Origin of the sequence: Sphingomonas sp. BK580 (assembly GCF_014194975.1) — a bacterium.
GTDB lineage: Bacteria > Pseudomonadota > Alphaproteobacteria > Sphingomonadales > Sphingomonadaceae > Sphingomonas.
Genome location: NZ_JACIAY010000011.1, coordinates 111735 through 163408, shown reverse-complemented (window position 1 = coordinate 163408; position 51674 = coordinate 111735). Strand labels below are relative to the sequence as shown.

59 protein-coding genes and 2 pseudogenes (1 of these 61 only partly in view) are annotated in these 51674 nt (G+C 65.4%); 24 read left to right on the top strand and 37 right to left on the bottom strand.

Annotated elements, in window-relative coordinates; translation table 11 throughout:
- Nucleotides 1-60 precede the first annotated feature (60 nt).
- The 4 genes from FHY05_RS17870 (at nt 61) to FHY05_RS17855 (ending at nt 5013) form a co-directional block, all read left to right on the top strand.
- Complete coding sequence (locus FHY05_RS17870; RefSeq protein WP_183945780.1) at nt 61-1479, top strand: ISNCY family transposase; 1419 nt, start codon at nt 61-63, stop codon at nt 1477-1479.
- Between the two features lie 1543 nt (nt 1480-3022).
- Nucleotides 3023-3511: a hypothetical protein gene (locus tag FHY05_RS17865; RefSeq protein ID WP_183945779.1), complete on the top strand. Its 489-nt coding sequence runs from the start codon at nt 3023-3025 to the stop codon at nt 3509-3511.
- Nucleotides 3512-3587: 76 nt separating this feature from the next.
- A protein-coding gene (locus tag FHY05_RS17860; protein WP_183945778.1) for an IS5 family transposase occupies nt 3588-4339 on the top strand; the annotation gives its coding sequence in 2 pieces (ribosomal slippage) (nt 3588-3923 and nt 3926-4339; 750 coding nt in all).
- Between the two features lie 188 nt (nt 4340-4527).
- Nucleotides 4528-5013, top strand: a complete 486-nt coding sequence (locus tag FHY05_RS17855) for a hypothetical protein (protein WP_183945777.1) — start codon at nt 4528-4530, stop codon at nt 5011-5013.
- Between the two features lie 325 nt (nt 5014-5338).
- Here FHY05_RS17855 and FHY05_RS17850 read toward each other — a convergent pair whose 3' ends face one another.
- The 3 genes from FHY05_RS17850 to FHY05_RS17840 form a co-directional block, all read right to left on the bottom strand.
- A complete protein-coding gene (locus FHY05_RS17850) occupies nt 5339-6361 on the bottom strand; it encodes an IS110 family transposase (RefSeq protein ID WP_183945776.1) in 1023 nt (340 codons plus the stop codon).
- Between the two features lie 215 nt (nt 6362-6576).
- Entirely contained in the window at nt 6577-7050 is a 474-nt protein-coding gene (locus tag FHY05_RS17845; protein WP_183945775.1) for an NUDIX domain-containing protein, read from the bottom strand.
- 204 nt (nt 7051-7254) lie between these two features.
- On the bottom strand, nt 7255-7512 hold the full coding sequence (locus FHY05_RS17840; protein WP_183945774.1) for a hypothetical protein: 258 nt from the start codon (nt 7510-7512) through the stop codon (nt 7255-7257).
- A gap of 225 nt (nt 7513-7737) precedes the next feature.
- On the opposite strand from FHY05_RS17840, the gene FHY05_RS17835 reads away from it, so the two are divergent.
- Nucleotides 7738-8235 carry a MarR family winged helix-turn-helix transcriptional regulator gene (locus FHY05_RS17835; RefSeq protein WP_183945773.1) on the top strand — a complete coding sequence of 166 codons (498 nt, stop codon included), beginning with the start codon at nt 7738-7740 and terminating at the stop codon, nt 8233-8235.
- Between the two features lie 14 nt (nt 8236-8249).
- The gene (locus tag FHY05_RS17830) at nt 8250-9557 is read left to right on the top strand and encodes a S41 family peptidase (RefSeq protein WP_221191289.1); all 1308 of its coding nucleotides are present in this window, start codon (nt 8250-8252) and stop codon (nt 9555-9557) included.
- Between the two features lie 220 nt (nt 9558-9777).
- Here the strand turns inward: FHY05_RS17830 and FHY05_RS17825 are convergent, their stop codons facing one another.
- From FHY05_RS17825 to FHY05_RS17795, 7 genes are all read right to left on the bottom strand, one after another.
- Entirely contained in the window at nt 9778-10215 is a 438-nt protein-coding gene (locus tag FHY05_RS17825) for a hypothetical protein (RefSeq protein WP_183945771.1), read from the bottom strand.
- Nucleotides 10216-10217: 2 nt separating this feature from the next.
- Entirely contained in the window at nt 10218-10475 is a 258-nt protein-coding gene (locus FHY05_RS17820; RefSeq protein WP_132911182.1) for a type II toxin-antitoxin system Phd/YefM family antitoxin, read from the bottom strand.
- Between the two features lie 31 nt (nt 10476-10506).
- Nucleotides 10507-10986 (bottom strand): hypothetical protein, encoded by a 480-nt coding sequence (locus tag FHY05_RS17815; RefSeq protein ID WP_183945770.1) that lies wholly within the window; start codon nt 10984-10986, stop codon nt 10507-10509.
- Nucleotides 10987-11045: 59 nt separating this feature from the next.
- The gene (locus FHY05_RS17810) at nt 11046-11636 is read right to left on the bottom strand and encodes a hypothetical protein (protein WP_183945769.1); all 591 of its coding nucleotides are present in this window, start codon (nt 11634-11636) and stop codon (nt 11046-11048) included.
- Nucleotides 11633-11833 (bottom strand): hypothetical protein, encoded by a 201-nt coding sequence (locus tag FHY05_RS17805; protein ID WP_260181680.1) that lies wholly within the window; start codon nt 11831-11833, stop codon nt 11633-11635. Before FHY05_RS17805 ends, FHY05_RS17810 begins: the two co-directional genes overlap by 4 nt.
- Nucleotides 11834-11889: 56 nt before the next feature.
- Complete coding sequence (locus tag FHY05_RS17800; protein WP_183945767.1) at nt 11890-14043, bottom strand: DNA cytosine methyltransferase; 2154 nt, start codon at nt 14041-14043, stop codon at nt 11890-11892.
- A gap of 86 nt (nt 14044-14129) precedes the next feature.
- Nucleotides 14130-14324, bottom strand: a complete 195-nt coding sequence (locus FHY05_RS17795) for a hypothetical protein (protein WP_311732515.1) — start codon at nt 14322-14324, stop codon at nt 14130-14132.
- Between the two features lie 83 nt (nt 14325-14407).
- Between FHY05_RS17795 and FHY05_RS17790 the strand changes: the two genes are divergently transcribed.
- Nucleotides 14408-15136: a CPBP family intramembrane glutamic endopeptidase gene (locus FHY05_RS17790; protein WP_183945766.1), complete on the top strand. Its 729-nt coding sequence runs from the start codon at nt 14408-14410 to the stop codon at nt 15134-15136.
- A gap of 27 nt (nt 15137-15163) precedes the next feature.
- Here FHY05_RS17790 and FHY05_RS17785 read toward each other — a convergent pair whose 3' ends face one another.
- The gene (locus FHY05_RS17785) at nt 15164-15520 is read right to left on the bottom strand and encodes a DUF3768 domain-containing protein (protein WP_221191287.1); all 357 of its coding nucleotides are present in this window, start codon (nt 15518-15520) and stop codon (nt 15164-15166) included.
- A 27-nt stretch (nt 15521-15547) separates the two neighbouring features.
- Here FHY05_RS17785 and FHY05_RS17780 point away from each other — a divergent pair, with 27 nt between their 5' ends.
- A complete protein-coding gene (locus FHY05_RS17780; RefSeq protein ID WP_183945765.1) occupies nt 15548-15757 on the top strand; it encodes a hypothetical protein in 210 nt (69 codons plus the stop codon).
- 3 nt (nt 15758-15760) lie between these two features.
- On the opposite strand, the gene FHY05_RS17775 is transcribed toward FHY05_RS17780, so the two are convergent.
- The 5 genes from FHY05_RS17775 to FHY05_RS17755 all read right to left on the bottom strand — a co-directional run bounded on the left by FHY05_RS17775 (nt 15761) and on the right by FHY05_RS17755 (nt 20493).
- Nucleotides 15761-16693: a hypothetical protein gene (locus FHY05_RS17775; protein WP_260181679.1), complete on the bottom strand. Its 933-nt coding sequence runs from the start codon at nt 16691-16693 to the stop codon at nt 15761-15763.
- Nucleotide 16694: 1 nt separating this feature from the next.
- On the bottom strand, nt 16695-17144 hold the full coding sequence (locus FHY05_RS17770) for a hypothetical protein (protein ID WP_183945764.1): 450 nt from the start codon (nt 17142-17144) through the stop codon (nt 16695-16697).
- Between the two features lie 112 nt (nt 17145-17256).
- Nucleotides 17257-18552, bottom strand: a complete 1296-nt coding sequence (locus tag FHY05_RS17765) for a hypothetical protein (RefSeq protein WP_183945763.1) — start codon at nt 18550-18552, stop codon at nt 17257-17259.
- A 76-nt stretch (nt 18553-18628) separates the two neighbouring features.
- Nucleotides 18629-19948, bottom strand: coding sequence for a hypothetical protein (locus FHY05_RS17760; protein WP_183945762.1), 1320 nt, complete (start codon nt 19946-19948; stop codon nt 18629-18631).
- Between the two features lie 44 nt (nt 19949-19992).
- On the bottom strand, nt 19993-20493 hold the full coding sequence (locus FHY05_RS17755; protein ID WP_183945761.1) for a hypothetical protein: 501 nt from the start codon (nt 20491-20493) through the stop codon (nt 19993-19995).
- A gap of 91 nt (nt 20494-20584) precedes the next feature.
- Here FHY05_RS17755 and FHY05_RS17750 point away from each other — a divergent pair, with 91 nt between their 5' ends.
- Both FHY05_RS17750 and FHY05_RS17745 read left to right on the top strand, forming a co-directional pair.
- Nucleotides 20585-20977 carry a VOC family protein gene (locus FHY05_RS17750; RefSeq protein ID WP_183945760.1) on the top strand — a complete coding sequence of 131 codons (393 nt, stop codon included), beginning with the start codon at nt 20585-20587 and terminating at the stop codon, nt 20975-20977.
- A gap of 126 nt (nt 20978-21103) precedes the next feature.
- Nucleotides 21104-21310, top strand: a complete 207-nt coding sequence (locus FHY05_RS17745) for a hypothetical protein (RefSeq protein WP_183945759.1) — start codon at nt 21104-21106, stop codon at nt 21308-21310.
- Here the strand turns inward: FHY05_RS17745 and FHY05_RS17740 are convergent.
- From FHY05_RS17740 to FHY05_RS17695, 12 genes and pseudogenes are all read right to left on the bottom strand, one after another.
- Entirely contained in the window at nt 21301-21975 is a 675-nt protein-coding gene (locus tag FHY05_RS17740; RefSeq protein ID WP_183945758.1) for a hypothetical protein, read from the bottom strand. The genes FHY05_RS17745 and FHY05_RS17740 overlap by 10 nt on opposite strands.
- A gap of 15 nt (nt 21976-21990) precedes the next feature.
- A complete protein-coding gene (locus FHY05_RS17735; RefSeq protein ID WP_183945757.1) occupies nt 21991-22308 on the bottom strand; it encodes a hypothetical protein in 318 nt (105 codons plus the stop codon).
- Between the two features lie 20 nt (nt 22309-22328).
- Nucleotides 22329-22622 carry a hypothetical protein gene (locus FHY05_RS17730; RefSeq protein ID WP_183945756.1) on the bottom strand — a complete coding sequence of 98 codons (294 nt, stop codon included), beginning with the start codon at nt 22620-22622 and terminating at the stop codon, nt 22329-22331.
- A 12-nt stretch (nt 22623-22634) separates the two neighbouring features.
- The gene (locus FHY05_RS17725) at nt 22635-23279 is read right to left on the bottom strand and encodes a hypothetical protein (protein WP_183945755.1); all 645 of its coding nucleotides are present in this window, start codon (nt 23277-23279) and stop codon (nt 22635-22637) included.
- A 208-nt stretch (nt 23280-23487) separates the two neighbouring features.
- A complete protein-coding gene (locus FHY05_RS17720; protein WP_183945754.1) occupies nt 23488-23763 on the bottom strand; it encodes a hypothetical protein in 276 nt (91 codons plus the stop codon).
- Between the two features lie 6 nt (nt 23764-23769).
- Nucleotides 23770-23898 (bottom strand): annotated as a pseudogene (locus FHY05_RS22920) (hypothetical protein); the annotation flags it as partial.
- 20 nt (nt 23899-23918) lie between these two features.
- Nucleotides 23919-24092, bottom strand: a pseudogene (locus FHY05_RS22915) (DUF7007 domain-containing protein); the annotation flags it as partial.
- 141 nt (nt 24093-24233) lie between these two features.
- Nucleotides 24234-24779, bottom strand: coding sequence for a thermonuclease family protein (locus FHY05_RS17715; protein ID WP_183945753.1), 546 nt, complete (start codon nt 24777-24779; stop codon nt 24234-24236).
- A complete protein-coding gene (locus tag FHY05_RS17710) occupies nt 24770-24958 on the bottom strand; it encodes a hypothetical protein (protein WP_183945752.1) in 189 nt (62 codons plus the stop codon). The genes FHY05_RS17715 and FHY05_RS17710 overlap by 10 nt, the downstream gene beginning before the upstream one ends.
- 11 nt (nt 24959-24969) lie before the next feature.
- Entirely contained in the window at nt 24970-25608 is a 639-nt protein-coding gene (locus FHY05_RS17705; RefSeq protein ID WP_183945751.1) for a DUF6927 domain-containing protein, read from the bottom strand.
- 24 nt (nt 25609-25632) lie between these two features.
- Nucleotides 25633-26541, bottom strand: a complete 909-nt coding sequence (locus FHY05_RS17700; protein ID WP_183945750.1) for an ArdC family protein — start codon at nt 26539-26541, stop codon at nt 25633-25635.
- Between the two features lie 92 nt (nt 26542-26633).
- Complete coding sequence (locus tag FHY05_RS17695) at nt 26634-28904, bottom strand: ParB/RepB/Spo0J family partition protein (RefSeq protein ID WP_183945749.1); 2271 nt, start codon at nt 28902-28904, stop codon at nt 26634-26636.
- A gap of 188 nt (nt 28905-29092) precedes the next feature.
- Between FHY05_RS17695 and FHY05_RS17690 the strand changes: the two genes are divergently transcribed.
- Complete coding sequence (locus FHY05_RS17690) at nt 29093-29593, top strand: MucR family transcriptional regulator (protein ID WP_183945748.1); 501 nt, start codon at nt 29093-29095, stop codon at nt 29591-29593.
- A 70-nt stretch (nt 29594-29663) separates the two neighbouring features.
- On the opposite strand, the gene FHY05_RS17685 is transcribed toward FHY05_RS17690, so the two are convergent.
- The 4 genes from FHY05_RS17685 to FHY05_RS17670 all read right to left on the bottom strand — a co-directional run bounded on the left by FHY05_RS17685 (nt 29664) and on the right by FHY05_RS17670 (nt 35277).
- Complete coding sequence (locus FHY05_RS17685; RefSeq protein ID WP_183945747.1) at nt 29664-29834, bottom strand: hypothetical protein; 171 nt, start codon at nt 29832-29834, stop codon at nt 29664-29666.
- A gap of 92 nt (nt 29835-29926) precedes the next feature.
- Nucleotides 29927-34147, bottom strand: a complete 4221-nt coding sequence (locus tag FHY05_RS17680) for a strawberry notch-like NTP hydrolase domain-containing protein (RefSeq protein WP_183945746.1) — start codon at nt 34145-34147, stop codon at nt 29927-29929.
- Between the two features lie 35 nt (nt 34148-34182).
- Entirely contained in the window at nt 34183-35043 is an 861-nt protein-coding gene (locus FHY05_RS17675; RefSeq protein WP_183945745.1) for a toprim domain-containing protein, read from the bottom strand.
- Between the two features lie 12 nt (nt 35044-35055).
- A complete protein-coding gene (locus FHY05_RS17670; protein WP_183945744.1) occupies nt 35056-35277 on the bottom strand; it encodes a hypothetical protein in 222 nt (73 codons plus the stop codon).
- A 237-nt stretch (nt 35278-35514) separates the two neighbouring features.
- Here FHY05_RS17670 and FHY05_RS17665 point away from each other — a divergent pair, with 237 nt between their 5' ends.
- The gene (locus FHY05_RS17665; RefSeq protein ID WP_183945743.1) at nt 35515-35784 is read left to right on the top strand and encodes a hypothetical protein; all 270 of its coding nucleotides are present in this window, start codon (nt 35515-35517) and stop codon (nt 35782-35784) included.
- Between the two features lie 4 nt (nt 35785-35788).
- Here the strand turns inward: FHY05_RS17665 and FHY05_RS17660 are convergent, their stop codons facing one another.
- Nucleotides 35789-37081, bottom strand: a complete 1293-nt coding sequence (locus FHY05_RS17660; protein WP_183945742.1) for a hypothetical protein — start codon at nt 37079-37081, stop codon at nt 35789-35791.
- A gap of 151 nt (nt 37082-37232) precedes the next feature.
- Here FHY05_RS17660 and FHY05_RS17655 point away from each other — a divergent pair, with 151 nt between their 5' ends.
- Nucleotides 37233-38084, top strand: coding sequence for a lytic transglycosylase domain-containing protein (locus FHY05_RS17655; RefSeq protein ID WP_311732514.1), 852 nt, complete (start codon nt 37233-37235; stop codon nt 38082-38084).
- A gap of 10 nt (nt 38085-38094) precedes the next feature.
- Here the strand turns inward: FHY05_RS17655 and FHY05_RS17650 are convergent, their stop codons facing one another.
- From FHY05_RS17650 to FHY05_RS17635, 4 genes are all read right to left on the bottom strand, one after another.
- Entirely contained in the window at nt 38095-38988 is an 894-nt protein-coding gene (locus FHY05_RS17650; RefSeq protein ID WP_183945741.1) for a replication initiator protein A, read from the bottom strand.
- Nucleotides 38989-39424: 436 nt separating this feature from the next.
- Complete coding sequence (gene repC, locus FHY05_RS17645; RefSeq protein ID WP_183945740.1) at nt 39425-40819, bottom strand: plasmid replication protein RepC; 1395 nt, start codon at nt 40817-40819, stop codon at nt 39425-39427.
- 856 nt (nt 40820-41675) lie between these two features.
- On the bottom strand, nt 41676-42173 hold the full coding sequence (locus FHY05_RS17640; RefSeq protein ID WP_183945739.1) for a helix-turn-helix transcriptional regulator: 498 nt from the start codon (nt 42171-42173) through the stop codon (nt 41676-41678).
- 107 nt (nt 42174-42280) lie between these two features.
- Nucleotides 42281-42742, bottom strand: coding sequence for a hypothetical protein (locus FHY05_RS17635; protein ID WP_183945738.1), 462 nt, complete (start codon nt 42740-42742; stop codon nt 42281-42283).
- Between the two features lie 405 nt (nt 42743-43147).
- Here FHY05_RS17635 and FHY05_RS17630 point away from each other — a divergent pair, with 405 nt between their 5' ends.
- The 11 genes from FHY05_RS17630 to FHY05_RS17580 all read left to right on the top strand — a co-directional run.
- Complete coding sequence (locus tag FHY05_RS17630; protein WP_183945737.1) at nt 43148-43468, top strand: TrbC/VirB2 family protein; 321 nt, start codon at nt 43148-43150, stop codon at nt 43466-43468.
- A gap of 59 nt (nt 43469-43527) precedes the next feature.
- Nucleotides 43528-43818 (top strand): type IV conjugative transfer system protein TraL, encoded by a 291-nt coding sequence (gene traL / locus FHY05_RS17625; protein WP_183945736.1) that lies wholly within the window; start codon nt 43528-43530, stop codon nt 43816-43818.
- A gap of 1 nt (nt 43819) precedes the next feature.
- Nucleotides 43820-44392 carry a type IV conjugative transfer system protein TraE gene (locus FHY05_RS17620; protein ID WP_183945735.1) on the top strand — a complete coding sequence of 191 codons (573 nt, stop codon included), beginning with the start codon at nt 43820-43822 and terminating at the stop codon, nt 44390-44392.
- Between the two features lie 59 nt (nt 44393-44451).
- Nucleotides 44452-45207, top strand: a complete 756-nt coding sequence (locus FHY05_RS17615; protein ID WP_183945793.1) for a type-F conjugative transfer system secretin TraK — start codon at nt 44452-44454, stop codon at nt 45205-45207.
- Between the two features lie 3 nt (nt 45208-45210).
- Nucleotides 45211-46554: a TraB/VirB10 family protein gene (locus FHY05_RS17610; RefSeq protein WP_183945734.1), complete on the top strand. Its 1344-nt coding sequence runs from the start codon at nt 45211-45213 to the stop codon at nt 46552-46554.
- Entirely contained in the window at nt 46541-46726 is a 186-nt protein-coding gene (locus FHY05_RS17605) for a hypothetical protein (RefSeq protein WP_183945733.1), read from the top strand. The genes FHY05_RS17610 and FHY05_RS17605 overlap by 14 nt, the downstream gene beginning before the upstream one ends.
- A 70-nt stretch (nt 46727-46796) precedes the next feature.
- Nucleotides 46797-47624 (top strand): DsbC family protein, encoded by an 828-nt coding sequence (locus tag FHY05_RS17600; protein WP_183945732.1) that lies wholly within the window; start codon nt 46797-46799, stop codon nt 47622-47624.
- Nucleotides 47621-48670, top strand: a complete 1050-nt coding sequence (locus tag FHY05_RS17595; protein ID WP_183945731.1) for a conjugal transfer protein — start codon at nt 47621-47623, stop codon at nt 48668-48670. The genes FHY05_RS17600 and FHY05_RS17595 overlap by 4 nt, the downstream gene beginning before the upstream one ends.
- On the top strand, nt 48667-51246 hold the full coding sequence (gene traC, locus FHY05_RS17590) for a type IV secretion system protein TraC (RefSeq protein WP_183945730.1): 2580 nt from the start codon (nt 48667-48669) through the stop codon (nt 51244-51246). The genes FHY05_RS17595 and traC overlap by 4 nt, the downstream gene beginning before the upstream one ends.
- Nucleotides 51247-51251: 5 nt before the next feature.
- The gene (locus tag FHY05_RS17585) at nt 51252-51611 is read left to right on the top strand and encodes a hypothetical protein (protein WP_183945729.1); all 360 of its coding nucleotides are present in this window, start codon (nt 51252-51254) and stop codon (nt 51609-51611) included.
- Nucleotides 51608-51674, top strand: partial view of a type-F conjugative transfer system protein TrbI gene (locus FHY05_RS17580; protein ID WP_260181678.1) — the beginning only. Its footprint extends 635 nt past the window's final position; only the first 67 of its 702 coding nucleotides appear in the window; it begins with the start codon at nt 51608-51610; its stop codon lies off the right edge, out of view. The genes FHY05_RS17585 and FHY05_RS17580 overlap by 4 nt, the downstream gene beginning before the upstream one ends.

The window sequence follows — 51674 nt, the reverse complement described above, 5'->3', positions numbered from 1 at the left end:
CGGTGCTATCGGCGGGTCGCCGGTGTCATAGCCGTTCTCGGCAACGAGGACGCGCATTGTATGACGGTGCTGGCGATGAGTGCTGCTGAGATCACCCGTTTCGATACGCTGATGCGGCTCGACCGCGGCGAGATCCGGGTCGCGGCCGCGATGGAGCTGCTCGGCCTTGCGAGGCGGCAGGTGTACCGGCTGCTGGGCCGCCTGCGAGAGGACGGCGCCAGCGGCCTGGTGTCGCGCAAGCGAGGACGCCCGAGCAACCGACGCTACAGCGACGCCTTTCGCGCCGAGGTGGTCACGCTCGTGCGCGAGCACTACGCCGACTTCGGACCGACGCTGGCGCGCGAGTACCTTGCCGAGCGCCATGGCATCGGCCTGTCGTGCGAGACCCTGCGGCGCATCATGATGGAGGCCGGGTTGTGGCAGGACTGTGCGGCTAAGCGCCCTCGCCCGTACCAGCCGCGCTACCGGCGTGACTGCCGCGGCGAGCTCGTCCAGGTCGACGGCTCCAAGCACTGGTGGTTCGAGGGCCGCGGTCCGCAATGCACGCTCCTGGTCTTCATCGACGATGCCACCAGCGAGCTTATGCACGTCGAGATGGTCGAGAGCGAGAGCACCTTCTCCTACATGCGCGCGACGAGGACCTACCTCGAGCGGCACGGCAAGCCGGTGGCCTTCTACACCGACAAGCACAGCGCCTTTCGCAACAACACGGCCTCGGCGAAGGGCGACGGCATGACCCACCTTGGCCGTGCGCTCGACCGGCTCAACATCGAGCTCATCTGCGCGAACTCGCCGCAGGCGAAGGGGCGCGTCGAGCGGGTCAATGCGACGCTGCAGGACCGTCTGGTCAAGGCGATGCGGCTACAGCGCATCTCCACCATCGACCAAGCCAACGCCTTCCTTCCCTCCTACATGGCGCAGCACAATCGTCGGTTCGCCAAGGCACCGTTCGACCCGCGCGATCTGCACCGGCCGCTGGCCATCCACGAAGACCTGGAGGCTGAGCTGGTGTGGCGGGAGCAGCGCACCGTCACCGGCGCCCTCACCTTGCACTACAACAAAGCCATGTTCATCCTCGAGCCCTCCCCTGCGTCGCAGGCGCTCGCGCGCAAGAAGGTGGACGTGTGCGAGTACCCGGATGGCCGGCTCGAGATCCAGCACGAGGGCACGGCTCTACCCTATCGCATGTTCGACAAGATGCGCCGGGTGAACCAGGCTGCCGTGGTCGACAACAAGCACCTCGACGCCGCGCTGGCTCTGGCCCGCGTGATACAGCAGGCTCAGCCGCATTACGCCAAGCGCAACAACAACGAGCCGGCGCGCACCGCACAGCCCGTCGGCCCGTTTAAGGCACCCTCCCCGGCTTCATCCGTCCCCAAAGTCGACCGTCGCACGCTCGGCAACAACAGGCTCAAGCGCGCGCCACGCCTCTCCAATGAGGAGCTCGTCGCGCGCGGCCTCGGCGAGTACGCCCGCTAGCGTTCGAAGACGCCCAAAAGCGGACCTTGTCACGGCGAGTAACCGAGCTACCGTGCGATGATGATCACGTCGCTCCTGCTCCTCGCATGACTCGATTGGCACTAGCCCTATTGGTGCCGCTGGCCGCTTGCTCACCTCAGGTCCCACTGGGTTGTCCCGCAATCGAAAAACTCGCCCAACGAGACGCAGCAGCTGATGCGCGGGCGGCTTTGGCTCGGGGAGATCGTCGTCTGCTGATGTTAGATGGACCGTTTGGCGCCATGGGTCCTGCCGGCGTCGGAAATTCAAACCTCCGGCTTCATCAGGTGCGGATTATGGAGGGTACGTCTAGGGATCCTACCGAGGCTTGCGACCGTGTGCGCGCCACCGCAGAGGCTTACGCGACGAAATACAATCAAGCTATCGTTGAAAATAACAGCAGATGACGCCTGTTTTTTGGCCAAATCTTTACAAGGGCTAGGTGTTTCTAGGGAAGCGTGCCTAGCAACCCGGCAACGCTATGTGCGCTCACCACCTAAAAGCAGCAAACCCGCAAACCTGCCAAATTCTGCAAAAGCCTGATGAGTTGGTGTAGGCGCCATAAACCAGGCACAATTAGTTCCCATCCTCTCGCTTGGGAGACGATGCGTGATGGTCGCACAGCAAGTCGCTACCGAGATGGTCGGTCAGGCGTCTCCGACCTCGGCGAGGCCTGCCAGTCCTCTTCAGATCCCCGACAGCCTCAAGGCAAGCCCGACAAGATGCCCGCCAACCGGCAGCGGCGAGGTAGTCGTCTGTGGCCGAGCTGATCAGGAGCAGTTCCGCCTGCGCCCCCTGCCGGACCTTCCCGAGCCCAGAAGCATCCTCAGCACGCCGCTTCGTCTACACCTTGCACCAGGAGTGACCTTGGGTGCCGTCGAGGGCGGAGGGCTGGGCGTTCGGATTGAGTTCGGCCCCGGGAAGAAGAGCGGCAGCGACTAGCCGGAACGCCCAAACTCGGACGATCGCGCGCCGCCTTGGCGAACCTGATTGCGGACGTTGGTTCACCAGTGCACTCTGCGGGTATGATCGCGCTGTGAACAGCTGATGTGGAGGCGCCTTTGATAGCCCTTATCTTAATAGAAGCGGCGACAATCTCGATGCCTCCGCCGGATAGCTGGATTAGGATCTCTCGCAATCCGGCGCTTTCCCGTTCTTCCGAGAGCGTCGACATCCTGTACAATAAGAGCTCTTTTGACCCAGCAGGCTTCGACCTTCGCCTTACTTCTCGCGAAGAAGAGGGCGAGACCACGGTCAAGTGGGCGTCAAGTCGGATCTGCGAAGGAGCGCGGGTCGCCGTTGCTCGACTTCGGAAGCTGCCTTTCCCATCAATCAGCTTTCCGGGTGACCCAGGAGAGGTTGTGGTCGATGGCACTGGATACTCGATAAGCTTCCCGGCTGCATACGGAACCCAATATAGCGGACAGATCGAACTTCGCTCTAACGTAGGCACGCTGTTAGCAGCTTGGATAGACGATACCTTAGCGAGGTTGCAGACTTGCTGGCATCCTTCAAGGGAGCACCGATGAAAGCCCTGCTCATCATCTCGTCGCTTAGTGCCACGGCACTCGCCGCGGACGGGCCGGTCGGGCCCCAAGCCGAGATCGTCTACCACACAGCATTCTATAAAGGTGACGATCCCTCGTTTGAGGATCTGCCGATCATCCGATCCATCAGCCACAGCACCATGGCAGCGCTGCCGCGGACAACGGGCACGTACGTCATGATCAGCGTGCACTGCACGGCGCTACGGCCCAGCGGGCAGTTGTCCGGTTGCAAGACGGAGGTAGAACCAAACAATACGGACTGGCGGCGCGTGGCGGGAATGATGGCCAGAGACATTCGAGCCGAGCCAGGTTTCGCAAAGCGGGTCGCTGGCAATATCAGCTTCATAGATATCTACGTTCGCGCGTCGAACTCGGATACGGTAGCGCTGTCGGGTCCCTGCTGGCCACCCACCTGCAACATCGTTCCGGCGCCACCTCCTCCTCCCCCGCCCCCGCGTCCGAACTAGGGCTCAAACCCAATCAGCGGGTTGAGCGAAGCGGCTTTCCTGATTCACTGCCGGTGTAGGTCACGGGAGTGCTGGGATGGCGCTGTTCTGGTTGTCGGATGATGCTTGGGCGGCGATCGAGCCGCACCTGCCAAAGAACCAGCCCGGAGCGCGGCGAGTAGACGACCGGCGGGTGATCTCGGGCATCCTGCACGTGCTGAAGGTCGGCTGTCGCTGGTGCGACTGCCCGGCCGAGTACGGTCCGTCGACGACGGTCTACAACCGGTTCAACCGATGGTCGCACCGGGGCTTCTGGCTCAAGCTGCTGAATGCGCTGGCAGACGCAGGCGCGGTGACGAAGAGCACCGCAATCGACAGCACCTACGTCAAGGCTCAGCGCGCCGCGTTCGGTGCAAAAGGGGGCGTTCCGCACAGGCGATCGGCCGTTCCCGCGGTGGCTGGACCACCAAGGTCCACGTGCTCACCGACGTCATCGGCCGTCCGTATGCGCTGATGCTGACGCCCGGCAACGTTAGCGACGTAAAGGCCGCGCCCGCCCTCCTCGAACGTGCCGGGCGCATGCGCTACCTGCTCGGTGAAAAGGGCTATGACGCCGATCGGCTCCGCCGCCTGGCCCGCGATGCCGGTGCCGTCCCGGTGATCCCCGGCCGGCGCAACCGCAAGCGCGTCATCCGCTACGACAAGCAGCGCTACGCCGGACGCCACCTCATCGAGAACGCCTTCTGCCGCCTCAAAGACTTCCGCCGCGTAGCCACCCGCTACGACAAGCTCGCCGTCAACTTCCTCTCAGGCGTCGCCCTCGCCACCGCCTTGGCGTTCTGGCTCTGAATGAGTCTGGGCCCTAGCTAGGTCGCCAACTGGACGCGCCTCGAACATCGCAAGTGGCAGGTTTGCAGACCGGCCGGTCACGGCTGGAAAGCGCCCAGTCCTGGTCCTTTGACGGCTCGTGCAGCATACCTAAGATCAGTCGTTTGTTCATGATTGTATCAAGATGCTGACGTGAAAAGGGGATCGGCATGCCGTCTATTTGGCTTCTCGCGCTTCAAGCTGCTGTCTCTTCAAGTCCCTCTGCTCAGGCAGAATGGGCAGGCGAAACGCCACCTATCGAGATCCGTCTACGCGCACCGACCCTGTCCATGCGAGGGGAAGCACCCATCGAGGTCGACCTAATCGGCAGGGGTGGTAGTTTTGCGGTATCGCCCTTCCTGCAACTCACCCGAGGCATAGCCTTTGAGGTGATGTCGGACACGGGCCAACCAGTCGCGCCTGCCAAGCCAATGGCGGGTTCGCCGCCCTCGCCGCCTCTTGCTAAAGAGGACCTGATTACCGTTTCAACGAAAGCGCCTTACCGCATCCTTACCCATGAAAGCGCAAGAACGATCTTCCCGAGAGCGGGGCGCTTCAGGGTGAGAGCGCGACTTTATGTCTTTAGCTTCGCGTCTAAACCGATCCGCTATGCGCAGGTGGTATCTGAAACAATCACGGTAAAGGTCACCGAGTAAGGCCGGCGCGCCGCTCACGACGGCTGTTGAAGCCATCGACCTTCCGAAGAGCTGCCAGTCCGTGTGTGGACGCCCCTCTGGATGCAAGGGGGTGTTGCAGAGATTTTAGCGCGCGGGTTCAGGTGCTTCCGTGTGTCCGGCCTGTTGATGCAGCCTTCATCACGGCTGCTGGCCTGAATGGAGATCGCGGATCGGGTCCAAACCGCTTTCGCGCGCTCGAGGCGCTTGGACAGTGCACTGGTTATCCCGATCCCGTCTTCTGACCGTTGCGCCATTCCTCTCTGCTGACCTTCCCTCGCGTCCCTGACGCCTCAAGCCTCGACGGTTACGCCGCGGCCGGAGCTCTGTAGGTACCGCCGTGCGCCATCAGCGCCCAGACGATCCGTGCCATCTTGTTCGCGAACGCGACGGTGACCAGCATGCGAGGCTTGCGCGCGAGCATGCCGGCTAACCACGCACTGGCCTTATCGGGCTTGCGCGCCGCGACCTTGGTTGCCGAGCTTGCCCCCAGGATCAGCAGGCGTCGCAAGCTGCGCTCGCCCATCCTCGTCGTGCGCCCAAGCCGTTCCTTGCCGCCGCTCGAATGTTGTCGAGGAACGAGACCGAGCCAGGCGGCGAAGTCGCGCCCGCGACGAAAGGTGCTTGCGGCCGGCGCCAGCGCCACCAGCGCGGTCGCTGTCACGGGCCCGACACCGGGGATCGTCATCAGCCGCTTCGCGACCGCGTCCGCCTTTGCCCGGCTCGCGATCTCACGGTCGAGAAGGGCGATCTGCTCCTGTAGCGCCTGTAAGCCCTGCGCGATGACGGCCAGTACGGGGCACGCCTCGGCCGGCAGATCGGAAGCCGGGTCGGCGACGATCTCGACGAGCTTGCCGACGTGCCCGACACCCTGCCGAACGATGTAGCCGAACTCGTTGAGGTGCCCGCGCAGGGCATTGATCAGCTGGGTTCGCTGGCGCACGAGCAGGTCGCGCGTTCGGAACACGACCGCCGAAGCCTGCGCTTCAGCGCTCTTACCTTGAACAAACCGCATCGTCGGTCGCTGCGCTGCCTCGCAGATCGCCTCCGCGTCGGCCATGTCGTTCTTCTGCCGCTTGACGAACGGCTTCACGTACGCCGGCGGGATCAGCCTGGTGTCGTGCCCAACTTCCGCGAGCTCACGCGCCCAGTAGTGCGCACTCGCGCACGCCTCCATCGCGACGACGCACCGCGGCAAGGTCGAGAAAAAGGGCAGTACCTGATCCCGACGTAGCTTCTTGCGGAACACGACCCCGCCGCTCGCATCCGCGCCGTAGACCTGAAAAACCGACTTCGCCAGATCGATGCCGACTGTGCTAACCTCACTCACGGACGCCTCCTGCAGTGGTGTTTCAACACCTCCACTTCTGGCACATCGATGCCGTCAGGGGGCGTCCACCCCAACGCTTTCCTGCCAATCTCGGCCATTGACCTAAGGCGACTGCTGGGCTCGCCTCGAACGTCTGACATTGGCGGGGTTTGCGGACCGGCCGTTCTTGAGTGGTGAGTTCGCATAGTCGAAGTTGGCAGGCGCGTGCGGTTTGGCTACCAAGCGCCAGCGCCCGAGACGCCGGTCCGGTACTCTGCAATTCGACGAGTGGTGGCTGGTGAAGTCGATGCCGGTACCTTGTCGAGCGGGAACCAATCGGCCTCCTCAATCTCGATCACGTCGCCACGTTGTAGCCAGCTTCCGCTTGGCAAGTCTGCTCGGGCCACGAAGATGATGATGTGGTCATCCTTGCCCTCACTTCTACTGTGGTACACTCCCAAGACACGTTCGATCGAGGCGTGTGTAATTGCGACCTCCTCGGCGAGCTCCCGAGCTATCGCTTCGTTCGTGCTCTCGCCTTTCTTCACGCCTCCGCCAGGCAGATACCACTGATCCGTATAGGTGTGTCGCACCAGTGCGATCCGGTCGTCCTGATCCAGTAGAATAGCCCGTACGCCGATTGTTCGCGGTTTGGTGATGCGCCAAACCGCTTGAGCGGCCTTTCCGAGAAGCCGGTGGTGCCATGCCATTGAGTGCTCCTTCGGCGATCGCGGACGATGCTGGAGGGTACCGTACGAGTACGGGGGGCGCCATCTACGGCCGTGGAGAGAGCGTGTATACCGCCCCGGCGAAGCTCATCTCCGCCGCGATGTCGGCTTTGGCAGGGTTAGCGGAAGGCCCGCTTGTGGCCGCAGCGCCCACAAGAACCCGCAAGGCCGACCAACGTGCATCGACTAACGGACTTCTGAAAGTCGGTTGAATTTACTCCGTCTCAGAAGCCACCGGCCAACCAGCGAAACTGCGACGATGCCACAGGCGACAAGCAGCACCCGATCAACGGTGTCGACGAAGCTAGGCATGACGGGGGCGATTATCTTTATGCCGGCCACCTTGGCGAGAGCCAACGGGAGCCACGCGAAACGCAAGCGGCGCCACGCCTCGACCTTTCCAAAGAGATCGAAAAACAGCGCTGCCAGGATCAACGAGGACATCACCGCGGAGGTTATGTCGCCAGTCACGCGATTTTGGCGCCTTGTTGCATCTTAGGATCCTTAACGAGCGACCGGAAACGGCAATAGGGCTGTTAGCTCCGATGTGACTGCCTATTCCAGATCGCCGAGGGGCAGCGGCCGCAACGAGGCTGTGGTCCGGTCTAACCGGAGTCCTATCAGCGTTCGGTAACTTGACACGTAACCGGTAACCGATACCCTTTGTGCATGACAGACTTCGTCGCGGCTCACGGCAACGTATTCCTGGCACACCGCATGCGGCGCGCATCGGATCGTATCGTGGATCAGGTCGGCGGCATGCTTGCCTCGATGGGACTCGATGTGCCGCCTCGCGGTGCGTCGATGTTGCTGTTGCTCGACGATTGCGGATCGATTGGCGTCGTGGAGATCGCGCGGCGCTTACGCCTGTCACATCCATTGATTGTGCGCATGGCGCATCGATTTGAGGACCTCGGGCTCGTGACAGTCGCGCACGATCCGGAGGATGCGCGCCGGCGGCGCCTGATCACAACCGATAAGGCGCGCCGGGAAGCGACCGCGATCCGCGCATTCAATGAACGTCTCGCGTCCATGTTCGACCTCCTGTTTGCCGAGATCGATTGTCAGCTGCCCGCAGTGCTCGACCGGCTGGACGCGGCTCTCGACTCCGCCCCCATAGCTGCGCGGCTCGCCGCGCTGCCCGCTTCCGAAGGAGATGATCAATGACATGCGGGAAAGGTTTGATCCTGGCCCTGCTGCTTTCCTCGGCCGCGCCGTCGATCGCTCAGGTGCCTGTGAAGGATGCGATTGCGGCTCCTGCGAGCTCACTCACTCAAGCTGACCGGCAGGAAATCGTGGCCGCCTTGGCGAGCGCGCTGCGGGACAAATATGTGTTCTCCGATGTCGGTGAAAAGGCGGCTGCAACGCTCGAGAAACAGCTCGCCGCGGGAGAGTATGCGTCCCTTGATACACGCTCCGCGTTCGCGCAGCACCTGACCGACGCTCTAACGGCTATTGCGCACGACAAGCATATGCGGATCATCGCGCTCGATGGTCCGCCGCCCGGGCCGAGAGGGGCAATGCCGCGCGGCGAAGGCGGCGTTCTTCGCGCCGACAAGATCGCGGGCGGCATCGGCTATATCGAAGTCCTCGGCTTCCCACCGTTGCCTGCTTTCAAGCAGGCGATCGATCGGGCCATGGCCGGCCTTGTTGGTAGCCGTGCGCTCATCATCGACGCGCGTCGGAACGGCGGCGGTGATCCGGCTTCGGTCGCTTATCTCGTCAGTTTTCTCATCGCGCCGGGCCAGGCCATCAACACCATCGTCGTGCGAACTCCAAAGACCCATAACTACACTCGCGACCCCTTCTCAAGCACGCCGACCCCGGTCAACTTCGCTGGCGTTCCGGCCTATGTGCTGATTAGCAAGGATACGTTCTCGGGCGGCGAGGAGTTCGCCTACGACGTTCAATCGCTGAAGCGCGGTACCTTGATCGGCGAGATCACTGGCGGCGGGGCAAACCCAGTTAGCATGTCCGAGCTTGGACACGGACTGGGTGCACTGATCCCGTTCGGCCGTGCTGAAAATGCCGTTACCAAAACCAATTGGGAGGGGCGGGGCGTGCAGCCTGACATTGCCGTTCCAGCGGCGGAAACATTGCAAGTCGCGCTTGGCAAGACAGGTGGGCCGATGGTTGCGACCATTGATCAGGCGTCACGCGAGCGGGTTTTCACGCCGCGCTCGACGCCACATCCCGGGTCGGAAGCAGCACTGCGCGCGATTGTCGCGAGCTATGCGAAAGGCAGCCCGGACTATTCAATCATGGCGCCGGACGTTGCGGCGGAGACAAGGACCGCCTTGCCGAAGGTGCGACCGCAGATTGCTGCGCTTGGCTCGTTGCAGTCGATGCGCTTCGCCGGTCCGGATCCATTCGGAGGTGACGAGTATAAACTGCATTTCGCGCACGGCGATGTGATGATGGCGCTGGTACTTGATCCTCAAGGCAAGGTCGTTGCCCTATCAACGCCGATGCCGGTCCCCGCACAGTGAAAGGAAGCGGTCGTTTCGGGAGTGAGTTGCATTTATCGGCGTAACCGAGCCCGCTGCTGGCGCAGCGGGTCCGGGGACAAGAGCCGTTAGGTCACCGCCTCAGCGGGGGCAGCGCTGCGCTGCTTGGGGGGCTCCACGCTGCCCCCGCTGCCACGAGGCGGTGTCATTTCTATCTAGCGGAGAATGTGTCTTTTCTAACTGGCGGCAACATGGCGACCGGTTACTCTGTGCGAGTTACGACCTTTACTAGCCGCTGATCGACAAGCTCCAGCCAGCGATCCCGAACCTTGTTGTAGAGCGCCTCCGGCAGCTGTCCATAGACGATCGTCTCCGGCTTCGACCCAGGCACGACCCGCGTGTCCTGGTTCGGCCAAGGCGTGCGGTTCAGCTCCGACAGGATGATCCATGACCGCTCATCGTCGAGCTTGAGACGACGCTTCACGGCCTGCGGGATCTCGATCGCGAGCGCCGGTTCGGTCGGCGGGCTGTGCGTGATGGGAAGGACGAAGACCTCGGTACGGCCGTCGCGCATCTGTTGCGACAGCAGCAGCGCGCACGGCCGCTCCTTGCGGCCATCCTCGGCACCGCGGTCGGCCTCGCGCTTCCAGAGGTATTCGTAGCGGATGACCTGGCCAGGACGCGGCGTCGGTACGTCCACCCTCAATCCAGCTCGTGGTTGAAGGCCTTGGACTCCTCAGGCGCCTTCGAAGCGGCGACAGCGTCGCGCATCTCCTGCGTGACCTCGTCGAGAGACATGGCCACCCGGTCGCGGCTCTTCAGGCGGGTATATTCCTGCATCGACATGAGGACCAAAGCCTCGTCGCCGCGGTTCGTGATGGTAAGCGGCTCGACCAGCGCCCGCCGGCTGAAGCGGCCGAACGCCTTCGAGACCTCACCGGCTGTCGCTGACTGCACCATGGCTGATCTCCTCATCCGTATAATACGGATCTCACCCTCTCCTTTCAACCGCGCGTCGCTCCCGCTCACCGCGCAGTCGGTCGATCAGGTCGGTGTCGGCGTGCGACTGGATCAACCGTTCGAGAGCGTCGTCGGGCAGGCATCGCGGGTCCATGCGCGCCCCCTTCGGCTTCGGCGCCTGCCGGCCGAGCGCCAGTAGCTGGCGTCGGTTGCGGACTTCTACCAACAGGGTGCCGCGCTCTGCGCGCGTGAAGGCACGATCGAGGCCGTAGAGCCACCCTGCCCGCGCTTCCACGAGCATCGCCTCGCAGCGGGCCAGGTCGTCATCGTGGCGGCATTCGCGGATGCGCTCGACGGTCAGCGCGCGCGCTGTCTCGCGCGTGCGTTGATAGTGCTCGCTGCTCGGCGTCTCGAGGGCGAACAGCCGGTGCATGAGCCGGACCCAGGCACCCATGCTTTCCCACGCGAAGGGCTTTGCGGCCTTGCGCGCCGCGGGCCGATAGCTCTTCATCGGTGGAAGCGTGCGTGGTGGCTGCCTCTCCCCATAGAAGAGGTCGGGTTCGCGCCAGCTCACTCGACCGGCTCCAGATCCCGCAGCTCTGCCAGCTCGATCTTGGCGGTGCGCTCCGCGCCGACCGCATCGAAGAAGACGTAGCAGTGATCGTCGAAGGGAGCGCCGCACAGACGCCACACGACGCCTTCGCGCCCGAGATAACGCTGGATGCCAAAGGCAGGGTCGACCGAGCCCGGTGCGTCCACCAGCCGCACGCGCCGGCGCACGCCGAGCCAGTTGCTGGCCTTGCGCACGATCGCGTCTCTCTCGGCGCGTGTCAGGATCGATGGCCGGTCTGAGCGCGGCGGCCCGAAGGTAGCGGACGGGTCGCCCTTGATGCGCTCGAGCTTCTGCTCGATCGTCTCGATCGGGGCGCGCGCCCACTCGGGCGCGGCCGCGTTGCGACGATAGTGTGTCATCGTCGGCGAGGAGAAGAGATCCTGCTGATAGCCGATGACCCGGCGCCGACGCTGCGCTTCGGCATAGTCGGCGCGCCAGCGATCATCGTCCGTTTTCGGCTTGGGCGGCTCGTCGGCCAGTCGCACAAGCGCGAGCAGCTCCTCGAACTCGTCGCGGGACACCGTCGCGATCCGCGCGTCGTACCTCATCGCAGCACCCGGGCGACGTGACCGGCATAGACCGACACGACCTTCCAGTATGCGGCCATCGGTGCCTTGTGGCGGCGCCAGCAGTCGTCGGCCCGGACCTGCGCATCGCCCCGTAGCTCAAGCAGGAGCTGGCGCAGCTCTGCGCGCGCGACCGGCGAGAGCGTTTGAAGGCGCGCGACGCTTGGCAGCGCCAGCACCGGGTTGCGGACATGCGGATGACTCGACCGCGGCCGAGATGGGCCCGAGCGTTGCATCATGCCTCTCCACAATCGAGATCTTGCCGGTGGGTGATCGCCCCGATCGGCGCATGGTCGACGGCGAGCGCCATGCGCAGCGGCGAGACCCAGATGGCCTTGTCGGACAGTGTGAAGGTCTCGCCGAGCTTGGCGAGGAGCAGCGCCTCGCCGATCTCCTCGGCCATGCCCTGCGCCGCGGCCGAGGGGACGGCATTGCCGATCCATTCGCGTTTCTGCGCGTCGGAGCTGCCTTCGAGGTCGAACGGCTGCACCATGGACCAGGCGTTTCGTTCGCCGTCGAAGCGGAAGACCTGCTCGGGATCGAACAGCGACTGGAGTGCTGCGAGCTCGAGCGTGGTGAAGGGCCGGTGCCACGTACCGTCCGCGGCGATGATGCGCGCGATGACGCGATCGTTCGGCGCTGGCAGCGCGGCGAGTGGCTCGGGCTCAGGTAGCCTAGGATCCGCGACCGACCACTTGCCGCGGTCGTACTTGGCATAGCCGGGCACGGCGACGCTCGTGTCCTCCCATCCGAGGACGCCGTAATGCGCTTGGCTGTTGTAGCCGTGCTGGTCACGCCCGCCCGCACTGAGCCCGACGGGGCGAGGATCCGCGACCGATAGCGCACCGCCTGCAGGGTGGACCGCTCCGGTGACCACCTTGGCTGTATCGCTGAAGTCGGTGACGGCGAGGATGTTGCGGTGGGTGCCGGCCGCGTAGCCCGGCCTCGGGTCGGTGACCGGCTCGCCGGCCTCGTCGATCGGCACGATGCGGAAGACATTGCCGAGCTGTCCCGCCGCGGCCGCTTGGCGCGGATCCGAAATCGCGTACGGCCCGGTGCCGACCGACACGTCGGCCTTGATGCACGGCGACGGCGCCGACCATGGCCGGACACCGAGCTGGACGCTCTTCGGGTGCGCATCGAAGCGAGGATCGGCGACCGCATGCGCGCCGGCGCTCGGCTTGGGGCTCCCGCTGACCGTGGCAGCGCTCTCGCTCCAGCGCTTCACGCCGAGCACATTGCGATGGGTCGAGGCACCATAGTCCGGCCTCGGATCGGCGACGCTGTGCGCGCCATTGGTAGGGCCGTTGCGCCCCGTCACGGTGCCGGCATGCTGGTGCCAGTCGCGGACGCCAAGGACGTCGGCGTTCCAGTCGGCCGAGACCCGCACGTCTGCGACCGAGAAGCGGCCCTGCGCTGGTGCGCGCGCGGAGGTGAGGGTCGGCGCCGTGTCCGACCAGTCGAGCACGCCAAGTGCGTTCTCGCGCAACGCCTGCTCAGGCACGATGCCGAAGTCACGCAGCCGCCCGTCGATCACCGCCAGATCGTTCAGCGCGCGCCAGTCGCGCCCCGCGGGCACGAAGGCGAGCCGCACCCACGTCTTCCATTGCAGCGCCGGTACACGGTGCATCACGCCCGCGGCCGGATCTCCCGGCATCGGCAGCTTGCCGATGACCTCGCCGACGCCGCGCAGCCGCTTCTTGGCGGGCTGATAGATGAAGTTCGGCACCTTGGATGGGTGGCGGAACAGCCGCAGGAAGCGCTTGCGGCGCTGCGCGAGGCCGCCGATCGCGCCGCAGTCGTGGATGCTGTCCTCGACGTCGCTGACGACATAACCATAGGCGCGGTACAGCGCGTCGATCTGGGCGAGAAAGCGGGCGCCGCGCGCGGTCGCGATGCGCGGCACGTTCTCGAAGGCGACGATCGCGACCGGGTCGTCGCGGTACGCCTCAAGGCTGAGCATCATGCCGCGCGTCGTCAGGTCGTTGAGCGCCTGGTACTTGGCGGTCTCGGCCGTGCGCGCCGACAGCAGGCCGGAGAAGCCCTTGCAGGGATAGCTCGCGAACAGGACGTCGAGGCGACCGAAGACGCGGCGGATGTCGAGCGGCGTGGCCTCGCGCCAGCTCGGGTCCGGCGCCCGTTTATGGAAGGCGCGGTATTGGGCCTCGGAGAAGAGGTCCATCACGGTGCCCTTCACGCCCGTGAGACGCTCGAAGTTGCGGATCGCGCCCTCGTCGACATCGATCCCGCCTGCGCACTCGAAGCGGCCGCGCAGCGGCCCGACGCGAGGGTTGGCGGCGTTCATGCCGGCAGCGCCGGCGCCGAGCCCGCACGCCATGTGGCCGTGGCGGATCACCACCTCGGCGGTCGCGTGGCTGAATGCGTTCATGGTGAGGCTCCCGGATCCGGATGATCCGCCTCTCCCTTCCCCCCTTTCCTCTCCCGCGCTGGCTCGCCGCGACCAGACTCGATCAGCTACAGCATCAGCGCAGCTGGCTCGTCGCTGCGGGCAGCGGCCTCGTATCCTCGTCGCCATGCGCGATCGAGGCGACTGCCCGCGCGAAAGCCGCTCGCGGTGTTGCCGAAGACGAAGGCGCGCCAGCCTGCCTTGTCAGCCTCCCACTCCGCGTTCGTTGCAGTTGGACCGACCAACTTCATGATATCGAGCACAGGTCGCGAACGGGATTGACGTGCTCGAGCGGCGTGAGACTTAATGCTGCGCACCGACGATCTCCTGATCTTGAGAGGTGGGAATGCTCGACCTGGCTGCTGCGCCGACGCTCACCCCGCCCACTGCTCAGCCCTCGACCGCGCCGTCTCTGTGGCTCGTCGCCGGGCTTCTGATCGCGCATCAGGCGGCGCTCACCGTGATCCACTACATCGTCGGGCCTGCCATGGGACTCGACCCGGCCTCGGCAACGCTGACCGCGGCGACGATCGTGCTGGCGGCGCTGCTGATCTTCGGCCTTGTCGCCCTCGACACGCGGCGAGCAGGCCGCACGCGCGCTGTGCTTCTCACGACACCGGCATGGAACGGGCGCACCGCGGTCACGATGGTCATCGGCCTTGCCGTTGCGCAGATCCCGCTCGGGATCCTCGCGCTGCAGGGAGCAACGGTGTGGCAGTCGGGTGTCGGCAGCAACCTCGAGGTCGGCAGGGCGCTCGTCGCGTCTTTGTCCGGTCCTGCAGGGCTGGCGCTGCTCATCGCAACAGTGATCGTCGCGCCGATGGTGGAGGAGCTGCTCTACCGCGGCTATCTGCTCGGCACGCTGGTCGACCGCGGTTGGCGCGTCGCTGCGGTTCTGGTCTCGGCCTTCCTCTTTGTGACGCTGCACTTCGAGCCGGCGAACCTGGTCGCCTCACTGTTCCTCGGCCTCGGGGCCGGCATCTGCGCGCTGCGCACGCGCTCGATCGTGCCCAGCCTTCTCGTCCACATAGCCAGCAACGCCTTCGGCATGTGGTACGCGACCCTGGGCTCCTAGGTCGCGCTGGTTGGGCGGGCTCAGGCGCTACAGATCTTCGCGCATCATGATAGTCAGCACACGCCTTGTGACCGCCGCATCCGCCGGGTCCTCCGACCCGTACTCAAGCGCGAGGTCGTAATAGTCGATCGCGAAATGGACCGTGTGTCCTCGCAACTCGAACTCGCCACGGTGACGCTCACGATCCTCGCCGTCGAAGGTGTACGCCCGCAAAGCGGCCATGATCTCGATCTGCGCCGCCAGGGTCGACACGCCGGCCTCGGCGAATGTCGCGAGGCAGGCGCGGGTCATGACGATGCGCGCTCTTCGGTCCAGCCCCTGTCGGCAGCGATCATTGAGCGTGCCGATGATCTCGGTGCGAGATGAGCGAACGACGTTGTCCATGCTGAGTCCCTTCGGTAATCGGGTGGGATGCAGATCTTCGCGATCATCATCGCGCTGGTCGGCGCGGCCGCGTTCGAGGGCATGGCCCTGCTCTACCGGCGCCGCATCATACCGGCCGGGCCGCTCATCGCCCTAGCGACAAGCATCCTGCTCACGATGGTCGGCCTGACGATCGTCGGCCTCGCGCCGGGGCAGCTGGTCATCGTCAACCAGGCTTCTGCCACGAGCGATCAGTGACATTCACGCGGCGAGCGGCTCTCCCGGTTGCCGCGTCATCAATCCGGCATTGAAGCGCTCAAGCCAGCTCTGCATCGTCGGCCGCTCGCCAACCGGCACCATGGCAGCGACGTCTTGGAAGCGGATCAGGTCGCGCGGCGCGTCGCGCCAGATCCGATCGATTTCGCGCGACGGCAGCAGGCCCTCTGCGCGGATGAAGTCGGTCATGCGGCCGGGGCGCGCCTTGGTCGACCGGCGCCACAGCCCCTCGACCGTATGCAGCCGCGGCGCGGCGCGCGCCTCGACGAGCACGATGAGGCGCAGGCACCAGCGCGGCAGCTCGCGGATCTCCTCGGGCCGATTGGCGATGCACAGCCAGCACGCCGATTTTGGGGGCACTGGGAGGCCCTCGGCGATGATGCGCGCCACGCAAGCGTCACGGTCCCAGCCCCACTCGCGCAGCGGCGAGCGGCAGTCGTAGAGTGGGTCCTCGATCGACAAGGCGTGGTTGGCCCGCAGCGTATCGCGCGGGCCTGCGTCATAGCCGATCAGCCGAATGACCCGCTGGCCACGCGCCCAGGCATCTTTCGCCGGCTGCCAGCTCGCGAGAAACGCGTCCTGTGGCGCCTTCTTGTATTTGAGGCTGCAGCTCGACCCGCCCAGGCTCTTGCTCGGCAGCGTTGCGTTGGTCAGGCACATCTCCAGCAGCCCATAGTAGGGCGGCCAATGCTTGAAGCGCTTGGGAATGTACGAGACCAGCTCGTGCCGGATGCCGTGTGCATCCATCCACGGCCGGATCACGTCGAGATAGGCATAGGTCCCCGGCTTCTCCACGCCGGTGTCGGCGCTCAGCACCAGGTCGGGCTTCTGCCCGCGCGCGACCAGCTCGACGAGAAGCGCGGTACTGTCCACGCCGATGCCGTAGGCGAGCACGACCGGAGGGGGCGGCATGTCCATGTCAGACTCCTCGACCGGTGAAGGTAGCGACGACGCCCGCAAGAGATGCGGCCTCGGTCAGCGCAGCCCTGACCGCGGCCTCGGCGATCGCCGGCATGCGGAAGGTGATGGAGGTGCCGCGAGCGATCGGGTCGGGCGAGATCGCGATCGGCCGCCTGCCCGTCCACGCCGCGGCGGTGATGTGTGCACTCCACCCTTGATGTGCGGCACGCGACCAGGAGCGGACGATCACGTCTCGTCCGGCGAGGCTGAAGATGCCGAACCGTGGCAGCGGGTGAGCGAAGATGGAACCCGGCTCCTCAAGCCCATGGCCATCGTCGCTGAGCTGCAGCAGCCGATCCCCGGCTGCGCCGATCACTGCGACGTCGACGCGGGCAGCGCCGCTCGCGCGAGCTGCCTGCAAAAGTTCGAGCAGGACGTCGGTGATGCTGTCGGCGAACAGCTCCTGCACCGTAGCGACCGCGCTCGGCGCGGCGGTGAGTGCGATCGAGGCGGGGAGCATGGCGGTCTCCTTCTCGCGGGCCCAATCCCGCGACCACCTGCTCCCCTCTCCTCTCCCTCGCTCAGGGCTGAGCGGCCTCGGTCAGCTTGATCCTCGCGGCTTTCAGCCGACGCACGCTCTCGGCCAGAAAGAGCCCTTCCGACTCAAGCGGCGACACGGTCGCGAGGCGCTCGGCCAGATCGCTCAACCGGCGATCGATGGCGTCCGCGGTCACCGTGATCTCGTCGACGGTAAAGTGGATGGCGGAGGGCGGAGGGCGCAACCGCAGCGGCTGGCGCACCTCGGGTCGGCTCTCGGTGGAAGCATGGATGCTCCAGAGATGCGCTTCGGCATCGAAGAGCTCGTCGAAAGCCTGGCTGGAGTTGCCGACGTTCACGATCCACTGCTCGCCGTCGCGTTCCATGAAGCCGGTCGCGTAGATCCGTCCCGGGCTGTCACTATCGTCGACCCTGCCAAGTTCTTCGCCGGCCGCAGCGAGTCCCTCGACGTCGCGGCCAGTAAGGCGCCAGGCATCGAACCGCTCACCCTCTTCACAGGCGGTGAGATAGTGCGCCGTCGCGATCTTCCACGCCGCGTTCACGCGTTCGAGATCATCCTCGAACGTGGTCGGCTCAGTGCTCGGCAGCAGAGGATGACCGCGTTCCGCCGTCCAGGCGGCGAGCATCACCATGTTGGCATCGACGAAGTCGTGCGAGGCACATGTGCCCTCCGGAGCCACCCGGTTGCGCAGCCGCATGTCCTGCCACTGCAAGGCCGTCAGCTCGAGAGCGAGCCCGCGCGCGAAGGCGCACGCGAGCGCCTCGACCGCGGCCGACGCTAGCACCTCGTCCCAGTCGGCGCCGGCGTAGATGGTGGTCAGCTCGCCCACGGCATCGCGCCGGCTGAAGCTGAACCGCGGCGCTTCCGAAAATTCCCGCTTCGACGGGTCGGCATAGTCGACCCAGACCTGCGCGGCCTCGCCCATCGGTCCCACACAGGGGCCGAAGCTGGGCGCGGTGTCATGGTGCCAGCTCATTTCCGACCAGCGCTCCGGGATCGGCATCATGGTTGCGACCGGATAGTCCGGAAATTGCCACGGCCAGTTCCGGTCCACGGCCTCGGTGGTGAAACGGTCGGCCAGCGAGACCATGCTGCCGCCCGCCATCTCGCGATAGGCCGCGATCGTCTCGGCATCGCCATCGGCGCCGGCGATGAGCGTCCGCAGAACGTAGGGCCATGTCGCCATGCTGACGGACACGTTGAGGAAGCCGTTCCAATGGATGTCGTCGGTGTAGCCCGGGAAGGTCGGACCTTCTCCGAACGTCCAGAGGACCGGGCGCATGAGGTAATCGGCTGACGCGGGCACGGACTCGGGCATGAGGTAGCTCCTCGCCGGCTCATTCCGGCGTGTCCGCTCCCTCCCCTCTCCTCTTTCGCGGCTCGGATCAGTGCGGCTACGCCGCGTGCCGAGCCGAGGCTGCCATCATCGTCGTGGCGGCCCCGAAGCGCCGTAGCGTCGCCGCCATCTCCGGCCGTAGCTTCGCCTTGCTCGCGACGACGATTTCGGCCGCGATCGGCGTGCCGTCGGCATCGGCGTAGCCGGCCGCGAGTTGCCCATCACCGACCTCAACCCGGATCAGCTGTCCACGAACGGGGGCTGGCCCGACGTGCCGCACGGTAAACTCACCGAGCTTGCCCACCAGACCCTGGATCAGCTTGCCCCATCGGATATGGCCTGCCGCCATGTTCTCGTCCTCGCCGTAGCCGCGATCCAACCAGGTGCGCAGGTGGGTGCGCTGCTGCAGCTTGGTGTTTCGCGTCCGCTCCATCGTCCGGCACAGCGGTAGCGCGCTCGCGATACCATCAAGCAGGCGCAGGTCCTCGTCCTGCAGCGCGACCAGGATGTCGTCGATCTCGCGGCCGGAAAGCGCTTCCACCAGCTGCTGGCGCAGGGCGGGGCCGGTGACCTGCCGGCGTCCGCCTAAGCTCGCGGTCGGCGTGTAGTCGCCGGCGTGAACGAAGCCAGCATCCGTGAGGATCATAAGCGTCATGGCCTCGGCGCCGGGTCGATCGCGCACGATCCGCAGGAAGTCCCACTTTGCGCGCGCGGGATCTCCGCCAGCAAGGTCGCCATCGCTGAGGATGACGAGACGCCGCGACCATCGGGCCGGTCGAGCCTCATCACCGGGCTTCGGCCAGCTGCTCGGCAACGGCCGCGCCGGCGTGACCGGGATGACGGCGGCCGGCATGTTGCTCTGGCGGTGCAGCGCCAGGTTCGCGCGCCGCGCCGCGTCGAACAGGTCGGTGCGGTCGCCACCTCCGTCAGTGAAGCCTTGGTCGTAGGCAGCACGGCGAGTTTCGAGCGGCGCATTGCACGGAATCCCGTCCGGGTAGTGGTGTGGCCAACCTACGTGCGCCGCGTACCAGCCATCGGCATAGCGGTTGGCGACGTCCCAGTCGTAGCCACACCGATCGCGGCCGTTGAGGATGGCAAGCTCGCGTTCGTTCGCCTTGCCTTCGCGTGCCTCCTTCTCGGTGAACGCGAAGTTCTTGGCGTGGCGCTCGGCTTCGGCCTCGACGCGCATCTCCTCGAACACAGGGCGGGTTGCGATCACACGCGCGTGGCTGCGGGCTTGGCGCTCGGCGAGCGGCGCGTTGGGTGGCAGGTCGGGATAGTCGCGCCACGCCTTGGCGAGCGCCTCCGCATGGGCGGGCCTGCGGCCACGTGCCAGCCACGTTGCGGCATCAGCGGGGTTGAAAGCGGCATCAGGCATGATGGCCTCGCTGGTCGACGCGCCCTCAGGCGCGAGCAGGTGGGTCAGGCGGCTGTTAGGCGCGCGTGTGCGGTCGCGGCCTCGTCCGGGAAGGCGGTGGCGAGGTTCGTGTGCAGCCTCTCGAAGTCTGCAACGGGGAACGTACCGTCCGGTCCAGGGCGCGTGGTCTGCAGCGCGCCGATCACCAGCTCGGTGACATCGGGCCGATGGATGGTGGCGACGCTGCCCTCGTAGCTGATCGGAGGAGCAAAGCCGCCGTCGATCCAGCGCGCCAGGCCGTTCTCGACGGCTTCAGCATAGGCCTGGACAGCCTCGTCCTCCTCGTCGTCGATGCGGAGCGACAACGTCCGGTACACACCGAAATCGTGACGATTGGCGAGCGGCTTGAGGCGGCAGCCTGCCGGCGGCTGACCGTAACGTGCGATGATTGCGAGCTTATAGGCGAACACCTCATAGGCATTCACCGCATCGAAGTCGGGCGTGTGGCCCAGCTGCGCGCAGTCTTCTTCGGCGGGTGCACCGCCAAGGTCGATGACGTCGGACATGGGAGGATCTCCTTCGATCCGCATGGATCGGCACTTCCCTCCCCCTCCTCTCTTGCTTGGCAGAGCAATTGCGTGCCGGCAGGAGGTGCCCATGCCTCAGCACCTCAGCCTCGTTGCCATCGTCGTCGATGAATACGACACCGCAATCGACTATTATGTCGGCACGCTCGGCTTTGAGTTGCGCGAGGACGCGGTACAGAGCCCGACCAAGCGGTGGGTGGTGGTCGCACCGCACGGAGCCTCCACGGGACTGTTGCTCGCTCGCGCAGCCGACGAGCGGCAGCGGCACGCCATCGGCAATCAGAGCGGTGGCAGGGTCTTCCTCTTCCTCGAGACCGACGACCTGGTGCGCGACTACCAGATCTACCGGGAGCGTGGCGTTCGCTTCGTCGAGGATCCTCGGCACGAGGCTTATGGTGTCGTCGTCGTGTTCGAGGATCGATACGGCAACCGCTGGGACCTCATTGAACGTGCCGTCGGGTGAGGGCGTGACGAACGATTGCCGGCACCCGAAGCGTCTTAAATCATTAACCAATTTTAGTTATTGGCGCGCGACCGCCGGAGAAGCGTGTCGACGCAGGACGGGACCTGCGTGTCGCAGGGAAGAAACATGCAGAACCCCTATAATGAAGGGCTGGCGCACGCGCGTCGGAAGGGATCGACTGCCGCCGATTGCCCCTACAGTTCGGTTCTGATGGCGCATGAGCGCCAGCAGTGGCTTTCTGGGTTCCTGTCCAGGCAAGCCCACGTGCACGCGCCTACGGCGAAGGAGCAAGGCAGCCGCGAGCTCCCCCTTCTTGCCGATGTCTACGCCTGATCCTTCTCGACGCTCGCCGTGGGGAAGCGTTCTTCGATTACCAGTGTCTGCCATTGCAGACGGTCACGTCCAAGCGCTGTGGCCCGATCGAGCATCTGCTCAAGAGTGGTGCTCAAGCGGTTGAGCGAAGCCGCGTAATCGGTGTCGAGCTCGTCAGCCTGCTGCGACGTGGGGGAAACCGTGGCTCGTGCCTTTCGGTGAGCCTTGCTCAACGCAGGCATGTGCCGCTGTTCGATACCTTCAAGCTCGATAGTGGCTTCCTCACGCAACTCTTCAGGCACGGCCTTGAGGCGGGCGAGGAGCCCGGTAATCCGTGCCTCTGCCATTCGCGCGTCGATGTTCATCGGCAGGGTAGCAGTCAGGGGCTTCGGTCGCGGAGCGGTCCCTTCGGAAGGTCCAGCTAGCTCGATGTATCCCATACCTGTCGCGTAAAGCATTCCGCCTACGAGGATGAGCACAACGGCGAGCGACTTGACGACATTGCTGCTGAGCAGCTCGGCTATCTGCTGCAGCGGACTCGCGGGATCGGCGCCAACGCCGTCTCCAAATTCAGCGAACTGTGATGTCATGAAGTTCGCCGCGGAGAGAAACACGCCAAGCAGTCCGCAGTTAAGTCCGATATCGAAGCCGCCCTTTGGCGATGTGGGCTGACGGTGGTCGTCCATGTTGAAGTCCCTCCGTTACAGATCACGACCAAAGCGCTGACGCTTCATGGCCGCCTGCGCGGGTCCATCGAAGCTGCCGAGCGTCTTCAGCCGATCGGTCTCGAGCGTGCTGGCGAGATCGGCGGGCAGCTCGGCATGGGACGCTGCAACGGCAATCGCCGCGGCCGCGCTAGGCAGCTCGCGCGGGCTCGTGCCTTCCCAGACGAAGGTCTCTCGCTCGCCCTTGTCTTCCGGGTCCGGGCGCGAGACCTGGACGTAGAAGGTGTCGAGCGGTCGGTCCCATCCGATCGCGACGGAGACGCCGGCGGTTCCGGCGAAGGTATGTCGGCTCATCGTCCAATCTCCCTCGAGGGTTAGTCGGCCAGCGTGATCCACTCAGCGTGCCACGGCCGCGGGTGAGGCGCAAAGCGCAACGCGCCCGGGACGGTGAGGTGCGTGGTCATCCGCTCGACCAGCCAATCGACGTAGTTCTGGCCCTCGGCCATGTCCTCAGCGAGCAGCTCGTCGAGCATCGCCGACTGGCGCGCCTGCGCGTCCGACAGCAAGGACCAGTCCAGCGCGTCGAGAAAGCGCTCACGCCGCTCGATGTAGCGCGCGATGCGCGCGAGGTCGGCCCGCGCGATGGCGAGCGCATCCTGGATCCACATGGTTCGTGCTCCTCAGGCGGCGATCAGCGCGGGCTCGGCGCTGGCGATCGCAGGGTTGGAGAGATTGAGTTCGCGGGTGAGGCGCTCGGCAAAGCGAGCAGTGTTCAGCAGCTCGGCCATGCCGGCATGCCGATTGGGTTGCTCGATCCCGTTCACGACGGCGCGATAGGCGACCTCGCGTCCCTCGTACCGTCCGCCGACCCGAACAACGACGGCGACCTCGGGCGCAGCGAGGATGACGTAGCCGGACTCGGCCGTCGTGCCCTGCCAGGAGACTACGGTGTAGCTGCCATCGATGAGGTGCAGCGCCGACGCCAGCTTCTCCAGCTCGGCCCGCGCGTCCATGTGGAAACGCTCCTTCGCAACCTGGTCGTAGGCGACGCCACGGATGGCGATGGAGAGCAGCGTCGGGAACCGCCGCAGCGCGTCGATCCTGCGCCGGCAGGCATGCAGCAGCGCCGAACGCGGCGCGCGGTTGGTCGAGACGACCGCCATATGGCGCGCCAGCAGGACCATGGCAGGGTCGCTGTCAGGATCGACGCCGGCATTGCGGCAATCAGCAAGCGCCTTGGTCATCGCCTGCAGGGTGACGGTGATCGTGGGCAGCGAGGCTGCATCCATCGCCTGATGGTGGCGGAACGGCACGTCGAAGCTCATGACGCCTGACTCCATGTGAGAGGACCTGGCGCGACACCTCACGCCCGCCTCTCACTCCCCCCTCTTCTCCGCGGCTCTGGATCCTCCCCGTGGTCGTCAGCCCCTCGGGGCTGGTCGCCCTGGCGCTTCACGGGCTCGGGCTCGCTAGTCTCCGGTCAAGGCGCGCGAAAGGATGGTGCCGGTTTCGGCAACCTCTTTCCGCGGGCACTCAGTCGATCAGCTCGACGCCGAGCGAGGCAAACGTGCTCGCCTGATCGCGCGCATCGTAGCGGGCCGCGTCGCACAAGCCTTTGAAGTCGGGCCCGTCGTAGGTGGCGAAGCCAAGATGGCTGCAGCCGGTAATCCGCTGCCCGACGACGCCGACCTTGCCGGCTGGCACCCAGTCCGCCCAATCGCCCCAGGCGGCGCGCACGCCGATCTCGCCGATCGCAGCCTCGTAAGATGCGATCGCGCGCAACACGTGGCTGTCTTTGGGCTGCAGCACCTCGCCAGTGAAGGCGGAGTAGCGCTGCGGACGCCAATGCCGCGCAGTCTGGCGCGCGAGATCACGCTCGAGGTCGAAAACCGGTTTCGCAGCGAAGCGAACTCGGCCTCGAAGCCGAGGATCACCAGCGACCAGTCGACGTCCTCTTCGTAGTAGATGCTGTCGAGGCGCAGCGCCTCCGGCATCGCGGCCTGGCGCTCATGCGATAGAACGAAGCCTCCGTGCGAGGCGGTGGTCACCGACCATACACCGGGCAGGCGTTGCTCGGCAGTCTGAGGTGCGTCCCAGAGGGTGTGAATAGGTGCGGGGGTTGAGGCAAAGGCGGGCATGATGATCTTCTCCCTGATCGACGTCCTTCCTCCCCCCTCTCTCTAGCCGCGAAGCTGGAAGGTGGTGCTTTATACCGCTCCTCCACCTCGGCCGAGCGCGCAGCGAGCTCCAAGCAACATCGAGTAACCCGATAAATAAACTTACCCGGTAAACATGGGCCTGCCTTCGCGCGAGCTTCGCCTCTCACAAGACAGGCGCTCGCCCTTTCGCCACTTGGCGGGATCGACGAAGTAGCCTGCGTGCGCTCCTAGCTGGCGGCGCTGCGCCAGCTGGTAAGCAGCGACATATCGCTGCGCGCGCTCGGGATCGCTTTTCAGGTAGCTGGTGGCCGGGACGGCAAGCCCAGCCGCGATCATCGCGTCGCCAAGGTCCTGCCCGCCCACATCGACGGTCCCGATCGGCCGTCCGTAGCTCTGCTTGCCCGTCAACCGGATCGTGGCCGGGTTCGCCTTGAGCAGCTTGGAGGCATAGTCCTGTGCGGCCTTGCCGCACGGCCAGCAGCCTGACGTCGTGCGGCACATCTGGCGCTTCTCGAAGGCGTCGGCGCCGAACAAGCGGATGTCGATCGAGACGGTGTCGCCGTCGATCGCGCGGCCATCGGCGGTGATCGCGCCGCTTTGGTCTGACCGCGGCGCCGCACCGGTGCAGGCAGCTGCGATGAGTGCGAGGCCGAGGATCAGGCGCATGCGCTCACCTCGTCGATCGGCGCGTGCGCGCGCTCGATCACGCGCCAGGGCTGCATCCGGTCGCCGGTGAGCAGCAGTACGACGTCGAGGCCTTCGGCCTGCATTCGCTGCGCTACACGCCGGGCGTGAAGGGCGCTGCACAGTCGCCAGCGCAATGGGGAAAGGGGGGCGTCTTCCATGTCAGGCTCCATCAGGCTGGCATTGCAGATGCGGGCGACTTCGCGAAGACTGTCGCGTGGACCTTCGTCACCGGCACGACGGTCCACGGCAGATCGCGGAAGTTGCGGATACGGTAGTGGCCGAAGCCCGAGGCGCAGCGAACAGTGATCCGGCTGCCCCGCTTCACAACGATGAACTCGGTGCCGGAATGCCCATCCTCAAAGCGGATCGGCACGGGGAAGCGTACGCGCATGCCGTCGTCGATCCGCCGCGCGCGCTGGCGCAGCCGCGCAAGACAGCGTCGACGCCAGTCCAGCGCCCCCTCGTTGTCGGTTGCCGGCAGGAGGCGAAGGATGCGTTCCGGGCATTCGTCCGAGCACGGACCCGCGTTCTCGGTCATGTCCTTATAGGCGAAGACGTATCCGGCCGCGGCGTTCGGCGTCCACCGCACCTCACAGATCACGGCGATGACGGAGGTGGCGACACCGTTCTCGAGCAGCTCGACAGCGGCATACCACGCGCGGTTTCCGGGGCACGCGCTTGCGATGACGCGCGCACCGCGCGTGCCGCCACCATCCTGCTCGCGCGAGTAGGTGTATTGGTCGTTCAGATAGGCCTTGGGCGTGGCGTGCCCGCCCATGCCGCTGCGAGGCATTGAAAGCCAACCCATGTCGGGTTCTCCTATGGTCGTGGATCATGCCGCGAGCTTCACCGCGTCGGTCGCCTCGGCCGAGAAGGTGCGAAGATAGGCGAAGGCCTGCTCTGCCTTGGTCGCGGCGACGAAGATCGCGCTCTTGTCGGCCCGCAGCACTCGCAGCCAGTCGGCGACGTAGTTGGCGTGGCTGTCATGGATCTCGGACGGCAGGCCGAGGTCACTGCAGACCATCGCGCCGGTAAGCTCGGCGACCAGCTCTTCGACGCAGTACGCCTTGTCACCGAACTTCTTGCCGAAGGTCCGATCCAGTCGCGACGAGTGCCCGGTCCAATGGGCATGCTCATGCGCGAGGATGGACGCGTGCGCGTCGGCCGACTTGAAGCTGCCGGCGTGCGGCATCTGGATGTAATCGAAGGTGTAGCTGAAGAAGGCGCGATCACCGCCGCGGCGGATCTTCGACGGGATGGCCGCGAAGAAGGCATCGATGCGATCCTGTCGCGCCGAGAGCAGCGTCGGTGTGGGCGGCGCCGGACGCGGGTAGAAGTAGCCCGGCAGGCCCTCGATCTCATCGGCATTGAAGACGGTGTACGAGCGCAGGAAGCGGATCAGCTTGTCGGCCGAGATCCCCTCAAGGTTGGGCTGGCCGCGCTTGCGGAAGGTCGAGCTGTAGACCGAAAAAGACGGCTGCGCGTCGCGGCGCACCTGCCCGCCAAGCTCCTCGGCCTGGCGCGCGGTCATCCAGTAGCGGCTCCGGAAGCCGAGAAAATCGGCCATGACCCAGAGCCAGATGGAGTTGATGCCGAGGTACGGCGTGCCCTCGTGGCGCAGCGGACGGCCGCCCTCGCCAGTGATCGACCATGGGCGCTGCCACGGCACGGTGCCGGCCTCGAGTTTGGCGATGATGGTGTCGGTGATTGCGGTCGCGATGTCGCGGGTGCCGGCGGGCATGGCGCAGGCTCCTCGTGATGGAGTTTGGAAAAGAAGCTGCCGGCGCCGCGGTGAGGCAGCGCCGGCAGCGAGGTTGCCCAGCGGGTGTGCTGTTACTCGGCCGCGACCACGTCGTTCACGGTGTCGTCGTTCTGGTGCTCGGGCGGAGTGACGTCGCCGGTGCCGCTGCTCTCGCCATCGACATCGGTCGTGCCGTCACCAGCGGGCTCGCCGGCGTCTTCACCGATCAGCGCTGCCAGGTCGTCGTCCTCGCCGGCGCCGGTGCCGTCGCCGATCAGACCGGCGAGCTCGGCCTGCCCGTCGTCCTCGACCGCCCCGCCGGAGGCGACGTCGTTGAAGCGCATCGCGGCCGGCACCCAGGCGAGCGCCTTCTCCTTCACCTCGGTCTCGACGATCGCGTCGCCGGCGAAAAGCTTCTGACACGACGCCGAGATCTCCGGCTTCTTGCTGCTGGCGTTGCGGCTGGTGAGCGACGGGCCACCGACCTCGTCGAGCAGCGACAGCAGCGCGCCCTTGGGCACGCGATCGAAGAAGTTCTCTGACGTCGGGCGCCACCAGCTGGCGACGTCGACCTCGAGGATCGTGGCAAGGCGGTTCTGGAGCGGGATCTGCTTGGGCGCGCCGTAGCCCTCCTTGGCGTCGAACGACGTGGCCACGATCCACGCCAGCCACTTGGCCTTGGTGTCGTCGGAGAGGACGCGGAACGCCTCGAAGCGCGCCACCTTGTTGTCCGGCTCGGACCAGCTCGCATCCAAACCGTCGTAGACTTCGGCGAGGTAGTCGCGCGCGCGCGAGCCCGGCACGCCGGTCGCAGGCACCGCATCCTGCGGCAACGGCGCACGGATGGTCGTGCCGTTGCCGTCGTTGCGGTAGTTACGCCCCTCGATCATGACGAAGATCATGTAGTCGAGCGCGAGACCGGGGTTGGCCTGCAGCGCAGCACCGAGAACGTCGCGCCGCTGGATCGCGAGCTGATCCATCAGGACCTGGCTCATCGGCTTGCCGCCCGGTGCGGCCCGGTCGGGCTCGACGATCGACGTGGTGTTGCCGCGGCCGATGGTGTGCCCCGCCCCCTCCTCGATGCGGAACGTTGCGACCGGTGCGGGACGCTCGGAGTCTTCGCCATCGCCTTCGGCCCCGTCGTCCGACGCATCATCCCCGTCGTGCTCGCCGGGATCGTCCTCCGCCACGTCCGGCTCGACCATCGTCACCGTGATCGGCGTCTCGCTGTAGAAGACATCGTCGAGCACCATCTCGCCGGTGTGCGAGAGTGTCAGGAAGGCGCCAACGCGGGAGGCCACCTCCGGGGGCATCATGACCGGCCGATGCTCGAGCGCGTCGAGTTCCGCCGCGAGCGTGTCGTACTGGCCCTCGATCTCGATGTGCGCCTCGTCGCTGAGTGTGCCGCTCTCGAGCTGCTCCTGCAGCGGTGCCAGCAGCGCCTCGATCTCGACCGCGCGCGCGCCCTGCTCCTCGGTCATCGGCTCGGTCGGCAGGTAGACGCGGTAGAGACCATGCGCGGCGTTGTAGGTGCTGCTCGACGCGACCGGGCGGATCCAGGCGAGGCCGCGCTCGTCGCCGATGCGCTTGGCCTCGGCTTCCATCTTCTCGCCCGCGAGTCTCTGGACGATCTCCGGATTGGTCCAGCGATCGTCGCCGTCGCTGAACAGCTCGCGCTCGATCACGCCACCTGCCGCCTCATACGCCTCGGCGCCGACGAGCAGGGCAACCGGATCGCTCGAGCGCATATCGTCATTGGCGATCGTGCGCCGGATCGTGTCCGGCGTGTTGTAGCTGCTGTGGCCATAGGCGTTCCACACCTTGAGCTGGCGCTCATGGCTGGCGGTCGTGCCGTACGCCTTGGCCATCTCGAGGCTGATCTTCTCGTCGGCGAGCGCATCGAAGATCGGCTCCGCCAAATTGGCGAGCCGGAGACGCCCCTCGACGAAGCGGCGGGTCACGCCGAAGCGCCGCGCGAGCCCATCGATGTCGCCGCCCTGCGAGAGGATGAGCTGGAAGCCGCGGCACTCGTCAGCCGGGTTCATGTTGTCGCGCTGGAAGTTCTCGACCAGCGACACCTCGGACAGCTCGCTCTCGGCACCCGTCATCAGCTTGACCGGCACGTCATACTCATCGGCGTTGATCTCGCCGCGCTCGGCAAGCAGCATGAGGCCGCGGTAACGGCTCTCGCCGGCGACGACGCCGTAGTGGCCGCGCGGCTTCTTGAGCGGCGTCACGATCAGGTTCTGCAGGATACCATTAGCGGCGATGCTGATCGCGAAGCTCTCGGCCTTGTCGGCGCGACGCTTGCGCACGTTGACGTCGGAGAGGACCAGCTTCGACAGCTTGACGGACTGGATCATGGGAAATCACCCTTATCTGAGCATCCGACGTTCTGCCGGACACCAGCTCCCCTCCCCCTTCTCTCCATTGCTCGGGGCTGCCTCGGAACGTGACATGTGCTTGCCCGTTCAGTGTTGCTGCGGAAGCGCCTTGAGGTATGACGATGCCGTCGCGTCCGCGACCGTCCCCCTGACTACCGGGATCCAAAATGACCGAAGATACGAACCCCGTCGAACTGGCGACCGAGCTGACGATCGCGTGGCTGTCGAACCCGAACACGCGCACCTCGGCCGACGACGTGCCGGCGTTCCTGAAGACGATGCACGATGCCGTGGCGAACCTGAGCAGCGCTTCGCCCGAGGCAAGCTCGGAGCCGGCGCAGTCGGAATACACGCCCGCGGTATCGGTCCGTAAGTCGCTCGCGAACAAGGACCACATCATCAGCATGATCGACGGCAAGCCGTACAAGACGCTGCGCCGCCATCTGTCGACCAACGGTCTGACGCCGGACGAGTACCGCGAGCGCTACAACCTGAAGCGCGACTATCCGATGGTGGCCGAGACCTACAGCGAGGCGCGCCGCACGATGGCCAAGAAGATCGGGCTCGGCCGCAAGCCTGGCCAGAAGGTCGCCGAAGCTGCCCCGGAGGCGCCCGCGCCTAAGCCGCGGCGCTCCAAGGCGAAGGCGACCGAGACGACTGAGGCATAACTAAAGGGCCGGCTCGTGCGTCATGCCGAGCCGGCCCCTCAATCTACCCGCTCGGCCGGTTTCTTGGGACTCAAGCGGGATCGACTCGACAGCGTTGAGCGGAAAGCTCAACCTGCCCCTCCAGCGTTGAGAGGCCGAGATGAGCAACACGGAATTGAACGACAGTCAGCTCCTGACCCAGGCCAAAACCGCCCTGCGCCAGAAAGATGCCGGTCGCGCTGACGCGTTCTTTGCCGAACATGCTGAGCGCTCCTTGTTGAAGAACAAAGCGCGGGTCGCAAACGACGTTCGCTAAACGCTTGAACGCGCCCCCGACGCCGCTGCTCGTCCCAATCATGAGGTGACTTTGAGCAGCCGCTCGAGGATCGCGTTCGCCTCGCTGACCGGCACGAAGACACGCGTGCGGTACGCGATGATCTCGGTGAAACAGCCGAGCGACTTCAGGTACGCGAGCTGCTGCGCCGGTGCGCGCTCGATCTCGATCCGCTGCGTGCCGTTCACGAACGCACGTCGGATCGTCATCGCGAAAGGCCGGGTCACGTCGACGCTGCGGCCCGACATGACCGAATGTGCGATGGCGTCGACCGGCAGGTCCTCGCTCTTGGCGATGCCGAGTTTGGTGTAGAGCTGCGCGACGTGTTGGTCGAACACGAGGCGGCCGAGCCACGAATTGCCCTGCGCGTCGACGATGCGGTTCACCGCGAGGTGGTCTGACGGGAGCGCCGACCAGATCGGGAGGAGCAGCCCCGTCGCCAGCCGGATCGTCTCGATCTCGGTCTGACCGGCGAGCTCCGCGACCTCCTCGGCCCATTTTGCCTCGAACGTGGGACGGTCGATCTTCTCCCAGGCGGACTCGAGCAGGTCCGCCTCCCCGATATACTCGCGGCGGCACGGTCGCTGCAGTTCGAGCCGCGGGATGGCCTCGCCCTGCTGGTCCATCCACGGCCGCGCGCGCAGCTGCAACGCGACCTTGCCCGAGCGGGCGTTCATGACGAACGCAGAATCTCGCGCCCACCTGGCGGTGTAGAGGATGTCATCGAGCGGGATCGGCGTCTTCTTGCGCGCGATCTCGATGGTGAGCAGGTGCGACGTCGCGCCCGATAGCGGATCGGTGCGCAGCAGCGTGTCGTCGACCACGGTTGCGGTGTCAGCGGTGATTGTCTCGACGCCGACGTCGAGCGTGCCCGCCTTGCGCGCTGCGGCGACGCGTGTCTCGACCAACGACAGGAACTCGTCGAAGATGACGTTCTGCAGCCCGATCGGCAGCGCCAGCAGGCGGTTGAGCCAGCGCTGGATGGGCGGCAGCTCCTCCTTCAGGTTGCCGTCGCTGTCGTAGAGCTCCAGCCCGGTACGCGCGCAGAAGTCGTTCATCGTGGTACTGGTGAGCTTGCCCTGATCGAGCAAGCCGAACCAGGTGACCAGCGCGTCCTTGGCATATTCGCTCTCGAGGTTGTCGGCCGGGTCGAACAGGTTCTGCCCGCCGGTCTGGCGCTGCCCGCGCGTCAAAGCGCCCAAGCTGTCGAGCCGGCGGGCGATCGTCGAGGTGAAGCGCAGCTCGCCTTTGCAGTCGGTGGTCACCGGCCGAAACAGCGGCGTGGAGGCCTGATGGGTGCGGTGGGTACGGCCGAGCCCCTGTATTGCCCGATCGGCGCGCCAGCCCGGCTCGAGCAGAAAGTGGACGCGCTGCTGCTGGTTCTTGGCGTCTAGGCTCGCGTGGTACGAGCGCCCGGTCCCGCCCGCGTCCGAGAAGACCAGCACGCGCTTGGTGCCGGCCATGAAGGCTGCGGCCTCGACCTGGCTGGAGCGGCCTGAGCGCGTCTCGACCTTCTGCCGCCCGTCCGACGTCGGCACGAGCCGCTTGGAGCGACCGGTCACCTCGGCGACGTCGTCGGTGCCGAAATGCTCGATCAGCGCGTCGAGTGCCGACTTGATCGGAGGCAGGCCGCAGATGTGCTCGAGCATGGCATCGCGCGCGGCGATCGCGTCCGGATTGTAGACCGGGTGACCCGCCTCGTCGGTCATCGGGCGCGAACGCACGTTGCCGGTGTCGTCGCTGTAGGTCTCCATCTGGCGCGTTGGGAACGCACGCTGGAGGTAGTCGGCGATATACTCGGTCGGTGACAGGTCGATCGTCGGATCGGCGCGCTCCTCGGCCGACATCTGACCCAACCGGCGATCAAGGATCGCCTCGGCCGTCGTCACCAGCTGCAGCACGACCGACTGGTCGGCCTTCAGGTGATGTTCGATTGCAGCGATGACCGTCGGCAGCTTCATCGCGAGCAGGACCTGGCCGAAGAAGCGCTGCTTGCACGATTCCAGCCGCGAGCGCGCGGCCGCCTTGGCGCCGCTGTTCAGCGTGCCGCCCTCGAGTGCGTCGACGACGTCGGTGAGCTTCAGCGCCTCCTCCATGTTCTGGAGGATCACGCTCCAGGCGTTCGCGTAGGTGTCGTAGATCTCGATCTGCTGGGGCGTCAGCTCGTGCTTCAGCACGTCATACTCGACGCCGGCGAAGCTGAGCGCGCGCGCGGTGTAGAGCCCGAGCGCCTTCAGGTCGCGCGCGACGAGCTCCATCGCAGCGATCCCGCCTTTGCGGATCTCGGAGATAAACGCCTCGCGGCCGGGGAACGCCGTCTCCGGTCCCCATAAGCCCAGCCGCACTGCGTACGCGAGATTGTTGACGTCCGAGGCGCCCGTCGCAGAGGCGTAGAGCACGCGCGCGTCGGGAAGGTGGTTCTGCAGGAGGACGCCACAGATACCCTGCTGTGAGCCGTCCTTCTTGCCGAGTGCGCCCTCGCCGCCCGCTACGCCACCCATCTCGTGCGCCTCGTCGAACGCGATCACGCCGTCGAAGTCAGGCCCGGCCCAGTCGAGGATCTGCTGCAGCCGGCTGTTGTCGGTGCGCATCGAGCGCAGCGTCGGGTAGGTGACGAACAGCACGCCTTCGATGAGCCGGATCGGCTCGTCGATCTTCCAGTTGGAGACCGGCTGCACGTCACCGGCGAGACCGCCTAGCGCCGACCAGTCGCGCCGCGCGTCTTCGAGCAGCGGCTCATTCTTCGTCACCCAGATGTGGCGACGCCGGCCCTGCAGCCAGTTGTCGAGGATGCAGGCGGCGACTTGGCGGCCCTTGCCGGCGCCGGTGCCGTCGCCGAGGAAAAAGCCCTTGCGGTAGCGGCGGCCCTCCTCGTCGATGGTGAGCCCGACGCCTTCCTTGGCTGGCTTGAAGGTGCCCGGCAGCAGCTGGTTCCAGGCATGTCCGGCGTAGATCACCGTCTCGAGCTGCGAGGAGGACAAGAGGCGGTCGGAGACGGTGCGCTCTGGCAGGTGCGGGATATGCGCCGGGATCGGCGCCGGGATCGAGCCCATCGCGACGGACTCCACCAGCGCCGTCGGGTGCTCGCCCGCCGCCTCGAAGACGATGCGGCTCGGGCGGTATGGCAGATAGACACCAACCTGATTGGCCAGCGGCGCCGGCGCGGCCAGCGTCGTATAGCCGACCGGCAGTACCGCGTTGCGGACGGGAGCATGGTAGGTGCGGGCGACAGCTGGCGTCGCGGCGCGTGCGGCGCCGAACAGCGTGACGACGGTCGGCGCCGGCTTCGCCACGGCCGCATCGCTCGCGAGCTCGGCTCGGGCAGGTACGGTGATCGCGTCGAGGAAGTCCAGAACAGCCCGGCGCTGGATCACCGTGTGCGACGTCCCGCCCGCGACCTTGTCGGTGACGTAGAGCCTGACCGCGATGTCGGTGCCGTGCTTGCGATAGCAGCTCTCGAGGCGGAGCGAGGTGCGCACCGTGCAGCCTGTCAGCACCGCCTCATAGGCGGCCTTGAGCTGGGCGCTCGGTGCGAACCAGTCCGGCATGATCGCGACGACGCGGCCGCCCTTCGCGACACGGCGGATCGCGGCCTGCAGATGCCGCAGCGCCGCCAGGTTGTCAGCGCCGCGGCCGACGCTGCGCGAGAACGGAGGGTTCATCAGCACGACGGTTGGCCGCTCCAGCGCAGCGTGCAGGCTGACGAGGGCGGCGCCGTCGTGGCCGGTGATGATCGCGTCGGGGAAGACGCTTGCCAGCCGTTCGCGGCGCTTGGGATCAATCTCGTTGAGCTGCAGCCCGGCGTGAGGCGGCACTTGCACCGCGAGCAACCCGTTACCCGCGCTTGGCTCGAGCACGATGTCGTCCGGCCCGATCGCCGCCATCACTGCCGCGAGCGCGCCGATGTCGATCGGAGTCGAGAATTGCTGGAGCTCGATCTGCTCCTCGCTGCGGACCGTCTGCGTCGGCAGCCGCTCCATCAGAGCTGCGGCATGCGGCACGCCAGCGAGGGTCGCGAGCGGGTATGGCTGGCGCGCAACGTGCAGCGCGAGCGCATGCTCGAGCATCTCGAAGCTGGCGCGCTGGGTCCAGCGGCCATCCGCGTCGGTTCCGCCGAAGGCCGCGGTCATGGCGCTGTTGAGGTCTCGCCGCGTAATCGGCGTGTTGCCGGCGAGCAGCTCGGCGATCGTCAGCGCGGCCGGCCGGTCGCTCACCGGCGGCAGATCGAGAAGGTCGGACATGGAGGGCTCCCTTGGTCAGGCTGCCATCCGGCAGCTCACCGCCTTCCTCCCCCTCCCCTCTCTCCCGCCTCGAGCGCCTCGGCCCAATCGTTAAACGGCGCGGGAGGAAAGTCCGCTTCGATGACGCGCTCGTTAGTCGCATAGCGCGCGGCGCTGCGGGCCACAGCGCGCCGTCCCGCAAGATCGTTGTCGCCGGCGAGGATCAGCTTTGTCACCGTGGGCGGGATCGTCAGCACGTCGAGCCGGCGCGAGCCGAGCGACGCCCAACACGGCAGTCCCCGGAGCAACGACCACGCGCGCGCGGTCTCGAAACCCTCGGCGAGGCCGATGGTCGGAGCGAGACCACCCCCGCGCCACGCGCCGGAGCCCAATGTCCCGAGCGTCGCCTTCTCGGTGTAGGACGCACTGCTCGGGTCGAGAAAGATCCGCTGGAAAGCGACCAGGCGCTGCGCTTCACGAACCGCCACGAGGAGGGCGGGCTTGAACACCGTCCGGGGCTTGGGGCCGAGCGGGCATCGCGGATGGAAGCGGACGTCGGTCGGCAGCGGCAGAAGGAAGCGCGAGGCAAGATAATGCTCCGCGCAGGTCCCTGGCACCGGGCGAGCCTCGTTCCATAGCCTGTCGATGTTCGCCGTTCCCGTCGCCCGAGCCGGTTCCGGAGCCTCATAGCGACGCCCGAGTGGGATACGGTCGAGCTCACGCAGCACATCGATGGGGTCGCAGCCTGCGAAGCACGTGACGAGCAGCCCGCGGTCGCCCTGGCGAAGCGAGAGGCTGGGTGTGGCATCAGCGTGCGCAGGGCAGCGGCACGTCGCCACGTTACCGTGCCAGGATCCTCCGAGCGCCCCGACGAGATCCACCAGCTTCTGCGACGGACGGTTGGCAATGATGGCCATGGCTTGCCTCCATCAGCACTTCGCGGCGGGGACGCCGGCGATGGTGTAGAGCGCGACGGATTCGTCAGCGAAATAAGCTGCGATCAGCTCAGCGTCGTTGTCGCTGTCCGATGCCTCGGGTGTTTGCTCACGGACGTAGTCCGCCAGCGCCTCGCGTGCGGCCTGTTCGGTAGGATGGAAGGCGACGATGTCCCTTCGGCCACGGTCGCGGATGACAAGCACGATACGTTGCATGGTGGAGAGACCCCGTGCCTGGGCGGCGGTGACGCAGCCCGTATTGAAGGGAGAACAAGGCCACCCGAGCAGCCCGCTCCTTCCCTCCCTCTCCGCTCCATCTCTACCCCTGTAGAATGGGGTGCTACTTAGTGCCGGTCCGTTTACCGGGTGCTAAAGCCTGCGCTCGTAGGCTGCCTTGGAACTAGAATCGATCGGCGCCTGTTTGTCGACACGCGCTTTCTTAAAGAGGTGTGGATGTCGCAGTTTTCGGCCGTCGAGATTGCCAATTGGATCGCAATCTACCTGGCGGCCGGCATCTGCTGCGCCATCGCGATGGCGCTTTCAGTCACTGTGACGTTGCAAGGGCTCTGGAAAGACAAGATCTGGCAGGATGCCCGTACTGTTCGCGGCGCAGTTCTTCTTCTGCCTAGGGCCTGGTGGCGCTGGCAGAAACTGTATCTGTTGTCGACCCCGGTTACGCTCGGCATCGTCGGCTCCTTTGCCGCGACGATGAGTTGGTCCTGATCCGCTAAAGCGCGAGCGCCGCGGCGATCCGGGCAGGCGCTGCCTCATCCTCAATGTCAGCGGGAGTGAGGCTTAGCAGTTCGCCGATATGGCGCATTCGTGGGTGCGTGATTGCCTTGGCGGCGTGATAATCATCGGTGTCGAAGCCCATTGCCTCCACCACGATCGTGCGCAACTCGCCCGTCACCCGGGATCGACCTTCAAGCAAGAAGTCAGGCCGACATGGGCCGTCGGGCGTCATCGTATCGAAGAGCGGCTTGCCGATCGCGAGGTCGATGCCCTTGCTGCGGAGCATCCGCTGCGTCTCGAAAATTCGCTTGAGCACCTTCCGCTCGAGATCGGATTCGACGGGCACGAACAGCCGGCCGCTATAGATCGGCTGGGCGTAGGCGCGCAGGGGTGCGTAGCCATGCGCCTCCGGGTATTCGCCGGCGACCACCAGCACGAGGAACGGTCCGCTGATGCGGTTACCGCGGACCGACGGCGACTGGACGCGGTTCGCGATGTGGACCGGTAGGCCATCAGGGACGTGGATCTCGTGGCCTTGAACGGCCGGCGCATAGAGGAGCACGAAGCCCTGCGGCGCGTGCGCCTTTGGCCAGTTCGGCGCCAGGCTGCGTAGCGTCGCATAGACGACATTTGCCTCGAGCGGGCGGGCGTGGGTCCACAGCGCGCGTGCCAGCTCGATTCCAGGCGCAATCTCGATCTTGCCCGCGGCCCGCATGATCGCGGCGAAGCCTTCCTTGATCGACCAGTCAGGGCCGGCGCCTAGCGGAGGCACGCTGTTGGAGCCCGCGGTGTCCATCAGCCGCCAGAGCAGACGAGCAAGCCGCGGGGTCGAGGCGTTGCGTGTCCGGTCGTCGTTGCTGTCTTCCTCGGGACGCTGGGCAAGCTTCTCCGGCGCTGGTCGGAGCACCTCGAAGAACCCGGCCGGGGGATCCGTTGGCGTGTTGTGGGAGCGCACCTCCGTGATGCGGTTGGTGACCTGGTCGCGGAAAAAGGGGCACTCCGGACGATGCTCCGGCCGCTTCTCGCTCGTCAGGCGTCGCAGATAGTAGGTCTCGGCCTCCGACAGGAACGCAGGGGTGAGGATCGGCGGGCGTTTGTCTGCGCCGAGGCAGCTGCAGGCGATCCAGCGATGGCCGATGCGTGCGTTCTGGACCAGCGTGATCCCGGCCTGCTCATCGTGGAACGAGCCCTCTCCCACATACCATCGCACCAACGCCTCCCGGAGTTGAGGCGGAAGAGGGATGCGGTTTGGGCCTTGTCCGTCAGTGTCGCGATGGATCAACCACATGCTCGAAGAGACCTTCCGGCACGGTTTAGGGGGCAGTTTCGGCCCGGTTGGCCGTCTTGACAAGCTCGAATAGCTTCTGCCCACTCCTCTGAAGCGACGATTTCAGGAGGTTATTGTGCGGCGAGCGATCGTTCGAGCGGCCCTAATAAGCGTGGTGCTGACCGGGACGGCGCAGGCCGCGAACCGGAAGCAGCAGTCGTCCAGACGTGTCGAGTTGATCTCGATGACTGCTTTGCCGACGGTGGACAGTGACGCCGTCGTGGCTCCATCATCGGACGTCGGGGTGGATGCGGCCCTTCCTGCGGAGTTCGCCGTCCACGATCTCAGTCGACGGTACGTCGAGTTTCGTATGAAGCGCGAGCTGGCGGGTCTCGTAGAAGCCGGTCCTATGTCTCAGGCCACATTCACCATGATCCCCACGTCGTCATCGATCGCAATCCCTGGCTGGATGCGAGCAAATAACCAGACGGTCGTCGCGCCCGCCTTCGTTCCAGGCTGCGCGCCGCTGGCTTACCGACCGTCGGGCTTCCTGTCCCGAGAGGCCGAAGGGCGACGCGCGGCCTATTACGGCATGATGAGCTCAATCGCGTGCGAGCATGGTATCCCGACGGGCTTGTTCGACGCGATGATCATTCGAGAAAGCCGTTACAATCCGCTCGCCCTCTCGCCGAAAAATGCGTTTGGCTTCGCGCAGCTGATGCCCGGCACTGCGGCTGGGCTCGGGGTTGATCGCCTTGATCCGTACCAGAACCTGCGCGGCGGGGCCCGCTACCTGCGTCAGCAGCTCGACAAGTTCGGCCGGGTCCAATTGGCGCTCGCCGCCTACAATGCCGGTCCTGGTCGTGTTCGTGATGGCCTGGTACCCCGAATTGCAGAGACCCAGGCTTATGTCACCGACATCATCGCCAACTGGTCGCGGCTGACCGCGGCACCGGGATCGCCCGTGCTTCGCTCACCCCTCCCGCGGTCACCTCGCCCATCGATCTCGGTTTCGCAATTCTAAGTTCTCTAGCTTACGCAGCGAGCATACGCGTGCTGTCGCCTTTACGAGGGCGCATCACAACAACGCTACGTACCTTTTTTCGCTTTCGGCCAAGGCTATCAATCGCCGGCTCGTCCTCGATGATGTCACGAAGCTCAACACGATACTCAGGGATGCGATCCTCAGCCTCAATCTCCTTCAAGGTGTTCTTCAGCTTCTTGATTGTCGCGCTGGATCCAATCTTCTGAGCGAAACGCTCGATAGGCATTTCATGCTCGTCCTCTCGGGCGTAGCAGTGTGCAAGCTCATAGAGCCGGCGTTCATAGAGGCTCAGGCGGAAATAGTCGTCGTGATACTGGTAAATTTCGCGGTCTCTCGTGATCGCGCGATAGAGCCACTCGCAGAGGATGACTTTAACGAACTCCAGTTGATCCGAGCCGTCGGGCATCCGACGGGTCGTCGAAACCGCTTCCGAGAACCAGGAAAACCAGCCCTTACTGCCAGCGTTGCCAGTTCGAATGTTCGTCTTGATCTGGGTGCCTTGCAGTCGACCCAACGCCTCTTGAAAGCGGTCATAATCCCGCTTTGAGGGACGCGACACTCCGGTTGCTCGGAAGAAGTCGTGTGCCGCAAAGACGACCGCGTTGTCGACCCGCTCGCCGCGCCGATGGCGAGCGTTGATGTGCGAGATCGCGTAAAGGACAATCTCTTTGTCGTACATGGTCGCGATACCGCCACCGCTGGGCCGAATTTCGATGCTTATGCCCTCGATCTCGTGAACCTGCGGCTCGGTCTGCGGCTTCTTCGCAAGCGAGAAGAGCGGATAATCCATGATGCTTCGCTCGCCCCGGACCTTGCCCTGAAGCGGGCTGTCTAGGTCGAGCAGGTTGAGTTGTGCATTATCGGCTGTGGTGAGCGCGCCCATAGCATTCCTCGCATGTCGACGGCTGTGGTTATAGCCCGAAGCTGCGCCTGAGGGGAGGGTCGAGGCCACAGGGTTCCTAAAAGCACGAAGATTCGAGCCCTTGCCGGGCGAAATCGACGGGTTCTCCAGCGGAAGGAGCCTTAAATGCGCATTTCTCACGCAGGCTCGTGCTTTTAGGAACCGTACCACACATCGGGCCCTAACCCGTGGAAATCGGCCGCTTCTCCAACAACGATGCCTCCCCGCGCGACCCGCGGATCGACCGCTCGTTTTAGACGTACGATGATTGGCCACGGCGTGTCGGGGGCCGTCTCCTCAGCGGGTAGACACGGTTCCCAAAAGCACGAGGCATTTTGGCCGCTTTCCATGGGGAACGGCCCTACCGCGAGGGCTGGAGCGCTCCCAAACGCGCGGAAGCAGTTCGTGGCTCGTGCTTTTAGGAACCCCATCGCGATGTTCCCGGATTGTGCTCGCATGATCGCGACGCGTCCGGTCGGCGAGCTTCCGTGGCGCGGCGGACCAACCGATTCGCGATCAGTCCGATGCTTCCTTCGGGAGCGCCGGCGGCGAGCGCGCGCATACCGTCGCTCCGTGTTCGGTCTTTCAGGCCGAACATGGTCTTTCCTAACCGGAGTTCGGCGTTCGTCGCCTTCTTGGTCATGCCGCGCAGGTACGCGCCGGGTTGCAACACCTCCCCGGACCGGTACTTTTCGACGGTCGCGATCACCGCGGCCGCTGCGCCGCGCTGCCCCATCACGCGGCAGGCCTCACGCCATGCCGATGAGGCGATCCGGTTCTGACCGCTTAGACGCTCGGCCAGCGCGATCACGTTGCCCCATGTCGCCGGCGCATAATCGAGCGATTGGAGTAGCTCGGGCGCCGCCTCCCGGATGAAGGTCGGATCGACACCGTGTTTCTCGAGGTCGCTTTCCACTTCGGTCTGAGGCTGGGCGAGGCGGACGTCGTAATCTCCACTACTCTTTATCGCCAAGCCGCTACTGTGATCTGCGGTAGCAGATTGGAGTTGCGTTGTAGTTGTAGAGAGGGTGTCATCGGGATCGTCCGGCCATGAATTTTCGTTCAGATTCGGCGACACCGTTTTCCCGGCTAGAGCCTCGTGAAGAGCAGTCTCGAGAGCACGCCGACGTTCCTCAAGCTGCTGGACGCAAGCTTCGATCATCGGAATATCGCGGCTGCCTCTGATCCGTTCGGCCGCCATGCGCGCCAGCGCAATCTCGTCCTCCGGTCTGAAGCCGCGATACGCCACGTCGAGCGCAGTCTGGGCTATCGAACGAATGCCGCGACGGGCCGAAGCTAGGCGTCGGGCGAGCTCGTCTATGCGCTTGTCCTCCGCAGCGCCTCGGGCAGCGACTTCGAGAAACTCGCGGTACCGGGCTCCCAGCGGGCTGAGGATGATGCCGTAAGCCCAGACGATGTTACCATTCCGGTCGCGGTGACCGCCGCGGTTGCCGTTGGGGCTGTCTCGAAAGGTGACGAGGCCGAGCTCTTGCGCCTTGTTGAGGATCTTCTGGACTTGGCGAACGGAGATGCCGAGCAAGTGTGACAGCTTATCGTTGCGCGGCCAGACGGTTGGAATGTGCCCGGCACGCCAGTCCTGGGGCATCGACCAGCTGAACATCAGATCGATTACCTGAACAACGCGATTTGGGAAGCCAAGATAGACGGCGGCCCGTTTCATCGCAGAAAGGACGTGCGCCGGCGTGGTGTCCTTTTCTAGGCCAGAAAATTGGTCAGCAACGGCCATCGCGGCGGCGTTGTGCTGATCGAAGCGGCGCAGGCCCGCCCCTGGGCGTTGGGCGCAAGCGGTCATTCGGTTCTCCCTGACGGGAGCCCGTGCGGACAAGCAAAGCGGTGGCGCGAACCCACGCGCGGTGGCGTTGCGATGTCGAGAGCAGCCGGCTAAGGAAGAGTTGCCACACGCGTCCTAGCGACTTCTCGGAAAGCCCGCCTAGTGTCGGGCCTTTCTTGTTTGCACGGGTCTCCTCTTTATCTTCGGTTTTACCGGCCAAGCGGACGGCAGCGAGGTGCTGATCGCGGGAAGTCTCGCGGAAGTCGAAGTTAGCGGCAGCGCACTAGGCCGTCGCCAAGCGAGTTTCGTGCTTTTAGGAACCCTGTGCTACTTTTGTTCGTGCTTTTGAGAACCCTGTCCGGGAGCGGCTCGTGCTTTCAGGAACCGGGTCTCGGTGGGGACACGTGCTTTTGGGAACCCGGTCGAGTCGCCGACTCGTGCCTTTAGGAACTGTGCCCCGCCCCGAATCGCATGGCGCTCCGATTCGGCCTCGTGCTTTTGGGAACCCTGCGCGGCGTCGACAGCTGGGACGCGAGTGCTCGTCGTGCTTTTGGGAACTCTGTTGTCTACGCTCCCGGGATTCGCCTTTCTGAACGCCGCCGCGTTCTGAGGAACCCGATCCATCGAACTCCGCGTAGGTCACCTAATCACGCCGGTTCTGGGACGCTGCGCCGCATATCCTAACCAGCGGAGGAAACCGGTTTGGCTCCAACGCGAGAGACGGCCAATCGCTATGCGCCGGTGCTTTTCGCATGTATGGTCTGCGCTGGCCTCATTAAGGCGAGCAGCGTACCCTCGACTTGCTAATATCGTGCAGATTAGTTCAGAAAAGAAAGGTTGCTAGCGTGGCATTCTCTGGCCAACTTAAGATGTTGAACTAATATCTGGTATGGTCAATGCGGTCGTCTTTGCGCTGCATGAGGTCAGTGTAGAGGTCCTTCAGCATTTCGAAGATGGCCTTTTGCACCTTCAAGCCATGCTCGCGGCGAATATCACCAAACTCCAGCCCTTCGACGACGTCCACAAGCGAGGCTATTTTGGTCGCGAGGCCGCCGAATACAACGGCGATGAGGCTTACGACTACCTCCATTTCTCGGCTTGTGACCGGAGCCTTATCCCGGATCACTTCCTGTGCAAGCGCAGCTTCAAGTTCGCCGACGCCGAGTGAGGCGAGGATCGCTTGAGCCTCGACCATAGTAATTGGGAGCCGATCCTCTTCCCTCAAGATGCGGTTAATACGGCTACGGCTATACCCGGTGCGCGCTGCCAAACTTCGTTGACTGACGCCAACGGTGTCCATTTTCGAGACAATGAAGTCCGCAATCGTGTAGGGTCTACTCGACGGCGGGTCGACTTCGTGCTGAAGTACCTCCATTTGCCTATCCCTCCCGGATGACCGCGTACAGGGATAACCACATCAGCTGGGTTTGCAAACCTGCCGCAAACGTTATTTTAACCTATGCAGGCGCTTCGCGCTCTTAGCTACCGGATCGGAAAAACATTCGTTTTGGTTCTTTTGAGCGACTTCTTATATCGCGCAGCGGCTTCGGCGGTAAGGCCGAGTTTTGTGAGCACCTCTGTCTTGTTCTCCTCTACAACCAGGTCGTACAGGAGTAAGGATACGGTATCATTGAAGGCCACTGAAGCACCAAGGGCTTCCTTAAGGATTTCAGCTGCCGATTCAATCGAGGCAGCACTGGTCTCAAGGATAGTGAACTCGAGCTCGATGTTTCCCTCGGATGGTATGATGGCCAAGTGCTCTCTCATATCTTCAGCCGTGTAATAATCCGACAATGACTTGGCGCACTCGGCACGCTCATCCACTACCTGCCTGAAGGTTTGATGAACGCAGGTTTTGTTAGAGAAAAGGCGCACACCTTCGGTCGTCAGCCGAAAGTAGTAGTCGGAAACCTTGAATTTGCACTCTCTTTCCCCGGCCGACATCTTCGCGCCTCATTCCTTTTCCAAAGCTGCTCAGGTTCCGATCCCGAGCTGGCCCCCTGAAAGTACCACCCTACGCTCATCAACGGCGTTGCGCAGCCTCCCACGCATGTCTCCGGCCGATTTCACGTGAGGCACCGCGCTGATTCCACCCTTGATCGCGTTCGATGGGCGTGGCTCAGATCCGAGCCAATTTGGCCCACATGTGAGCCAAGCTGCCCCACATCCGGGCCATCCTGACCCAGATATGGGTCAGGGCCTCAAAGCGAAGGAGGAAATTTGAGCCGAGCAGTTCAATAAACCGGGCACGACAGGGTTCCGCGGCGTTCGTCGTTGCGACCTATCTAACGCCAAGCCAGCCTTCCTTTGGGCGCGCTGAAATGCGCTCAGTCAAAGGAGACTCTGGTTATGAAGACCCTGCTCAAGATGGGCCGTCGCGCCGAGGAGGCTGCGCTGGCCACGCTCGGCGTCGCGGCCGCCGCGGTAGTGATGGCCTCGCCGGCACTCGCGGGCGCCGACGCCACCTTCAACACCGCGCTGGATGCCTTCACCGGCTTCCTCGAGGGTTCGGGCGGCAAGATCATCACCGTGCTGTCGCTGGCCGGTGGCGTCGTCGGCCTCGCGTCGGGGCGCTTCTCGCTCGGCCAGGTTGCGATTCCGGTTGGCGTGGGCGTCGGCGCCGGCACCGGGGTGCCGATCGTCACCTCGACCGTCACCGCCACGATCTGAACCGACCCGGTGCCGGCGGAGATAGCAGCTCCGCCGGCTCCGTCACTGAAGGTGGCGTGATGTCAGCCGACAAGTACGTGATCCCATCGCACCTCGACGATCCTGAGCTCATCGGCTTTTGGACGCTGGACGAGTTCCTCGCGATGGTCATCCCTTTCACCTGGGGGATCCTGTCCCAACACATCGTCATCGGGATCGGCTTGGCCGTCCTGGGCTGGTGGGCTCTTAGGCGAGCAAAGGCGGGACGGACGACTTCGTGGCTGATCCACCTGGCGTACTGGCACCTGCCGGGCGGGTTCCCGTCGCTTAGGGCCACGCCACCTTCCTACCTCCGACTGATGGTGGGCTGACATGGATTTCTCCTACCAGCACGCGCAGAGCCAGCGCGTCCTTCGCCAGCGCAATCTCCTCGGCATGACCGCCCTCGTGCTGGCCGGGGCCGTGGCGCTCCTTCTTCTCATGTCCGCGACGCGCAGTCGCGAGATTGTCCTGCAGCCGGTCCTCGGATCGCCGGTGACGGTCTCCAGCTCCGGCGTGTCGCGCGAGTATCTCGAGCTGGTCACCCGCGACACCGCGGTGCTGACGCTCAACCGGTCGCCGGGCAGCCTCGATTATTGGATGAAGTCGGTCCTCGCGATCGTCTCCCCCAAGGCGCAGGGCGCCATTAAGGCCGACCTCCTCAAGATCGTCAGCGAGCAGCGCGGCTCGAGCATGAGCCAGTTCTTCACGCTCGAGGGCATGGAGATCGACGCCAAGCACCTCCAGTCGACCGTCACGGGCAAGCTCAGCACGGTGGTGGGTCAGAAGGTGGTCTCGAGCGAGCCGCGAACCTTCATCTACGACTGGGAATATTCGGGCATGAGCCTGAAGCTCGTTGGTTTCAGCATGGCGCAGCCCAAGGGCAAGCTGGGAGGCGCGCTGTGACCGCCTCGCTCTACGCCTTCGGCAGCGCCGCGCTCGGCACCATTCTCGCCTCGCGCACGATGTGCTGGCTCAGCCGCATCGCCGGCGCCGCTCTCATCGCCGTCGCTGTCTTCGTCTTTTCGGCTCCCGCTTTCGCGGCCGGTGACCAGACGCTGATGGTGGCGGACGGCGCGCAGGTCGCCTGCACCGCGTCGGCCAAGGACCTCACCCGCATCAGCCTCGTCGATGACGAGTTTGCGGGCGTCTCCAAGATCAACACCGGCAACCCGTCGGACGACTTCTCGGTCGTGAACGAACCGGTGCGCGGCGACATCTACCTGTCGGTGCCCGAGGGCTTCAACCGCCAGACGCTGTCGTTCTTCGGCACGTCCAAGCGCGGCTACGTCTACAAGTTTGCCTGCCGCATCGCCGGCGACCAGGCGGTGCAGGTGTTCCTCTCCAACCCCGCGATCGCCAAGGCGGACGCCATCGAGGCGGCGCCGACGAAGGTTGCGGCGGCCTCATCGCCTGAGGACGCCGCGGTATCGCTCGTGCAGGCGATGTACGCCAACATGTCGGTCGACGGCTACGAGCTGCGCCAGCGTTCCTTGAAGCCGGTCTACGTCGGCGACCTCAAGGTCCAGATGATCTCCGAGTACCGCGGCGAGGCGCTGACCGGCCGGGTGCTGCGGATCGAGAACAAGGGCTCGCAGGAGAAGGTCCTGACCGAGGCGCAGGTCGCGCCGTCGAGCGCCCTCGCCGTCTCGATCGCCGAGCCCAAGCTCGCGCCGGGTCGGGTCACGACCGCCTACCTCGTCTCGCGGAATGGAAACTAAGCCATGGCCTTGAAGGACATCTTCTCGCGCAGCCGCAAGCCGCTCGACGGCCCGGAGGCCAGCGCGGCTGGCGACGGCGTCTCGCCGATCGCCTCCGAGCTCGACGGCAACACCGAGACCCGAAAGAAGCAGCGCATGCTCCTCGCCGGGGTCGGCGCGGTCGGCCTGATCGCCTCGTCGTTCTGGATCTTCGGCGGTGATGACAGCGCCAAGAAGGTCGACCCCGACAAGCCCGAGCAGGTGAAGGTCTCGGTCAGCGACATGGCCAACAAGACCCTCTCCGAGCAGGAGTGGATGGCGCTTTCGGAGAACCGCTTCCAGTCGGCCGAGAACCAGCTGAAGAGCGTCGATGGCACCAACGCCCGCGTCGCGCAGCTCTCGCAGCAGCTGGACGCGATGCGCGCGCAGAACCAGTCGATGACGGCGGATGGCCAGCGCGTGCTCTCGGCGTACCAGGCCGAGAACGAGCAGCTGCGCCGGCAGGTCAACGAGCGCGCGGCCGCCCCGCCCCCTGCCCCGGCCGGTCCGCAAGCGATGTACGGCCCGGGAAGCGCCGCGGTGTACGGCCGCGGCGCCGGCGCGCCGCCTGGCGGTCCGGACCTGTCCGCGCCTCGCCTGAGCGAGGTGAAGATGGTCTCGTTCAGCTCGACCGATCGCGGCACCGCGTCCAAGATCGCCAAGGGCAGCACGGTCTATACCGACAGCCCGAACTACCTGCCCGCGAACAGCTTCGCGACCGCCAAGGTGATCGTCGGCGTCGACGCCGCGGCGGGCGTGAACAGCCAGACCGACCCGCTGCCGGTCGTGCTGCGCATCACCGGTCCCGCGCGCTCGGTACTGCAGAACGGCAAGCTTCTCACCACCAAGATCCAGGGCTGCCTCATCAACGGCGCCGCGCGCGGCGAGCTGTCGAGCGAGAAGGTCTACATCAAGCTTCAGAAGATGACCTGCCCGCAGCCGGGCGGCCGCTATGCCGAGTCCGAGGTGAAGGGCTTCATCGCCTTTGGCGGCAAGACCGGCGTGCGTGGGCGCGTCGTCAGTCGCGAGGGCTCGCTGGTGAGCCAAGCCTTCCTCGCCGGGCTCGTCGGCGGGATCGGGCGGGGCTTTGCCGCCAACACCAACATCGCGCTGCAGCCCGGCAACGTCGTGCTCGCCAACGGCAAGCGCCAGCAGCTCGGGCTCGGCGACATCGCGCAGGGCGGTGTCGGTAACGGCATCGGTGAGGCCGGCGACATGGTCTCCAAGTACCTGATCGAGCGCGCCGAGCAGTACCAGCCCGTCATCGAGATGCCGACCGGTGTCGACGTCGAGATCGTCTTCCTGGAGGGTGTATATGTTCGAAACTAAAACCTCGCGGGAGGCTAAGCGAGCTCCTTTGCATGGTGAGATCACGGTTGGTGATTTCGTTGAACAAAGGCAGGTCCAGCCTCTCCTGGTGCGCATCGCGCCGGTTCTTTTCTGGACAGTCGTCGTCATCGGCGTCGGGCTGATCATGTTTACCGCAATCACGCACCGCTGATTGGAGGACGCATATGTCCGAAACTAAGAGCTGGTCGCGCCGGTTCGGCCGCGCGCTTCTCACCAATAGCATGGTCCAGATCCCCGTCTTCGCGGCCGTCTTCGGCGTCGCAGGCGTGGGTGCCATGAAGGCCTATGCCGCGATCAGACCCGCCGACAACGTCGCGGTTACCCAGCTGCTCAAGGCGCGGCTGCCCAAGACGCAGGTTTCCAAGGTCCACTGCGGCGTGGTCGATGGCCTCTGCGAGGTGACTGCCGGCAGCAACCTCTTCTACGTCGATCGCTCGGGCCGCTACCTCATGATCGGCCGGGTCTACGACATGGAGACGCGGCAGGACCTCACCGCAACTCGCCTCCTCGAGATCAACCCCGACATGCTCATCGGCGGGGCGGCCAAGGCCAACAACGCGGCCAGCAGCGACGAGGCGCCACTGACGCGCGGAGCCGGCGCGTCGCCCTCTGCACCTGCGGCGCCGCAGCACCTCTCGCTCACGAGCCTGCCGGCGACCGGCGCGATCGTGTGGGGCAAGTCGGCTGGCAAGACGGTCACCGTCTTCAGCGACTTCCGCTGTGGCTACTGCCGCGCGCTCTCCAACACCCTGCGCACCATGAACGTGCACGTCGTCGAGCGGCCCATCTCGGTGCTCGGCAGCCGCGATCTCGCCAATCAGGTCTACTGCGCCAAGAACCGCGAGGAAGCGCTGCATCAGGCCTACGCCGGCGAGCCGCTGCGCAATGACGGCACGTGCGACACCTCTGGTCTCGACGCCAACGAGAAGTTCGCGCGCGCGCATGGTCTCTCCGGCACGCCCGTCATCGTCCGCTCCGACGGCGCGATGATCGAGGGTTACCGGCCCAAGGAGGCGCTCGCTGCCTTCATCGAGGGAGCACGGTCGTGACGGCTACCAAGCTCGGAGCGCTCGCGCTCATCCTCGCCGGCACCGGTCTCGCCAGCTGCACGACGCTGGGCGGCAACATTAAGGGCAACTTCTCGTGCATCGCGCCGGACGGCATCTGCGCGCCGAGCTCCACCATCGACGATCGCGCACTGGCGCTGATCGCCGGCGAGGACGGCGACCGCATGATTACGCCGGCAGGCCCCTACAGCGCACCAGCGACGGATGGTCGCGGCGACCAGAGCATCGCGGCCCGCAACGTTGCAGGCGGCTTCCAGTCGGCCGCGGCCACGCCGGCGCGCAGCCAGGAGCGCGTGCTGCGCATCGTCTTCCCGGCGCAGATCGACGCCGCAGGGCGCCTGCGCGAGCAGACCGCGATCCATGCCGTGGTCCAACGCGGCGAATGGCAGCGGGAGCTTGCCAGCAACGCCGTTGCGACCACGCCGGCCGAGGTCGCGAGCGCCACAGGTGGCGACACGCTCCTCGCAGCGGTCGACCGCGCCGATCCGCCAATGACCGGCGACGCGGAGGCAGGCGTGGATCCTGACATGCCGAGTGCGGCCGCGGTCGCTGCGGCACGCGCACCGGCCGATCCGGTCGGTGACATTAAGGACCAGGTCGCCCGTCAGCTCGCGCGCAATCCGCGCCGCATGCCGGCCTCAACGACGCCGGTCTATCGCCAGCCGCGTGCGCCAATCACCGTCCCCGCGGCGCCAAGCAGCGCACGCGCCAACACTCTCACGCCGCTCCCTGCCGCGACTGCGCCACAGGCGCGCACGGCCACGACACAGGCGGTCGGCACCACCAAGCCTGCCACCCCGTCTCCGTCCGCGCCTGCTCGCGCTGCGACGAGGCCAACGGCAACGTCGGCCATCACGGTGCCGACGCACGCGACCCAGGCGGGGCGCACCGCGCTTGCATCGGTCGGCGCCAGCCCGGCCATCCGCGCCGGTCTCGCGCGCGCCGAGCCGGAGGCGCGTGAGGCGGCAAAGGCGAACGGCGTCATCCCGGTGCTGCGCGCGCCCTCGTTCCCCGGAGTGGATCAATGAGCTTCCTGAGCGGCCTGCTGGCAACGATCCTCGGCGATAGCGCCAAGCCCGAGGGCGGGCGTCCCGACACCGCGGTCCCCCGGTTCGTTCACTGGCTGCCGTATCGGAGCTACGATCCTAAGACGCAGATCTTCTACAACAGCGGCACGCGCGGCTTTGTGCTCGAATGCACGCCCATGATGGGTGCGACCGAGCAAAGCCACGAGATGCTCGCGCAATTTCTCTCCGAGGGCATCCCGACACCGGGCGCGCTGCAGGTCCATGGCTGGATGAGCCCGCGCATCAGCGAGCTGCTCGCGAAGTGGTATTTGCCACGCTACTCCGCCGCTGGCGTCTACGAGCGCATGGCGAAGCACCGCACCGAGTATCTACTCGGTGGGGTGTGGAACTCGCTGTCGACCGCGGCGCCCTTCCACATGCGCAACCATCGCCTCGCGCTCTCCTACTCGACGCCGGAGACGAGCCGCGTCTCCAACGAAGAGATCGTCTCGGTCATGGAGGGGCTCGCCTCGACGCTCGAGTCGATCGGCGTCCACTCGCGCCCGATGGACCCCAGGGCGCTCATCACGTGGATCGACGATCTGACCTCGCCGACGACGGCGCCGGGTGACGACACGATCACCTACAATCCGTTCGATCCGATCGCGGACCAGGCAGTGCGCCACGACCTCGAGATGAAGATCGAGCCCGATCGCATCCTGCTGCGCACCGAGCGCTTTCGGCCGACCGGCAAGACGGTCGATGACGCGCCCGAGATCGGCGAGATCTACCCCGACACGTTCGACGTGCGCTCCTTCTCGGTGCGCAACCTGCCGCAGCGCTGGGCGCCATGGGACATGGCCAAGCTCATCGGCGACATGTTCGCCGACAAGCTGCGCATGCCCTGCCCGGTCTCGACCAACCTGTGCCTCGACTTCCCCGACGCGGAGGCTGAAGGGCAACGCGCAGGGCGCAAGTTCATGCGCACCACGAGCCTCGCGGACTCCAAGTCGGCGCGCATGCTGCCGCAGCTGAAGGACCAGTCGGCCGAGTGGAAATTCGTCAAGGACGAGCTGCGCCAGGGCCGCAAGCTCGTGCAGGCCTTCTACTCGGTCACTTCCTTCAGTCCGAAGGGCAAGGGGGACTCGAACGAGCGGACGCTGAAGTCGGTGTACCGGGCGGCCGGCTGGGACCTGCTCGACGATCGCTACCTGCAGATCCAGGGCCTGCTCGCCGCCATGCCGATGACCATGGCCAATGGCCTGTCGTTCGACCTCAAGAACATGAAGCGCATGCGCACGGTGCTGACCACCACCGCGGCCAGCCTCATGCCGATGCAGGGCGAGTATCTGGGCGGGCATCAGCCGCACCTCATGCTGGTCGGTCGCCGCGGCCAGCCCTTCTTCTGGTCACCGTTCGAGAACGCTGCTGGCAACCACAACGTTGCGGTGTGCGGCAAGTCGGGCTCGGGCAAGTCGGTCGCGCTACAGGAACTGTGCGCCTCCATGGTGGGTGCCGGCGCGAAGGTCGTCGTGATCGACGACGGCCGCTCGTTCGAGCATTCGGCCAAGCTGCAGGGCGGTGCCTTCGTCGAGTTCACCATGGCGTCGGGCTTCTGCATCAACCCCTTCGCCATGATCGATCCGGATCTCGCGGGTCAGGACGAGGACTACCTCATGGACTGCTTCGCGATGCTGAAAAGCATCGTGAACCAGATGGCGCGCCACATCGACAAGCTCAACGACACCGAGCGCGGTCTGATCGACGGCGCGATCAACAAGGTCTGGGCCGAGAAGGGGCGTGGCGGCTGCATCGACGATGTGATCGCCGCACTCGCGGAGACCGGCAACCCGGTCGCGGCCGATCTCGGGATTGCCATGCGGCCGTTCTCGAGCGGGGGCACCTACGGGCGCTTCTTCACCGGCGACGTGTCGTTCGAGCTCAAGGCCAACCTCACCGTCTTCGAGCTGTCGGACCTGTCCTCGCGCGAGGAGTTGCGCTCGGTCGCGCTGACCGCGATCATGTTCATGGCGAGCCAGGCGATGCGCCGCGAGGATCGCTCGGTTCCCAAGGCGCTGCTCCTCGACGAGGCGTGGCAGATGCTCAAGGGCGGCTCCATGGCCGACTTCATCGAGGCCTATGCGCGTACCTGCCGCAAGTACGGCGCCTCGCTCGTCACCGCCACGCAGAGCATCAACGACTATTACAAGTCGGACGGCTCCAAGGCGGCGCTCGAGAACAGCGACTGGTTCGTCGTCCTGCAGCAGAAGGCCGAGACGATTGCGGACTTCAAAAAGCACGACCGCTTCGAGATGGACGATTACACCGACGCGCTGATGCGCTCGCTGAAGCGCAACGGCGTCGAATATTCGGACGTCCTTATCAAGGGGCCGGAGTCGATGGCAGTCGGCCGCCTCGTGCTCGATCCCTATTCCGCGGCCGTCTTCTCGTCCTCGCCGCGCACCTTTGCGGCCATCCATGACCTGCTCGGCCACGGCCTGACGATGGAAGAGGCGATCGAGCGCGTCGCCTATCCCGACAACCCCGAGAAGTGGAGCGACGTCGCCGACGACCAGCTCCCGATTGCCGCGGAGTGACCCTCATGGCAACGCATCCCGATCGCATCGTGCCGCTCTCGCCGCCCCGGCGGGCCGCGCGCACCGATGCCGGCTTCCTGCTCTACTTCGGCCTGCACATGACGGGCTTCCTCGCCACCACGCTGCTGATGACCTGGGGCGTGTTCGTCCTCTTCTTCCTCGTGCTGGGCGGCTTCTCGCTCGATGGCATGATGAACCACCTCGAGAACATGACCAGCCGCTACCTCGCGGCAGGCCCCGCGCGCGTCGACCAGTTCAAGATCACCGTCGGCATCGTCCACATGATCGTGTCGGGCGCGCTCATCTTCTTCCGCCGTCACGCCATCCTCCCGCGTGACCCGGCCGCCAAGGAGCCGCGCGCATGACCGACAACAACGAGATGGGCGCGCCTGTCGCGCCCCAGCCTGCCACCGCGGCCCCCGCCCCCG

Bases quoted from the DNA above. Each gene is read 5' to 3' on its own strand.
- FHY05_RS17865 (WP_183945779.1), top strand. From the start codon at position 3,023: ATGAAAGCCCTGCTCATCATCTCGTCGCTTAGTGCCACGGCACTCGCC.
- FHY05_RS17630 (WP_183945737.1), top strand. From the start codon at position 43,148: ATGAAGACCCTGCTCAAGATGGGCCGTCGCGCCGAGGAGGCTGCGCTG.
- FHY05_RS17735 (WP_183945757.1), bottom strand. From the start codon at position 22,308: ATGAGCCGACATACCTTCGCCGGAACCGCCGGCGTCTCCGTCGCGATC.
- FHY05_RS17620 (WP_183945735.1), top strand. From the start codon at position 43,820: ATGGATTTCTCCTACCAGCACGCGCAGAGCCAGCGCGTCCTTCGCCAG.
- FHY05_RS17785 (WP_221191287.1), bottom strand. From the start codon at position 15,520: ATGGACAACGTCGTTCGCTCATCTCGCACCGAGATCATCGGCACGCTC.
- FHY05_RS17845 (WP_183945775.1), bottom strand. From the start codon at position 7,050: ATGGCATGGCACCACCGGCTTCTCGGAAAGGCCGCTCAAGCGGTTTGG.
- FHY05_RS17790 (WP_183945766.1), top strand. From the start codon at position 14,408: ATGCTCGACCTGGCTGCTGCGCCGACGCTCACCCCGCCCACTGCTCAG.
- FHY05_RS17815 (WP_183945770.1), bottom strand. From the start codon at position 10,986: ATGAAGAGCTATCGGCCCGCGGCGCGCAAGGCCGCAAAGCCCTTCGCG.
- FHY05_RS17635 (WP_183945738.1), bottom strand. From the start codon at position 42,742: ATGTCGGCCGGGGAAAGAGAGTGCAAATTCAAGGTTTCCGACTACTAC.
- FHY05_RS17765 (WP_183945763.1), bottom strand. From the start codon at position 18,552: ATGCCCGAGTCCGTGCCCGCGTCAGCCGATTACCTCATGCGCCCGGTC.
- FHY05_RS17715 (WP_183945753.1), bottom strand. From the start codon at position 24,779: ATGCGCCTGATCCTCGGCCTCGCACTCATCGCAGCTGCCTGCACCGGT.
- FHY05_RS17740 (WP_183945758.1), bottom strand. From the start codon at position 21,975: ATGGACGACCACCGTCAGCCCACATCGCCAAAGGGCGGCTTCGATATC.
- FHY05_RS17775 (WP_260181679.1), bottom strand. From the start codon at position 16,693: ATGGACATGCCGCCCCCTCCGGTCGTGCTCGCCTACGGCATCGGCGTG.
- FHY05_RS17695 (WP_183945749.1), bottom strand. From the start codon at position 28,904: ATGATCCAGTCCGTCAAGCTGTCGAAGCTGGTCCTCTCCGACGTCAAC.
- FHY05_RS17710 (WP_183945752.1), bottom strand. From the start codon at position 24,958: ATGGAAGACGCCCCCCTTTCCCCATTGCGCTGGCGACTGTGCAGCGCC.
- FHY05_RS17675 (WP_183945745.1), bottom strand. From the start codon at position 35,043: ATGGCCATCATTGCCAACCGTCCGTCGCAGAAGCTGGTGGATCTCGTC.
- FHY05_RS17680 (WP_183945746.1), bottom strand. From the start codon at position 34,147: ATGTCCGACCTTCTCGATCTGCCGCCGGTGAGCGACCGGCCGGCCGCG.
- FHY05_RS17855 (WP_183945777.1), top strand. From the start codon at position 4,528: ATGCCGTCTATTTGGCTTCTCGCGCTTCAAGCTGCTGTCTCTTCAAGT.
- repC (WP_183945740.1), bottom strand. From the start codon at position 40,819: ATGACCGCTTGCGCCCAACGCCCAGGGGCGGGCCTGCGCCGCTTCGAT.
- FHY05_RS17665 (WP_183945743.1), top strand. From the start codon at position 35,515: ATGTCGCAGTTTTCGGCCGTCGAGATTGCCAATTGGATCGCAATCTAC.
- FHY05_RS17870 (WP_183945780.1), top strand. From the start codon at position 61: ATGACGGTGCTGGCGATGAGTGCTGCTGAGATCACCCGTTTCGATACG.
- traC (WP_183945730.1), top strand. From the start codon at position 48,667: ATGAGCTTCCTGAGCGGCCTGCTGGCAACGATCCTCGGCGATAGCGCC.
- FHY05_RS17690 (WP_183945748.1), top strand. From the start codon at position 29,093: ATGACCGAAGATACGAACCCCGTCGAACTGGCGACCGAGCTGACGATC.
- FHY05_RS17610 (WP_183945734.1), top strand. From the start codon at position 45,211: ATGGCCTTGAAGGACATCTTCTCGCGCAGCCGCAAGCCGCTCGACGGC.
- FHY05_RS17700 (WP_183945750.1), bottom strand. From the start codon at position 26,541: ATGCCCGCCGGCACCCGCGACATCGCGACCGCAATCACCGACACCATC.
- FHY05_RS17650 (WP_183945741.1), bottom strand. From the start codon at position 38,988: ATGGGCGCGCTCACCACAGCCGATAATGCACAACTCAACCTGCTCGAC.
- FHY05_RS17685 (WP_183945747.1), bottom strand. From the start codon at position 29,834: ATGTTCGGCAAAGAACGCGTCAGCGCGACCGGCATCTTTCTGGCGCAG.
- FHY05_RS17705 (WP_183945751.1), bottom strand. From the start codon at position 25,608: ATGGGTTGGCTTTCAATGCCTCGCAGCGGCATGGGCGGGCACGCCACG.
- FHY05_RS17640 (WP_183945739.1), bottom strand. From the start codon at position 42,173: ATGGAGGTACTTCAGCACGAAGTCGACCCGCCGTCGAGTAGACCCTAC.
- FHY05_RS17760 (WP_183945762.1), bottom strand. From the start codon at position 19,948: ATGCCTGATGCCGCTTTCAACCCCGCTGATGCCGCAACGTGGCTGGCA.
- FHY05_RS17810 (WP_183945769.1), bottom strand. From the start codon at position 11,636: ATGAGGTACGACGCGCGGATCGCGACGGTGTCCCGCGACGAGTTCGAG.
- FHY05_RS17820 (WP_132911182.1), bottom strand. From the start codon at position 10,475: ATGGTGCAGTCAGCGACAGCCGGTGAGGTCTCGAAGGCGTTCGGCCGC.
- FHY05_RS17600 (WP_183945732.1), top strand. From the start codon at position 46,797: ATGGTCCAGATCCCCGTCTTCGCGGCCGTCTTCGGCGTCGCAGGCGTG.
- FHY05_RS17800 (WP_183945767.1), bottom strand. From the start codon at position 14,043: ATGAACGCATTCAGCCACGCGACCGCCGAGGTGGTGATCCGCCACGGC.
- FHY05_RS17750 (WP_183945760.1), top strand. From the start codon at position 20,585: ATGCCTCAGCACCTCAGCCTCGTTGCCATCGTCGTCGATGAATACGAC.
- FHY05_RS17745 (WP_183945759.1), top strand. From the start codon at position 21,104: ATGCAGAACCCCTATAATGAAGGGCTGGCGCACGCGCGTCGGAAGGGA.
- traL (WP_183945736.1), top strand. From the start codon at position 43,528: ATGTCAGCCGACAAGTACGTGATCCCATCGCACCTCGACGATCCTGAG.
- FHY05_RS17840 (WP_183945774.1), bottom strand. From the start codon at position 7,512: ATGTCCTCGTTGATCCTGGCAGCGCTGTTTTTCGATCTCTTTGGAAAG.
- FHY05_RS17725 (WP_183945755.1), bottom strand. From the start codon at position 23,279: ATGAGCTTCGACGTGCCGTTCCGCCACCATCAGGCGATGGATGCAGCC.
- FHY05_RS17605 (WP_183945733.1), top strand. From the start codon at position 46,541: ATGTTCGAAACTAAAACCTCGCGGGAGGCTAAGCGAGCTCCTTTGCAT.
- FHY05_RS17755 (WP_183945761.1), bottom strand. From the start codon at position 20,493: ATGTCCGACGTCATCGACCTTGGCGGTGCACCCGCCGAAGAAGACTGC.
- FHY05_RS17615 (WP_183945793.1), top strand. From the start codon at position 44,452: ATGTGCTGGCTCAGCCGCATCGCCGGCGCCGCTCTCATCGCCGTCGCT.
- FHY05_RS17835 (WP_183945773.1), top strand. From the start codon at position 7,738: ATGACAGACTTCGTCGCGGCTCACGGCAACGTATTCCTGGCACACCGC.
- FHY05_RS17670 (WP_183945744.1), bottom strand. From the start codon at position 35,277: ATGCAACGTATCGTGCTTGTCATCCGCGACCGTGGCCGAAGGGACATC.
- FHY05_RS17660 (WP_183945742.1), bottom strand. From the start codon at position 37,081: ATGTGGTTGATCCATCGCGACACTGACGGACAAGGCCCAAACCGCATC.
- FHY05_RS17585 (WP_183945729.1), top strand. From the start codon at position 51,252: ATGGCAACGCATCCCGATCGCATCGTGCCGCTCTCGCCGCCCCGGCGG.
- FHY05_RS17730 (WP_183945756.1), bottom strand. From the start codon at position 22,622: ATGTGGATCCAGGATGCGCTCGCCATCGCGCGGGCCGACCTCGCGCGC.
- FHY05_RS17780 (WP_183945765.1), top strand. From the start codon at position 15,548: ATGCAGATCTTCGCGATCATCATCGCGCTGGTCGGCGCGGCCGCGTTC.